General features: G+C 49.3%; 34 protein-coding genes and 2 other annotated features (1 of these 36 only partly in view). Of the genes, 33 read left to right on the plus strand and 1 reads right to left on the minus strand.

Annotated elements, in window-relative coordinates; genetic code table 11:
• From hemB to BN3279_RS24340, 9 genes are all read left to right on the plus strand, one after another.
• Nucleotides 1–755, plus strand: the 3' portion of a protein-coding gene (hemB, locus tag BN3279_RS05635; RefSeq protein WP_059049636.1) for a porphobilinogen synthase. The gene continues 250 nt to the left of window position 1, outside the view; only the last 755 of its 1,005 coding nucleotides appear in the window; its start codon lies off the left edge, out of view; the stop codon is at nucleotides 753–755.
• Between the two features lie 51 nt (nucleotides 756–806).
• Nucleotides 807–2,108 (plus strand): glutamate-1-semialdehyde 2,1-aminomutase, encoded by a 1,302-nt coding sequence (gene hemL, locus BN3279_RS05640; protein ID WP_059049637.1) that lies wholly within the window; start codon nucleotides 807–809, stop codon nucleotides 2,106–2,108.
• A complete protein-coding gene (locus tag BN3279_RS05645) occupies nucleotides 2,105–3,055 on the plus strand; it encodes an RluA family pseudouridine synthase (RefSeq protein WP_232436765.1) in 951 nt (316 codons plus the stop codon). The genes hemL and BN3279_RS05645 overlap by 4 nt, the downstream gene beginning before the upstream one ends.
• 152 nt (nucleotides 3,056–3,207) lie before the next feature.
• Nucleotides 3,208–4,518: a LysM peptidoglycan-binding domain-containing protein gene (locus BN3279_RS05650; protein ID WP_059049639.1), complete on the plus strand. Its 1,311-nt coding sequence runs from the start codon at nucleotides 3,208–3,210 to the stop codon at nucleotides 4,516–4,518.
• 84 nt (nucleotides 4,519–4,602) lie between these two features.
• Nucleotides 4,603–4,849, plus strand: a binding site (T-box leader).
• Between the two features lie 108 nt (nucleotides 4,850–4,957).
• The gene (locus BN3279_RS05655) at nucleotides 4,958–7,636 is read left to right on the plus strand and encodes a valine--tRNA ligase (RefSeq protein WP_059049640.1); all 2,679 of its coding nucleotides are present in this window, start codon (nucleotides 4,958–4,960) and stop codon (nucleotides 7,634–7,636) included.
• 34 nt (nucleotides 7,637–7,670) lie between these two features.
• Entirely contained in the window at nucleotides 7,671–9,050 is a 1,380-nt protein-coding gene (locus tag BN3279_RS05660) for a bifunctional folylpolyglutamate synthase/dihydrofolate synthase (protein ID WP_059049641.1), read from the plus strand.
• 59 nt (nucleotides 9,051–9,109) lie between these two features.
• Nucleotides 9,110–10,429, plus strand: coding sequence for a UDP-N-acetylmuramate--L-alanine ligase (gene murC / locus BN3279_RS05665; RefSeq protein ID WP_059049707.1), 1,320 nt, complete (start codon nucleotides 9,110–9,112; stop codon nucleotides 10,427–10,429).
• A gap of 212 nt (nucleotides 10,430–10,641) precedes the next feature.
• Nucleotides 10,642–11,640, plus strand: a complete 999-nt coding sequence (locus tag BN3279_RS05670) for a hypothetical protein (protein WP_059049642.1) — start codon at nucleotides 10,642–10,644, stop codon at nucleotides 11,638–11,640.
• A gap of 80 nt (nucleotides 11,641–11,720) precedes the next feature.
• Nucleotides 11,721–13,040, plus strand: a complete 1,320-nt coding sequence (locus BN3279_RS24340) for a stalk domain-containing protein (RefSeq protein ID WP_059049643.1) — start codon at nucleotides 11,721–11,723, stop codon at nucleotides 13,038–13,040.
• A 110-nt stretch (nucleotides 13,041–13,150) separates the two neighbouring features.
• On the opposite strand, the gene BN3279_RS05680 is transcribed toward BN3279_RS24340, so the two are convergent.
• Entirely contained in the window at nucleotides 13,151–17,416 is a 4,266-nt protein-coding gene (locus tag BN3279_RS05680; RefSeq protein WP_222860880.1) for a helix-turn-helix transcriptional regulator, read from the minus strand.
• A 236-nt stretch (nucleotides 17,417–17,652) separates the two neighbouring features.
• Here BN3279_RS05680 and BN3279_RS05685 point away from each other — a divergent pair, with 236 nt between their 5' ends.
• From BN3279_RS05685 to BN3279_RS05800, 24 genes are all read left to right on the plus strand, one after another.
• Nucleotides 17,653–18,825 carry an SPOR domain-containing protein gene (locus BN3279_RS05685; RefSeq protein ID WP_232436766.1) on the plus strand — a complete coding sequence of 391 codons (1,173 nt, stop codon included), beginning with the start codon at nucleotides 17,653–17,655 and terminating at the stop codon, nucleotides 18,823–18,825.
• Nucleotides 18,826–19,000: 175 nt separating this feature from the next.
• Nucleotides 19,001–19,603: a Maf family protein gene (locus tag BN3279_RS05690; RefSeq protein ID WP_059049646.1), complete on the plus strand. Its 603-nt coding sequence runs from the start codon at nucleotides 19,001–19,003 to the stop codon at nucleotides 19,601–19,603.
• A gap of 66 nt (nucleotides 19,604–19,669) precedes the next feature.
• Complete coding sequence (gene radC, locus BN3279_RS05695; RefSeq protein ID WP_059049647.1) at nucleotides 19,670–20,365, plus strand: RadC family protein; 696 nt, start codon at nucleotides 19,670–19,672, stop codon at nucleotides 20,363–20,365.
• 39 nt (nucleotides 20,366–20,404) lie between these two features.
• Nucleotides 20,405–21,439, plus strand: a complete 1,035-nt coding sequence (locus BN3279_RS05700; RefSeq protein WP_059049648.1) for a rod shape-determining protein — start codon at nucleotides 20,405–20,407, stop codon at nucleotides 21,437–21,439.
• A 111-nt stretch (nucleotides 21,440–21,550) separates the two neighbouring features.
• Nucleotides 21,551–22,429 (plus strand): rod shape-determining protein MreC, encoded by an 879-nt coding sequence (gene mreC / locus BN3279_RS05705; protein WP_059049649.1) that lies wholly within the window; start codon nucleotides 21,551–21,553, stop codon nucleotides 22,427–22,429.
• Entirely contained in the window at nucleotides 22,426–22,956 is a 531-nt protein-coding gene (gene mreD / locus BN3279_RS05710; RefSeq protein WP_082672950.1) for a rod shape-determining protein MreD, read from the plus strand. The genes mreC and mreD overlap by 4 nt, the downstream gene beginning before the upstream one ends.
• A gap of 79 nt (nucleotides 22,957–23,035) precedes the next feature.
• A complete protein-coding gene (gene minC / locus BN3279_RS05715) occupies nucleotides 23,036–23,695 on the plus strand; it encodes a septum site-determining protein MinC (protein WP_059049650.1) in 660 nt (219 codons plus the stop codon).
• Nucleotides 23,696–23,698: 3 nt separating this feature from the next.
• Nucleotides 23,699–24,496 (plus strand): septum site-determining protein MinD, encoded by a 798-nt coding sequence (minD, locus tag BN3279_RS05720; protein ID WP_059049651.1) that lies wholly within the window; start codon nucleotides 23,699–23,701, stop codon nucleotides 24,494–24,496.
• A 3-nt stretch (nucleotides 24,497–24,499) separates the two neighbouring features.
• On the plus strand, nucleotides 24,500–25,645 hold the full coding sequence (locus tag BN3279_RS05725; RefSeq protein ID WP_059049652.1) for an FtsW/RodA/SpoVE family cell cycle protein: 1,146 nt from the start codon (nucleotides 24,500–24,502) through the stop codon (nucleotides 25,643–25,645).
• 152 nt (nucleotides 25,646–25,797) lie between these two features.
• Nucleotides 25,798–26,691: a M23 family metallopeptidase gene (locus tag BN3279_RS05730; RefSeq protein ID WP_059049653.1), complete on the plus strand. Its 894-nt coding sequence runs from the start codon at nucleotides 25,798–25,800 to the stop codon at nucleotides 26,689–26,691.
• Nucleotides 26,684–27,541 carry a M50 family metallopeptidase gene (locus tag BN3279_RS05735; protein ID WP_059049654.1) on the plus strand — a complete coding sequence of 286 codons (858 nt, stop codon included), beginning with the start codon at nucleotides 26,684–26,686 and terminating at the stop codon, nucleotides 27,539–27,541. Before BN3279_RS05730 ends, BN3279_RS05735 begins: the two co-directional genes overlap by 8 nt.
• An 81-nt stretch (nucleotides 27,542–27,622) precedes the next feature.
• Complete coding sequence (locus tag BN3279_RS05740; protein ID WP_059049655.1) at nucleotides 27,623–28,810, plus strand: Rne/Rng family ribonuclease; 1,188 nt, start codon at nucleotides 27,623–27,625, stop codon at nucleotides 28,808–28,810.
• Nucleotides 28,811–28,865: 55 nt separating this feature from the next.
• Nucleotides 28,866–28,955 (plus strand) — a sequence feature (ribosomal protein L21 leader region).
• Nucleotides 28,956–28,968: 13 nt separating this feature from the next.
• Entirely contained in the window at nucleotides 28,969–29,280 is a 312-nt protein-coding gene (rplU, locus tag BN3279_RS05745) for a 50S ribosomal protein L21 (protein WP_018752362.1), read from the plus strand.
• 14 nt (nucleotides 29,281–29,294) lie between these two features.
• Complete coding sequence (locus BN3279_RS05750; RefSeq protein ID WP_059049656.1) at nucleotides 29,295–29,627, plus strand: ribosomal-processing cysteine protease Prp; 333 nt, start codon at nucleotides 29,295–29,297, stop codon at nucleotides 29,625–29,627.
• A gap of 18 nt (nucleotides 29,628–29,645) precedes the next feature.
• Complete coding sequence (gene rpmA, locus BN3279_RS05755; protein ID WP_059049657.1) at nucleotides 29,646–29,957, plus strand: 50S ribosomal protein L27; 312 nt, start codon at nucleotides 29,646–29,648, stop codon at nucleotides 29,955–29,957.
• Nucleotides 29,958–30,103: 146 nt separating this feature from the next.
• A complete protein-coding gene (locus BN3279_RS05760) occupies nucleotides 30,104–30,868 on the plus strand; it encodes a Spo0B domain-containing protein (RefSeq protein ID WP_059049658.1) in 765 nt (254 codons plus the stop codon).
• The gene (gene obgE, locus BN3279_RS05765; RefSeq protein ID WP_059049659.1) at nucleotides 30,859–32,172 is read left to right on the plus strand and encodes a GTPase ObgE; all 1,314 of its coding nucleotides are present in this window, start codon (nucleotides 30,859–30,861) and stop codon (nucleotides 32,170–32,172) included. Before BN3279_RS05760 ends, obgE begins: the two co-directional genes overlap by 10 nt.
• A gap of 371 nt (nucleotides 32,173–32,543) precedes the next feature.
• Nucleotides 32,544–32,981 (plus strand): ACT domain-containing protein, encoded by a 438-nt coding sequence (locus BN3279_RS05770; RefSeq protein WP_059049660.1) that lies wholly within the window; start codon nucleotides 32,544–32,546, stop codon nucleotides 32,979–32,981.
• Nucleotides 32,982–33,082: 101 nt separating this feature from the next.
• Complete coding sequence (locus BN3279_RS05775) at nucleotides 33,083–34,369, plus strand: homoserine dehydrogenase (RefSeq protein ID WP_059049661.1); 1,287 nt, start codon at nucleotides 33,083–33,085, stop codon at nucleotides 34,367–34,369.
• Between the two features lie 51 nt (nucleotides 34,370–34,420).
• On the plus strand, nucleotides 34,421–35,491 hold the full coding sequence (thrC, locus tag BN3279_RS05780) for a threonine synthase (protein WP_059049662.1): 1,071 nt from the start codon (nucleotides 34,421–34,423) through the stop codon (nucleotides 35,489–35,491).
• Nucleotides 35,488–36,462: a homoserine kinase gene (gene thrB / locus BN3279_RS05785; protein WP_059049663.1), complete on the plus strand. Its 975-nt coding sequence runs from the start codon at nucleotides 35,488–35,490 to the stop codon at nucleotides 36,460–36,462. Before thrC ends, thrB begins: the two co-directional genes overlap by 4 nt.
• Nucleotides 36,459–37,382 (plus strand): prephenate dehydratase, encoded by a 924-nt coding sequence (gene pheA, locus BN3279_RS05790; protein ID WP_059049664.1) that lies wholly within the window; start codon nucleotides 36,459–36,461, stop codon nucleotides 37,380–37,382. Before thrB ends, pheA begins: the two co-directional genes overlap by 4 nt.
• Nucleotides 37,358–38,239 (plus strand): branched-chain-amino-acid transaminase, encoded by an 882-nt coding sequence (ilvE, locus tag BN3279_RS05795; protein WP_059049665.1) that lies wholly within the window; start codon nucleotides 37,358–37,360, stop codon nucleotides 38,237–38,239. The genes pheA and ilvE overlap by 25 nt, the downstream gene beginning before the upstream one ends.
• A 167-nt stretch (nucleotides 38,240–38,406) precedes the next feature.
• Nucleotides 38,407–40,062, plus strand: coding sequence for a LysM peptidoglycan-binding domain-containing protein (locus BN3279_RS05800; protein WP_059049666.1), 1,656 nt, complete (start codon nucleotides 38,407–38,409; stop codon nucleotides 40,060–40,062).
• The last annotated feature ends 383 nt before the right edge of the window (nucleotides 40,063–40,445 follow it).

The following is a 40,445-nucleotide window of genomic DNA, read 5'->3' on the forward strand; positions in this document are numbered from 1 at the left end:
CCAAGGATAGCGTGGGCACTTCCGCTTACGCGGAGCAGGGTATCGTGCAGGAGGCTACCCGTGTAATCAAATCACGTTATCCGGATATGCTCGTTATAGCAGACACCTGTCTATGCGAGTTTACCGATCATGGTCATTGCGGCATGGTACATACTTTTGAGCGGGACGGGCATGTCTGCGGCGATGTGCTGAATGACGAATCGCTGGAGCTTCTGGTCAAGACGGCGGTCTCTCAAGCCGAAGCGGGTGCAGATATCATTGCCCCTTCCAACATGATGGATGGCTTCGTGCAGGCGATTCGCACCGGACTTGATGAAGCCGGGTTTAGCCATATTCCGATCATGTCTTATTCCGTTAAATATGCCTCAGCATTTTATGGACCGTTCCGGGAAGCAGCCGATTCCGCACCGCAATTTGGCGACCGGAAGACTTATCAGATGGACCCGGCTAACGCACGAGAGGCGCTTCGAGAAGCGAAGTCCGATGTGCTGGAAGGGGCCGATATGCTGATGGTCAAGCCTGCTCTGGCGTTCATGGACATCTTGCGGATGCTGCGCGATCAGTTTGATCTGCCACTGGTGGCTTACAATGTGAGCGGTGAATATTCCATGGTCAAGGCGGCGGCACAGCAAGGCTGGATTAATGAACGGGCAATCGTGACGGAAATGCTGCTTGGGATGAAGCGTGCCGGTGCGGACATCATCATTACGTATTTTGCCAAAGACATGGCACGCTGGTTGCGTGAGGAACGTTAAGAGCGCCAGCAGGATCGGTCATTCTTTCTATCACCTGAGGAGGGTATCGTTATGCAAGAGAAGTTAGGACGGCGTGGTGCGCAGCGATCGCAGCAAGCTTTCGATGAAGCGAAGAAGGTCATGCCCGGTGGGGTTAACAGTCCGGTACGGGCATTTAAATCGGTGGGTTTGACGCCGATGTATATCGACCGCGCGAGCGGCTCACGTATTTATGACATTGATGGCAATAGCTTTATCGACTACGTTTGCTCCTGGGGACCCTTGATTATGGGACATGCCCATCCGGAGGTGGTTCAAGCTCTCCAGGAAACAGCGGCCAAAGGGACAAGCTTTGGTGCACCCACGTTATTGGAAACACAGATGGCACAATTGGTGGCTGAGCGAGTTCCTTCTATAGATGTGGTTAGAATGGTCAACTCGGGTACAGAAGCCACGATGAGTGCGATTCGGTTGGCACGGGGATACACTGGCCGTAGCAAAATCATGAAATTTGAGGGCTCTTACCATGGTCATGCCGACAGCCTGCTGATCAAGGCTGGTTCGGGAGTGGCGACGCTGGGATTGCCGGATAGCCCTGGCGTTCCAGAAGGAGTAGCCGCGAATACTATTGCTGTTCCTTATAATGACCTGGCTTCCGTAGAGCTTGCCTTTGAACGGTTCGGTGAGGAGATTGCTGGCGTGATTGTGGAGCCCATTGCGGGCAATATGGGCGTTGTTCCCCCGTTACCAGGATTTCTGGAAGGCCTGCGGAGCATCACTGAGAAATACGGTAGCTTGCTAATTTTTGACGAAGTCATGACCGGTTTTCGGGTGGACATTCATTGTGCGCAAGGGCGGTTTGGCATCACGCCTGACTTGACTTGCCTGGGGAAAGTGATTGGAGGCGGACTGCCGGTAGGTGCTTATGGAGGCAAACGCGAAATTATGGAGCATATTGCTCCAAGTGGCCCGATTTATCAGGCAGGTACGTTAAGCGGTAATCCCCTGGCGATGGTCGCAGGCTTCACGACATTGTCGCTGCTGACGCCGGAGGTATATGATCGACTGGAACGTTTATCGGCCAAGCTGGAGGCGGGATTTGTGCGTAATGCCAAAGAGCGAGGGATTCCATGCACAATCAATCGGGTTGGCTCCATGGTATGTCCGTTCTTCACCGACAGCCAGGTAATCAACTACGATACAGCGAAGAGCAGCGATATCGCCTTGTTTAATCGCTATTTTGCGGCTATGCTCGAGCAGGGTATCAACGTGGCGCCTTCCCAGTTTGAGGGGATGTTTGTTTCCGGTGCTCATACAGAGGAAGATATCGACTTGACCATTGAAGCGCACCGGCTTGCGCTACAAGCTCTGTGAGCCGGATACCCGCTTGGTCGCGGCGGGGGGAGTGGCTGGAACTGATGCCGGGCAAGCTGTCGCCAGCAGAAGGACAAGATCGGGTTGACGCCGCTTTGGTCTGGTTATCGGATCACCTGAACGCTCCACCCAAGCTCATTCGCCGCTTACTAGCCGAGGGAGGGGTCAAGCTTGCCGGGGATCGGCTGCGCTTGCATCTTTTTTCGCCAAGAACATCCTCCTACGCTCCGCTGCTTACAGCGGAGCTTAATTTGCTCTTTGAGGATGATTGGTGTCTGGTCGTCCATAAGCCGGTTGGCTTGAAGGTGCATCCCGATGGCACGGGGATAGCCGCTTCCCATTTACAAGGCGGGCTGACGGCTATGACTCCGCCTAATACTTTGGCGAACCAGGTATCCGGGCTGTTCGCGTCGCGCAAAGAAGCGGTTGCTGCTGCTCATATTCATCGATTGGACGAATGTACATCGGGACCGGTACTGTTTGCCAAAAATGAATATGCCCAATTGAAGCTGGATGAGGCGATGAGTCGCAAAGCCATTCACCGCACCTATATTGCCTTCGTGCAAGGGCAGGTCAGTCCGGAGCTGAAGATCATAGATTTGCCCATCGGTCGGGACCGCCATCATAACCAGAGACGCCGGGTGTCGCTTGGTGGGAAGTCGGCGATAACCCATGTGGAGCTGCTGGAGGTCTTCCCGCAGCATGACTTAAGTCTGGTACGGCTGACGCTGGAGACAGGGAGAACTCATCAGATTCGGGTTCATCTCAGTCATGCGGGACATCCGCTTGTGGGGGATACGCTGTATGGTGGAGGTACTAAGTGGCTGTCTCATCAGGCGCTTCATGGTGAGCGGCTGGCGTTCCTCCATCCGCTCACCGGAGAGAGGGTAGAGGTGGCTGATCCTTGGCCAGTGGAACTAACTCAACTGTACGAGCGCATAAGGTAAAGTGGCAAGGCCTCTGGCAAGATGTCCAACGGTTTATGAAAAAGCTGGCATGCACTCCTTTTTGAAGCATATAGATTAAAACGAGGATGATTTTGGATCACTGGCAATCGATGCTAAATCATGTTTTGGATATGCTGAAAGGAGGTAACGTTTTGGCTGATCAGTCCTATGGTCTCAGGTTCGATATTTATGAGCGCGTTCATTTATCGGAAGAAGTGATCGGTATTGAGGAATTGGAGGAAATCGAGCTCTATCCAAAAATCCAGGTCATGCCCGGTGAGGAATACGCCGCACTTCGCGGTCATTTGCTGCTTACAGGATCTTATCTGGGCGAGGGAGAGAAGCGGGAGCTGGAACACTATATTCCCGTGGAAATTACCATCCCGCTCAGCCGGGTGAACCGGTTGGAGGATATCACGGTCGAAATTGAAAATTTTGATGTGGACCTTCTGAGCTCGCGAAGCTTGAACATTACGGGGGTGCTGTCGTTACAGGGAATTGAGACATCCTCCTTGCTATCAGAGGGCGATAGCTGGAAGGATCGCGAATTCACGACCGCTCATGTAGTCCGTGGAGAGGAAGACGAAGCAGAGGATGAATTGGAAACGGAGGCGCCCAGTCCATTGCTGGCGGACGAGGTGCGTTCCGGTTCATCGTTTGGCTGGGAAGCTGAGAATTCGGAAGAAATCTCCGAGTCATCGGAGGATGCAGAGCTATTAACGCCCGCTGTTTCTGCGGCCCCATGGCAGGCATTTCCGGAGGAGCGGTTGCCCTCTCAGGCGCTAACTGAGGACGAGCAGCAGGAATTAAGCTGGTCTGACGATATCGCTGGCTTCCAGAATACGGCTGCATGGGCGGACAAGGAATATGAGGCATCGGAGGAGCGGGACGAGGAAGCGGACAGCCACATCTGGTTCAAGGGAGAAGCGCAAGCCTATGCCGATGTTCGCCAGTCCGACACCGACCCCCCAACCTACGCTGATGATGTTCATGAAGCAGGAACCTTGTCAGATGAGGTTCTGGCTGAGGATGACTATGCTGTAGAGGCCTCCATTCAGGGGGAAGCCGACCCATTCTCCTATTCACAGGCGGAAGAGAAGCAGGAGATGAAGATTGCACTGGGCTCCAAAAACAGCGGTGGTTCAGGTGAAAGCGAAGTCTTCGGCCTCACTAAGCTGCTATCCTCTTCAAGGGTTGCTGCAGACCAAGATGCTTATGATGAGGAGTTCGTCGATGAGACGGAATCCGAGGTGGGTGAAGGCGAGGATCTGAGATGGAAGAACCTGTTCATTCAAAGTGAAGACCAAACACCATTCCGCAAAGTAAAGTTGGTTATCGTGCAGCGTGAAGAGACGCTGGATGATATCGCTGAGCGCTATCATCTTAGTTCGAGAGAACTGCAATTGTATAATCGGCTGTCTGAGCATGAGTTGGCTGAAGGGCAAATTCTTTATATTCCTTAGGCAGGTGCGTAGTTGACTGGACTTAGGATTGACTCCCGGAGTGTTCCAAGTTATGATAATATAGATCAACATAAATGGATCTATGTAAAGACTTGGAATGGGAAGAGTAGGCAGGGTGAACCCTTCAGAGAGCAGAATCGGAATGCTGAGAGATTCTGCGGGACACGTAGCTCGCCGAAGTCGCCCGGGAGTCGTTCGTTTGAGCGTATCAGTCGTTAGAGCGAACCGGTAGCAGCCGTTATCTGCTTGAGTGTCGCATTGACCTTCATCTTAAGTCGAAGGCTTGCGAAACAAAGGTGGTACCGCGAAAGTAAAGCCTTTCGTCCTTTGAGACGAAAGGCTTTTTTTGTTTTTGTCTTTAGTGGGGCCATGACTTGCCTGGCTAACGACTATCTTTAAAAAACCAAGGCTATGCTTATTGTAACGGAGGTTGAAAGGGATGACAGAAAATCAAGGTCAAGGTCAACAAGCGTCGACGGAAATGCCAACGACGTATGATCCGAAATCAGCAGAACAGAAATGGTATTCCTACTGGTTAGAGGGGGGCTTCTTCGAGGCTGGAAAACGTCCGAATGCCAAGCCGTATACCATCGTAATTCCACCGCCGAACGTCACAGGCGTGTTGCATATCGGTCACGGGCTAGACTTCACGCTTCAAGATATTTTGACTCGTGCCAAGCGAATGCAGGGCTACGATGCATTGTGGCTCGCAGGGTCTGACCATGCTGGTATCGCCACGCAGGCCAAAGTGGAGCAGAAGTTACGGGAGCAGGGCGTTAGCCGCTACGATCTGGGACGCGAGAAGTTTCTGGAGCAGGTATGGGAATGGAAAGAAACCTATGCCGCGAACATTAAATCGCAGTGGGCAAAGATGGGTCTATCACTCGACTATTCGCGCGAGCGCTTTACGCTGGATGAAGGATTGTCGGATGCCGTCAAGGAAGTCTTTGTCAAGCTATACGACAAAGGCCTGATCTACCGCGGCAAACGCATTATTAACTGGGACCCGGCTGCACGCACCGCTTTATCCGATATTGAGGTGGAATACAAAGAGACGCAGGGTCACTTGTACCATTTGAAATACCCGCTGAAAGACGGGAGCGGTTCCATCACGGTCGCTACGACGCGTCCGGAAACAATGCTGGGCGATACAGCCGTAGCCGTTCACCCGGAAGATGACCGTTACAAAGACATGATTGGCAAAACGCTCGTGTTGCCGATTATTGGCCGCGAAATTCCGATTATTGCCGATGAGTACGTGGAGAAGGAATTCGGGAGCGGTGCGGTGAAAATTACACCAGCTCATGATCCAAACGATTTTGAAGTGGGCTTGCGCCATGATCTGCCGCAAATTATCGTGATGGATGAGAGCGGTGCGATGAACGACGAAGCTGGACCCTACAAAGGCTTGGACCGTGCCGATTGCCGCAAGAAAATCGTTGTTGACTTGCAGGAACAGGGCGTTTTGATCAAAATTGAAGATCACTTACATCAAGTTGGCCATAGCGAGCGGACTGATGCTGTTGTCGAGCCGTACCTGTCCACGCAGTGGTTCGTTAAAATGCAGCCGCTGGCTGAGCCCGTGGTAAACGCTCAAAAATCGGGCGAGGGCGTCAAATTCGTGCCTGAGCGGTTCGAACGAACCTATCTTCACTGGATGGAGAATGTGCGCGATTGGTGTATTTCTCGTCAACTGTGGTGGGGACATCGTATTCCGGCCTGGTACTCGCAAAAAACGGGCGAAATGGTTGTAGCCAAGAGCGAAGAAGAAGCGCGTGAGAAGCTGGGGCGCGACGATCTCGTTCAAGACAATGACGTGCTGGACACCTGGTTCAGCTCGGCGCTGTGGCCTTTTTCAACGATGGGTTGGCCAAACGAAGAAAGCGAAGATTTCAAGCGCTATTATCCGACGGATGTGCTCGTAACAGGGTACGACATCATTCCGTTCTGGGTCTCGCGGATGATCTTCCAGGGTTATGAATTTACCGGCAAAATGCCGTTTAAAGATACGCTCATCCATGGCCTTGTACGTGATAGCGAGGGACGCAAAATGTCCAAGTCGCTGGGTAACGGAGTTGACCCGCTTGAGGTCATCGACAAGTATGGTGCTGATGCGATGCGTTATATGCTGTCGACCAGCAGCACGCCGGGGCAGGACCTGCGCTTCCGTTGGGAACGCGTAGAGCAGGCGCGTAATTTTGCGAATAAAATATGGAATGCTTCCCGCTTTGCTTTAATGAATCTGGAAGGCGTGAAGTATGAAGATATTGATATCAGCGGTGACTTGTCGACCTCGGACCGTTGGATTCTACATCGCTTGAACGAGACGGCACGCGAGATTACCCGGCTGATCGATGCATATGAATTCGGAGAGACTGGGCGAGTGCTGTACAACTTCATTTGGGATGATTTATGCGATTGGTATATCGAATTTGCCAAGCTGTCGTTCTATGGAGAGGACGCTGCCGCCAAGCAGAAAACACAATCGGTACTGGCCTATGTTCTTGATCGGACACTCCGTATGATTCATCCGTTTATGCCGTTTATTTCCGAGGAAATATGGCAGCATTTGCCGCATCATGGCGACACGATTATGCTGGCAGCTTGGCCAGAGTATGATACTTCGCTGGAAGCACCGGATGCTGTTCAGGAAATGAACTTGCTGATGGATGTTATCCGTGCCGTTCGGAACATCCGTGCCGAGGTGGGTGTACCGATGAGCAAGAAGGTCGAATTATTTTTCAAGCCGGGTAATGCTGAAGTGTTGAAAGTGCTGGAGCGCAATGCACACTATATCCGTCGCTTCTGCAACACCTCGGAATATGAGGCTTCCCTGACGGTTGCTGTGCCGGACAAAGCGATGACTGCGGTAGTAACTGGCGCCGAACTGTTCCTGCCGTTATCCGGACTGATTGATATTGGTCAGGAGATCGAGCGCTTATCCAAGGAGCTTGATACGCTCAACAAAGAGGTTGAGCGGGTAGAGAAGAAGCTGGCGAATGAAGGTTTTGTGGCCAAGGCTCCGGCCAAAGTCATCGAGGAAGAACGCGCCAAAATGGCGGATTATGCTGAAAAACGCGATAAGGTGTTGGCCCGGATTGCCGAGCTGAAGGGCTAGGCTGGAAAAATAACAAATCGAAGGTGACGGAAACATGGGGGATCACACAGACGAGGAATCAAGCTCTTTGGGACTGCAAAGCTATGACGAAGCGGTAAGCTGGATTAACGCACTGCTGCCGTTTGGCATTCGGCCAGGACTGGAGCGCATCGAACTATTGATGGAGCGGCTAGGGCATCCTGAACGGAGACTCAAGTTCATCCATATTGCCGGAACGAATGGGAAGGGCTCTTCCTGTGCTTTTCTGTCTCGCACGTTACGTGAATGCGGTTATCACGTGGGGACGTTTACGTCCCCGTATATCACCAAATTCACGAATCGCTTCCAATATGATGAGACGGATATTCCCGAGCAGACACTGCTTGAATTGAGCAATCGAATTGCTCCGCTGGTGCGAGAGATTGCGGATACGGAGCTGGGCTCTCCAACCATGTTCGAGGTGAGTACGGCGATTGCCATTTTATATTTTGCCGAGGTTTGCTATCCTGATGTAGTGGTATGGGAGACCGGGCTTGGGGGAAGGATGGATGTTACCAACATTGTGACACCTATCGTCTCGCTCATCACGAATATTGGGTACGATCATATGGATGTTTTAGGTGATAGCCTTGAGCAGATTGCGCGTGAGAAGGCGGGGATTATTAAGCCTGGCGTCCCTGTTGTAAGCTGTGTGGAGCAACCGGAGGCCATCGCAGTGCTGAAAGCAACAGCAGAAGCTCAGCAGGCCCCCTTATATTTGCTTGGAGAACAGTTCAATTATAAACGTCTTGCCATTGGGGAATCGGAGCAGCAGATTCATTTCTACGGTCCCTTTCGGGAGCTTCCCCTGACCCTTGGTCTGATGGGTGAGCATCAATGCAAGAATGCTTCCGGTGCCATGATGGCGTTGGAGCTGTTGCGGCAGTATATGGCCTTCGTGTTAGAGGATGAGCCATTACAAGACGGCTTCCGCACCACCTTTTGGGCGGGGAGGCTGGAACTGATCCGCAAGGAGCCGAGGCTGTTGCTCGACGGTGCCCATAATCCGGAGGGAGCCGCATCGCTTGCCCAAAGCTTGCCTGAAGCCTTCCGCTACCGGAAACTTCATTTGATGATGGGGATGTTAGCCAATAAGCATCATCATGGCTACTTGAAGCATATATTACCAATAGTGGATACACTTATACTGACCGAGCCCGATTTTCGCAGGAAGATGGATGCCGAGGCATTGTACAACCTCGTGATGGAAGCTCGGGGAACGGACGCGAAAGCGGATTTGGAAATTATCGTGGAACGTGACTGGAGAAAAGCCCTTTCGCTTTTGGAGTCACGGACGGAACGGGAGGATCTTGGGGTAGTGACCGGTACATTATATATGATCTCCGACGTGCGGGCGGCCCTTTTGCATCAAACCGATTCTGAAAAAGGCTGGTGACCATTTTGACAAATATTACGGAACAACATGTGCATTTTATCGGCATTGGGGGCTATGGCATGAGTGCCATTGCCCGCGTCATGCTGGAGATGGGTTATACCGTCACGGGATCGGACGTCGCTTCCCAGGAATTGACGGAGAAGCTTGCAGCTAAAGGGGCAAAAATTTATATTGGCCATACAGCAGAACATGTTCATGGAGCGGACCTGGTGGTCTACTCTACGGCATTGCCACAGGATAATGTGGAGCGTCTGGAGGCGCAGGAGCAGGGTATCCCTATCCTGCACCGTTCGCAAATGCTCGCACGCCTGCTCAATGAGAGAACGGGCGTAGCTGTTGCGGGAGCACATGGCAAAACAACGACCTCGTCGATGATTGCGCTGGTCATGGAGCAATGCGGCACTGACCCGACTTATATTATCGGCGGGGAGATTATGGACATGGGCACCAATGCCAAGGCTGGGCAGGGCAAATGCGTGGTAGCTGAAGCTGACGAAAGCGATGGCTCCTTCTTGCAGTATCATCCCTCTCTTGGTGTGGTTACGAATATCGAGGCCGATCATCTTGAGAACTATGGCGGCGACTTTGGCCAGTTGAAGGATGCTTATGTGCAATTCCTCAATCAAGTGAAACCGGGCGGCAAAGCTGTCGTCTGTGGGGATGACCATAATGTACAGGAGCTTCTGCCCAAGCTGCATTGCCATGTAATTACCTTTGGCATGGAACCCGTCTGTGATTATACGGCACACGACATTCAACTGGGAGACCGGTATGTCAGCTTCGTAATGAAGCATGGTGGCGTGACTCTGGGTACGGTTGAACTCTCCGTTCCAGGCAAGCATAATGTCTATAATGCGATGGCCACCGTCATCGTGTGTTTGGAAGCGGGAATTGCGTTCGAGGATATTGCCAAGGCGTTGCCACACTTCCATGGAGCGAAACGGCGCTTCCAGGTATTGGGTGAAATGAACGGCATCCTTATTATTGACGACTATGCCCACCACCCAACGGAGATTCAAGCGACCATTGCTGCGGCAAAGGCTACGGGCAAACGAATTATTGCTGTGTTCCAGCCGCAACGGTATACGCGGACCTTCTTCCTGCTCGACGCGTTTAGCCGGGCCTTTGGAGAAGCAGATGAAGTAATTATTACCGACATCTATTCTCCAGCCGGAGAGAAAGCGATTGAAGGTGTTCATTCCTCCAAGCTGGTGGAACTGATTAAGGAGAATAGCAATGCAGGTGCTCGTTATCTGGCGACCAAGCAAGACGTGCTGGCTGATCTACAGAACCGTCTTCAGTCCGGCGACCTCGTGCTCACGATGGGAGCGGGAGATATATATAAGGTAGGCTATGAGTTAGCTCATCAGCTTGGCTAAAACGATCAACTATTTAAGCTTGTAAAAAGCACCCTTCCAACGTGGATGGGTGCCTTTTTTTGCTTTAGCGCACTTTTTGTGATTAAATTCATAGCTTTTGCGTCCATCTACTACTTTTGGATGATCCGAAATCACGCCAAATCATTTATAAATAGAATTTGTCCCGGTTACATAGATAACCTAGTTAATTCATTAATAATGAGGAGGATATGATGTACAGATTGAACAGAAGGTTTAAGGCACTTATTGCAGCTATGCTCGTCATGGTGATGTTATTCAGTACAGGGCTTGACGCCTTGGCTCAAGCAGCTAATCATGATGCAGCGCAGGATAACGCGACCAACAAGGCGATCATGAGCCTGCTTGAGCAGGAATATGGGGCGGAGCAAGCGCCTTTCATTTACGATACATTACGGAAGCTGGGGTTGGTGGACGGCCAGGGCCAACTGGCTACATCACCCGTCATCGTGGATGGACAAGCGTACTCTCTCGATGAGCTGAAGGAGCTGTTAAGCGATCCGGCGACGGATCTATCTCAGATAGCCGAAGTGGATGGTCAACCGATAACCCTTGAATCCCTCAAGAAGATCGTGGATATCGAGTCGGAAGGGATGGGCTTTACTTCCGCAACGGATGCTGTCTATGGTGTTGACTCGAGTACAGTTACCACACAGGTGTATGACCCGCTGCAATTGGAGGATGACAGTTATGAGGGTGCGGTTATCGCCACTGTTAGCAATATTGAATTAAAGATAGGCGCCAATTACTCAGAAAAGAACCATTACGAGACGGACCTTAAGCTTTTGCTATCACGCATTGAAACAGTCTATATTACTTTCCAGTTAAACCGGGCTGTTGATCGGGAGGTATCCTTTGCGTATGAATTAATGGGGGATTACATCATGGAATCCACCTCGGGGGTTGTGGTGTTTGCTCCGAATGAAACGGTTGCTATTCTTAAGATACCGGCTAGAAGCTCTGAAGATGTATTTACCAAACCCTACCATGAAGTAGAGAATGTTGATTACAGCCTCTTAAATTTTGCAGGAGAAGGTATAGCTTACGATATATATTTAGAAACAATGGATACCTTATGGAGCAATTTTGCGAGAGTAGACTATTTGCACTTCTCTCAATTTAAAAATCTGGATGCGATCCATTTTACAGCTAACGCAACAATAAATTGCTTCGTTGCTATACCTAATGGATAAAAGTCCAAACGGACAAGAGCTATCTCAAACGTGAAGGGGATCGCAAGATTGTCCTTTTCGCCACGGAAGGGTGGATTGTTTTGAATATTCAAAAGAATAAGACCAGAGGAAACAAGTGGATTAATGGGTATGAAGGATTCAAATATAAACTAAGTGCTGTGCTTGTTACTGTGCTGCTTGCATCAAGTGTGTTTAAATTCCCCATTTCAGCAGCAGCAACTGGTGGCATCCAAGGGACGATAACGAACGTACCCATTGCTGTAAATGGTGAATTAGAGAAGCAGGATGTCTATTCCATATCTATTAATAACTCCATTTATTTACCACTTCGTGCGACTTCTGAGCTGCTAGGACTAGGGATAAGCTGGAATCAACAAAAACAAGCGGTGTATATTACGACGAGCGTAAACTCAGTGATTCGAACGACTCATGATATGGATACATGGAAAGCTGGGGCTAAAATTTCAGCAAAAGCGTCTGATGCAACTTTATTTATAGATGGCAAGCAGATTCAACTGGTAGATGCGGATGGCAAACCAGTTTCATTAGTAGCCTTTAACGGTAGTATCTATTTGCCCATTCGTGCATTTGGCAATTATCTTGACCTGAAGATAGCTTGGGATGGCGCCAATAGACAAGTCAATATTGATACTCAGTCAGCAAATGAACTGCCAGCAGGAGAGAAAGGCGACCCCGAGGAGAAAGGTGAAAAGGGCGAAGCTGGACCAATTGGACCATCAGGCGCGACGGGTCCTGCCGGTCCGCAAGGTGAAAAGGGAAAAACAGGCGCGACGGGTCCTGCCGGTCCGCAAGGTGAAAAGGGAAAAACAGGCGCGACGGGTCCTGCCGGTCCGCAAGGCGAAAAAGGAGAAACAGGCGCGATGGGTCCTGCCGGTCCGCAAGGTGAAAAAGGAGAAACAGGCATGACGGGTCCTGCCGGTCCGCAAGGTGAAAAGGGCGAAGCAGGCGCGACGGGTCCTGCCGGAGCGAATACTCTTCCTTTTTCAAAATCGATAGTGGCGAATAGGACCCTTACTGCAACTTCAGAGGGAACTACTATTGGCTGGGACACTGGAACGCAAACAATGAATGACTTTGACTATTCGCCTACAGGTATATTAATTATGCATACCGGTTACTATCATATCACTTATCATGTTAATTTAGCGGAACCCAAAAATATTGGCACACGATTGACTGTCAATGGAGCGGTGCGAGATATGTCTGTCATCCCTCCAACAGCCGGTTATGCTCGATCTAGTTTTTCAGTTACTACAGTTGAGTATCTTAGTGCTCGCAGCTTGGTGTCACTCCAACTTTATGGTGCCAATGAAGAGGTGAATTTGATAGAACAAGGTCAAGGTGCTTCATTGTCCATACTTAAGCTATATACTCATTAGTTACTTGCTGTGTGCTATCATGCAAAGAGGTCATCAACCCTAATTAATTCACGTAAAACCCCTTCAAGTTAACTCTTCTACAAGAGTTCTTGAAGGGGTTTTTGGTATAACTAAAATTCGATTAATCCCAATTCTTTTGCACGAGCAACGGCTTGGCCTCTTCGTTTGACTTCGAGCTTGCTGAATAGATTAGTAGCGTGGGTTTTCACCGTAGTCTCGGCAATGCCTAATCTTAGCGAAATGTCTTTGTTGGACAGGCCTTCAGCCATAGCATATAATATCTCTTCTTCCCTTGCCGTTAACGGATCAATTAACGGAGCAACAGGGGCGGAGATTGCAGCAAGGTTGAGCTTGTCGGTTAAATCGTCCTGCGGCTGTCTTGATATTTCCAGGTAAACCGTACGCGATATCATGAGCTCAATAATTAACTTGTCCCTCTCTGTAAATACATTTGGGATGTAGCGGTTTTCCAGATAGATCAGCATGTTTGGCATACCTGGAATGGATACAGGGGCACATAGTATAGCCTGCGGCATGTAAGATCCAATATAAGCATCAGATGAGAACAAGCTTTGAGTAGCATCTGGAATTATTGTCCATGCTCCAGTAGTTGCAGTGTAGCGTAATAGTTTTGACGGGTACTTTTGTGAATCTGCCCAGGATGGAGTAGCCATAATCTGGGGCTTGGATTCGGACCAAATTACTAGCTGACCGCTACTTGCACCCGTTTGCCGAATAACTTGCTCTAATAACTCTTGCAGCAGATTACCTCTTCCGGATATCGCAGATACGCTGGCAAGTTGGGTAAGACTGATTTGTTCTTGTTCATGTTTGGCAGCATCCTCAGGGATTCCAGAAGCGGAATTGGGCTTCTCAGATTGATGATCAGTTAGGGAAGGCCCTTGTGGAGATACATCAGTTTCATCTACATTGTGCCACAATGTTAGGTTTGTAGCGTGATTCTCCCAGAGTTGGGAAAATGAACGGAACAAAGGCGCGTACTCCTGCTGCAGCAGGTTCACCTTAAAGTCCATTCCCCATTTGGAATAAGCAGAACAGGCGTCTATAACGGCAAGAAGCTGATTCCGGGAATCATGCTTGAAGCACAAAGCCAGGCGTTCATGAATGATACCCTCAAGCCACTCGTGTTGTTCAGATCGAGCCATCTCAGCAGCCCGTTGATATTGAAGAACTGCTTTTGCCTCACGGCGATTTATTTTGTTCCATTCTGCTCCCAGTAACTCATATACAGATGAATTAACTCCAAATATGCCTTCCCATTTACGGACTTGTTGTAATCCCTTGCGTAGCATACGAAGGAGTGGATGGCGCCCATCCTCGTTCTGCTCGTATTGACTAATGGAGGTCAGCCATTCATAAATACGTTGCTTTCGGATACGACTCTGATCATAAATGAATTCCGTGTTGCGCGCTTGCTCTGCCCAGATCGCGGCAACATCATATTTTCCGGCAAGATAGGCGGTTTCCAGTTTGCATAGACATTCAAAATTGTCATATTGCGCACGGAGTGGTATTAACTCTGAAGACAAGCCTTCCATAAGAAAACGGTCAGTGCTGGCAGAGTGCCGTAAAGCATTAATATATTGTTTGGTTATTCGATAAATTTCCATGTTAATTATACTACTGACATCATGAAGATGATCTTCGAAGAAAGAAACATAGCTTTCAAATGCAGAAATGTTCTCTCTGCTGGTCAGAATTAAGGATACCCAGGCGAAATTAGTGAAGTTGATATCTCTTGCTTCCATCCCTCGGTACATGGCTTGTCTCATGTATTCGCTGCTTTGTTTGGGCGAATTGATCTGACAACTGAGACTTCTCCAATAATCTGAGAATTGTTTATTTTCCAGATGTGTCAGATATAGCTTCCCAAGATTTCTAAGCTCGTTCGTACCGGGAAGATAGGAAAATTGAGGCAAGAAACGTTCTAACAGCAAGGCATAGCTTCCTAGCACTTCGCTAAATGGGTCATTCATCCCTCTTTTTAACCCATAACGGACAAAGCGGGCATAAAAGTGTATTAACCCGGTAGGGTTCTCTATTAGCTGTGGTATCACAGCCTGTATAGTCATTGTGCAAAGTTGAATATACTCCGGTTCATGATTCTCTGGTAAATGTTCTTGTGCCTCTTTATATCGACGAATCGCCATTTGAGTTCGCATAATTTCAACTAGAACAGAAGTCAAAGAAGGTTTGAGCTTCATCTCCCAGCCGAACAGGGATAAGGCCTCTTGGTGGAAGCGGATCGTTGCCGGATTGTCGTCAAAGGCATGGATATGAATCAGAAAAGAATACGTATCTACTTGCTCAGTTAGAGACGGATTGTTTGAATTCTTCAGTAAATGAACGAGAATGTCTTTAGCCTGATCTACCTGGTCCGACATGTATAGGGACTGGGCAAGAATGAGCTGGGAACGATACAGAACAGAACGAAGCGGCGAGCTCATATTGGCGTCAATATATTGAATGGTAAGCTGGGCGTACTCCCCACTTTTTGCAAATGCTCTACGATCGTGCCAGTATTGGCTGGCCTTATAATTGTGCAGGGCACGTTGCTCTAACTGATGGGGAGAAAGTCCTTGCGAGAGGTTCCAATGCTCCAGCACTTCTTCAAAGAAACGAGGAGAGTCGGGAGCAATCTGTTGTCCCAGCCAACTCGCTATTTGGGAATGCCATACAGCCTGTTGCTCAGGTTCTCTAGCATAGATTAATTGCTTAATTTGCTTATGAATAAAATAATGTTTCTCCTGCGTCCGGGCAAGATAGCCCTCATCCTCCGCTTGCTGCAATAACTTCTGAAGTTGCTCAGGCGAATGTTGCGTCATAGGCATCAGCAGGCTTGCGTCAAAGGGGGTATGGAGGCAGGATGCAAACTGCAACAATTGTTGTGTCTGCTTTGGCAATGTTATGAACTCAGCATAGAACTGACGCTGGTCTATCTCCAGTTTGTTGCTAGTGAACAACAGCTCCTCGCTCCAGCACCACCGCAAGTTATCATCGCAGAATAGATTTTGTTCCTGAATCCACCTTTCGACCTGGGACGAGATGTTGACAATTTCGCCTCCTGTTTGTTCATATAATAGCCGTGCTAATTGATGCACCTGTGGAGTATTTTGTTCCAGCAGGCACGATATGTATTGATATACCTCTTTATAAGAAAGCCGCTCCAGCTTAATTAATTCGCTTGCATCCGGTGGTTGTCCGCGCCAACTATTGTCAGTGTACTCTAGGGTGTCTGTCTGCCGGTACACCACAAGAAGCAAGATGTTTCCGATAACTTGCGGGTTGGGGGCAAGCCTTTGAAGCAGTTGCCAGGATTCCAAGTCGGCCTGCTCCATCTGATCTAACACAATAGCCGCTGGCCCGATAAGTCGCGCAAAGCTGCTCATAAGCTTAATTAGCGTTGCTTCAAGTTCTTGACTGGACAGGGGGGGCTGATCGGAACTGGAGGGGGATTGGCCAAATAGGAGAAGCAATTCCTCCTGAAGCACATTCATACGTCTCCAATTTGGAATTTGCTGCTCGACCATAATGCGTATCTGCTGTGCGATGATGGGCGACTCACTCCAGAGCCGCTGAAAGTAATGCTGAAGCACACTCGAAATGGCCCGGAAAGGAGTGGGTTGATGTTGATGGTTCTGATTGATTTCAATGACCGTTGCCGTTTGCTTGAGCGACTGTATAAATTGCCGGATCAGCGTTGTCTTACCACTACTTTTTTGTCCGGTGATATGAATTAACTTGCCCTGCTCGGGGGAAATGACCTTCCAATGATGCTGAAGCTGCTCGAGTTCCTTGCTCCATGAATGAGCTGTGTGAATTCGTGACACCAAATGGCCTGGGTCCAGTAATAGCAACGTCTGGTGAAGAAGAGCGTCTGGGTGCAGCAAGCCAGCATGGCAAATCTCAAGATCACGTAGCAATGAACGGGCGCTAGGATAGCGCTTCATCATGTTTTTATCGAGCAAGTTCAACAATATCTTCTCTAGCATTGAAGGACAATCGTTACGATAGCGGGCGATAGATGTAGGTGCGTAAGATAAATGAGCCAGTCTCCAATCCATAGGATCATTTACAGCATAGGGCAGATGCCCTGTGAGTAGTTCATACATAATAACACCCAGTGTATACAAATCTGAACGTCCGTCCGGGAGGTGATTAATAATTCCATATTGCTCAGGGGAGAGGTATGCCCTGTCATTTGTAGCTTCCCTTGTCAAGTGAGCCACTTGCTCGCCTGGCTGGATCAGGATGTTCTCGGGATGGAGGCAATTCAGATAAGAGAGTTCTTCATGCTCGTTTTGGAGCGTACGTGCCAGCAGTATAGCCAACTCCAAAAACGGCTCAAGCTCCATGCCATTTGAAGTTATATATTGGGATAATTTTATGCCTTTCATATAGGACACCGCAGTTCTTTTGTAATGATGTAGTATCTATTGCTTCCTAATATAATGATGATACGTCTGGATCAAGGAAGCTGGCAAGTTAAAAATTTGAACTATTTTGTGCGGCAGGGTGCAGGTAACTCGTCCAAGGGTTGTTGGGACATGACATATAACAACATGAACGCTCATATTGTATTTCTAGATGAATGGACAAGGAGCGTGTCGATGTGAACAAAGCCAAGATGACATTCCGGTTTGATGACGAAGGCCGTGAATTCAGGCCAGTTCAGAAGAAGGAGCCGGGAGAGGACAAGGTAGTGCCATTTGGCAGGAGACCGCCGGTGGAACCAGAAGCCTATTCTGCCCCTCAATACCGGGCTGTAGAGACGGTAGAGGAATGGGGCGATCCTTTTACCGATTATACGGGAATGGGGTTAACCGTATTTCCAGATGGACGGGAACGAGAGCGTCTAGACTTGTTGCCTGAAGATGAGGAGGAATGGCGGGAGCCACATTACTCTCGTCCTAGCCGAACCTCATGGTGGAAGGTAGCAGGCTCGCTAACGGGGGCGATTGTAACGGGAGCCTTATTTGGCTTCGTGGTGTTGTCGCTATTTAATCAGGAAATACCACTTCCTATTCCAGGACTGGGCACAGAAACCTCACAGACGAAGGTGGGGGACGACGCCGTTCTTCCGGTCATAGGAGTAATTGATGAAGCGAACAAGTCAAGTGAGGACATGATACCGCAAATCAGTGTGAATCTTTCGGAGCAAACTTACTACTTCCTGCAATATGGTGTATTTAGCTCGGCTAACGGCGTAGAGCTTGCACAGGAGGAACTGCGTACAGCAGGAGTGGCGGCTGCCAGGGACACCGTGGATGAGAAACGGGTATATGCCGGGGTCTCGACAGATCGTGAACAGTCGAAGCTGCTGAGCGGACAATTAAAGGCGGCGGGAGTACATTTAATCTTGCATGAGATCATACTTCCGCAGGCCATCGATGTTGAATTCTCTGGCAATCCGGACAACCTGGAGATTTTTTTCAAACATAGCAGCGAATTAACAGCCTTGCTAAGCTCGGCATCGGCCTCCTTGCTGACAGATGCCGAGCAGGGGACGCTTGGTGCCGAGGATCAGTTACTGTTGGAACAACAACATCAGTTATGGACAGAAAGCGTATCTGCAATCCGTGGCAAATGGTCTGAGGAACAGGCCCTGCACATCAGTGAAATGGAGAAGGCTATGAATGGGGCGGTGGAGGCTATGGGGGAATATGACAAGAGCGGCGCCAAGACGCTACTATGGGAAGTTCAAAACGAAATGATGCGCTTTATCCTGGCTGAGCAATCACTGGTTGCAAAAGGGCTTGAATAAAGGGATTACGGGAAGAAGACAGGGGACTGGAAATCGTTTCCTCTGTCTTTTTTGTGTTTGCACCGGGGACCGAATTAATCATATAATAGGTTAGTGTCAAAATATGGCGAGGATGACAACCCATAAGTTGTAACCATTCCGTCTATGAAACGTCTTTACAAAGGAGAGTTCGGCATTGGAAGCAGCAAACTTGCCTCAGATTATTCTCGCATCGAGCTCGCCTCGGAGGCAAGAATTAATGGCATCCTTAAGCCTTCCGTTTGAGGTTATGCCCAGTCATGCCGATGAATCTACTCCGGCAAATTGGCCTCCAGACCGGATGGTCAAGGAACTGGCCGCTCGCAAGGCGGAGGCTGTCCGGCTCACGCTGGAACCCTCCAGACGCCATGGAATTATCGTAGGCAGCGATACCATCGTTGTCAGGGATGGGGTTGTGTTAGGAAAGCCCCGGACACAGGCAGAAGCGGCGGACATGCTACGCAGTTTACAAGGAAGAAGTCACACGGTATATACCGGTGTTGCCTGTATGGATGCATCTACAGGAACGCATAAGGTTGAATACCGCTCAACCACAGTCACAATGAAAGCTTTAACCGAAGCACAGATTCAAGCCTATGCTCGTAGCGGAGAAGGTTTGGATAAGGCCGGGGCCTACGCTATCCAGGGACTTGGCGCTACAATAGTTACCCACATTGAGGGGTGTTACTTCAATGTGGTTGGATTGCCTATCTCGTTGCTTGTGGATATGTTGAACGATTTTGGCATCTCTGTTTTATAAACGACGGGTAGTGGAAGTGATAAAGCATATCCTTCCGAACTAACATTCGGGAGTGAGGGAATATTTATGGAACAGGTTCCTTATATGCATATGTTGCGGGATCTTCCTGCAGAGGAGCGTCCGCGGGAAAGAATGCTGCAATACGGGGCGGGAGCGCTTAGTCATGCTGAGTTGCTGGCGATTCTGGTCCGCACAGGTACGCGGCAAGAATCAGCGATACATATCGCGCAACGGATGCTGACTGCGGCTGGAGGTCTGCGTGGTCTAGTGGATTTGAGTCTCGATGAAATGCTTCATACGAAAGGGATTGGCCCAGCCAAGGCCATACAACTCAAGGCGGGGATTGAGCTAGGTCGTCGCCTGGCCAAGACAAGGCTGCCGGAGGCGGAAACCATCCGCAGTCCACAGAATGTGGCTGAACTGCTGATGGAACAATTGCGTTATTTGCAACAAGAGCATTTTGTATGTCTTTTTCTAAATACCAAAAATCATATCATTGCTCAGGAGACGCTTTCCATCGGAAGTTTGAATGCTTCCATCGTACATCCGCGGGAGGTATTTCGTGCCGCGATCAAGTGCAGTAGTGCTTCGATTGTTTGCGCTCATAACCATCCAAGCGGGGATCCGACGCCTAGCCCAGAGGATATCCAGTTGACCAGACGGCTCTGTGAGGCCGGAGAAATTGTGGGAATCGATGTCCTCGATCATATTGTGATCGGAGACGGGAAGTTCGTCAGTTTGAAGGAGCAGGGCTTGATGTAATATAATAGTTTAGATACAGAAGGAAAGGAAGAAAACAGCATGTTGGGTGGCTTTACGAAAGACTTGGGAATTGACTTGGGAACAGCGAATACGTTGGTATATATTAGAGGTAAGGGCATTATCGTTCGAGAGCCTTCGGTGGTTGCAATTCATACGGACACCAAGAGTATTGTGGCTGTCGGTGAATCGGCTAAGAAGATGATTGGGAGAACTCCGGGCAACATCCGGGCGATCCGGCCGATGAAGGATGGTGTCATTGCCGATTTCGATACAACAGCAACTATGATTAAATACTTTATCAGACAGGCGCAGAAGCAACGCTCGTTGTTTCAACGCCATCCGAACGTAATGGTTTGCGTTCCTTCAGGAATTACGGCAGTTGAACAGCGTGCTGTAGAGGATGCGACCAAGCAGGCTGGGGCACGCGAAGCTTATACAATCGAGGAGCCTTTCGCCGCGGCTATTGGCGCAGACCTTCCGGTCTGGGAGCCTACTGGCAGTATGGTAGTAGACATCGGCGGTGGTACGACAGAGGTGGCTGTAATTTCATTGGGCGGCATCGTGACCAGTCGATCTGTTCGCGTTGCAGGTGACGAAATGGATGAGGCCATCATCCAGTATATCAAGCGCCAATACAATTTGATGATTGGTGAACGTACCTCTGAGCAACTTAAGATGGATATCGGCTCCGCACTGGCGCTAGAGCAGGTGGAGACGATGGAAATTCGTGGGCGTGACCTTGTGAGCGGATTGCCGAAGACGATTACAATTACTTCGGATGAAATTTCTGATGCTTTGAGTGATACGGTGGGGGCTATTGTGGACGCTGTGAAGGTTACCCTTGAGAAGTGTCCACCCGAGCTTGCTGCAGACATTATGGATCGAGGAATCGTATTAACTGGTGGCGGAGCTTTGCTTCGCAATTTGGATAAATTGCTGGCCAGCGAAACGGGGATGCCGGTAATCGTAGCCGAGAACCCGCTTGATTGTGTGGCCATCGGTACGGGACGGGCACTCGACAATATCCATTTATTTAAGGCGAAAAGTAGTTCCGCCCTTCGTTCCAAACGATAATTTCGCATGGAGGAAGGCACCCTGATGAATAAAGCGGCGCCGTCCTGAAAGAGGAAGCTCTTATGGGCGGCCTATGCCGTTTTTTTTGATTGAAATATGTAAGGTTGGAGGGTGCTAAAACTGTTTAAGCTGCTTGGCAACAAAAGATTGTTTATTTTGTTGATGGGACTCATTTTATTTATTGCGGTAATGGGTTTTACCTTGGGATCAAGAACCTCCTTATCTTGGCCTGAGAAATTTGTCAAAGACACGGTGGGTTTTGTCCAATACGTGTTCTACAAGCCCGCTAGCTTTGTAGCGGGCTTGTTTGAAGATATTGCGAACCTTAGAGCGTTGCAAGAGGAGAATGAGCAATTAAAGATTGCTTTGGCACATTACACGCGGGATAAAGCCACTTATAATTGGATTGCTCAAGAGAATGAACGCTTGTATGAGAAGCTTCAGTTTACCGAGAGTCAAAAAGAACTCTATAACTACACATGGAAGATCGCCCAGGTCATTAGCGTAAATGATGATCCGGTGAATCGTACCATTGTGCTGAACTTGGGGGCCAGAGAGGGCGTCAAGGAAGGGATGGCTGTTACTTCCGATAAGGGACTAGTTGGCGTGATTAGCCATGTTAGCAACTTTACGTCTACCGTCAAACTGGTAACTTCTATGGACGCCCGAGATCCGAATTCCAATGGAATCGCCGTGACGGCTCAAGGCAAAGAGAATGACGTGTTTGGCATGATTGAGACGTTTGATCAAGAACAAGATATGTTTCTTATGACTCGAATTGAAGATGCAACGCCCTTAAAGGAAGAGGATTTGATCGTATCTTCCGGAATCGGAGGCGTGTTCCCTCGGGGCATGGTCATAGGTAAGGTGAAGAGCATCCAAGTTGGCGAATACGGACTTACGTATACAGCTACGGTAGAACCTTCTGCAAGCTTTACTGATTGGAAGGAATTGTTTATTGTGTTCCAGCCGGAAGGTGAAGAAGAGTGAGTAAGCGCAAAATGTTGCTATTGCTGCTCGTTTTTGTTTTATTCATTCTGGAGGGCACCCTTATTCCTTGGTTGGTACCGGGAGCATGGCAAACCCGGATTACTCCGCATCTTGTTTATGTGGTCATTTTATATTTCTCCGTTTATGAACACCGACATACGGGACTTGTCCTGGGCCTGACATTCGGTATCCTTCATGATATCGTATTCTATGGAGCTTTGATTGGAACATACTCGTTTGCCATGGGCTTGTCGGGCTATTTGCTGGGATTGCTATCCCGCTCGCAGCGTGCGCCGCTTCCTCTGATGATGATTATTGTCCTGCTCGGCAGTCTGTTGCTAGATTCCATTCTGTTTGGTACTTATTCGCTATTTGAATTGACTCACCAGCCGTACACCTGGGCTTTGACAAATCACATTATTCCTAATGTATTTGTGCAGTTTATTTTTGCGCTGGCTATTTATGTGCCGCTACGACGGCAGTTGGAAATTATTACCCGTAGACGGTCTCCCGATGAGGCGGCTTGACAAATCGTGCAGTTTTCCTTGTCGCAAGCAGGAACTTTCCCGCTCTGGAACGAATTGATTAGGAGGGAGGGACAGGCTAATGACAGTGAAATCCAACCACGTGACGATAAAAGGCATTAAGGATGGCCTGGTTTTCCTGCTAGACGATCAATGTGAATTTTCAAGTCTGCTGGAAGAACTTAAATATAAATTAGAGTTTAGTCATCAAAATATTTTGACCGGTCCAATCATCCATATCGATGTGAAGCTGGGCATGCGCATCGTCACCGAGGACCAGAAAGACATGATCCTTGATATATTGAAGCAAAAGGGCAATCTGCTTGTCCGTTCCTTCGAAATGCCCGAGATTGTCCAAGATAGCTCGGCAAATGGAATGACAACCATTGCGGGAATTGTCCGTTCGGGTCAGGTGCTGCATCATGAAGGTCATCTATTGTTCGTCGGAGATGTCAACCCAGGCGGGTTGATTCGGTGTACTGGCGACATTCTAATCCTGGGTGCACTTAGGGGAATGGCGCATGCAGGACTTGAGGGCAATGATAAATCAATTATCGCGGCATCGTATCTATCCCCGACTCAGTTGCGAATCGCGGAGACAATTAGTCGGCCTCCGGATGAATGGGAGAACCGGGAGACAAGTATGGAGTTTGCTTATTTACAGGATGGAAAGATGCAGATTGACAAGATTACGAACGTAACCCGGGTCAGACCGGATTTCAACGTGTTTAGAGGGGTGTGAATCATGGGAGAAGCTATCGTAATAACGTCTGGCAAAGGCGGCGTCGGCAAGACGACGACCTCGGCCAACATCGGTACGGCATTGGCGCTGCTAGGGAAGAAAGTTTGCTTGGTAGACACGGATATTGGCCTGCGTAACTTGGATGTGGTCATGGGGCTGGAGAATCGTATCATCTATGATCTGATTGACGTTGCCGAAGGCCGTTGCCGCCTGAATCAAGCCCTGGTGAAGGACAAGCGGTTTGAAGAGCTTTATATGCTGCCTGCGGCGCAAACGAAAGACAAAAATTCAATTACACCTGAGCAGGTAAAGGATATTATTCTGGAATTAAAGAAAGAATTCGAATATGTCATTATCGACTGTCCGGCAGGAATCGAGCAGGGCTTCAAGAATGCTATTGCCGGAGCTGACCGGGCTATTGTCGTGACGACCCCGGAACATGCGGCTGTACGTGATGCTGACCGGATTATCGGTTTGCTGGAGAGCTCGCATATTGATTCCCCCAAACTGGTGGTCAATCGGATCAAGATCAATATGATGAAATCCGGAGATATGCTGGATATTGAGGGCATCTTGCAAGTCCTTAACATCGATTTGATCGGTATTGTACCAGATGACGAGAAGGTCATTAAGGCTGCAAATAGCGGGGAGCCTACGGTGATGAACCCGGATTCACCTGCTGCGATTGCCTACCGTAACATTGCAAGACGAATTTTAGGTGATACGGTGCCTCTGATGCTCATGGATCAGAAGAAGAGCGTGTTCACACGCTTTAAGAAGCTTTTTGGAATGGGTGGATAATCGTTGCTGTTTAAGCTCAAAAAACTGGACTGGCTGATGGTGAGCATCCTGGGGCTGTTTATGCTCTTCAGTACCTTGCTGGTGCGCAGCGCCATCGCTCCTTACGAATCGGAATTTCGTAACTACGATATCAAGACGCTGCTGTTCTATGTCTTGGGGTTTATCGTTGTCTTTAGCGTAGCACTGGTCGATTATCGCACCTTGCTGCGCTTTAGCTGGTATTTCTACGGTGCCGGTTGCGTGCTGTTGGTGCTGGTCTACCTGTTTGCTCCGGAAATAAACGGTGCTCGGAGTTGGTTTCGCATCGGGGGGCTGCAATTTCAACCCGCCGAGTTGGTTAAGGTCATTCTAATTGTGACTACGGCCTACCTCCTGGGGAAAAAACAAGGAAAACCTCTGCAATTCCGCCGTGACATCATACCCATCACCTTGGTAACGCTGCTCCCTTTCTTTCTCGTTCTGATTCAACCTGATTTGGGGAATGCCATTATCTATCTCGTGGTTCTAGTGGGGATGCTCTGGATTGGCAATGCAAGGTACAGCCATGTTCTGATTGCCTTGACCGCAGCCGTGGCAGCTTTGATTCTGGCGGTGACGTTGTTCAATGCCTTCAATACAGAGATTCAGGACTACCTTACCAAGCATCAAAAGCTACACTGGTATCAACGAATTAACACCTTTATTAATCCGGACCAGGCCTCTAGCGATGATAAACATCAGTCGAACTATGCCAAGATAGCCATTGGTTCAGGTGGACTACTTGGTGATGGCTACATGAAGGGCGAACTGAAGAATAAGAAGTTTATTCCTTACCCTTATTCTGATTCCATTTTCGTCGTGGTCGGCGAAGAGTTTGGGTTTGTTGGTTCTTCGCTGCTGTTGCTGCTTTATTTTCTGTTTATCTATCGAATGATTCTGATCGCCTTGCATTGCATTGATAAACGAGGGGCCTATGTGATTATTGGTATCGTAGCCATGTTTCTGTTTCAGATCTTCGAAAATGTAGGTATGATGATTGGTCTTATGCCAATTACGGGGATTACACTACCGTTCATCAGCTATGGTGGAACCTCTCTGCTGATTAATATGTTATGTATTGGACTGGTGTTCAGCATTAAGCTACATCAGGAGAAATATAAAGTGAATTAAACGCGACCGATGCATGGGCATCGGTTTTTTTGCACTTTATGGGGCATTAGCCTAATCAGGCTTGTTCATAATCCAATCCGGAAGCTCATAAGTATAAGTACAGGCCCCGCTTGACGGGAAACGCTGTGGCGAAGCGACCGGAGGGATTAGTGATGGATGTTAAAACCAATGTAAGGAAGCGAAGAGAGCAGCGAATTCGCGAGTTGACGATGCAAGGACAAGTAAAGTTGACTCCCGCGGAGCGGGACAAGATATCGGATAGACCAACAGTCTCCTATTTTGAACGACTAGGCACTGCGGAATCGGCGGAGGGCATAGAGCGTGATCCGGAGCTGTTATGGAAGCGGGGACAGGGCCGATGGCAGGCCCCCTATGCTGGTGCTTATGGCGGTGACGGAGATGGGGGAGATTCTGGTCCTAAATCTTCTATCTGGAGCGCAATGTTCGCTCGTCTGATGATCAGCGCTATGCTGTTCGCTGGTTTCTGGGGAATACACCATTATGAGCCGTCCTGGGCGTCACCCATCCGTGTCTTTGTTGCGCAGTCGCTCACAGAAGAGATGGATTTCAAAGCCATTGAGACGTGGTACACAAGTCATTTCGGCGGAGCACCGTCATTTATTCCTATATTTGAAACTCATGAAGAGGATAGCCTTAAGGTAGGGGCGCAGAGCGGGTTCACCCCCCCGCTGGAGGGAAGCTTGGCAGGCCCGTTTGCCCTGAGTTTGAAAGGGGTAGAGATTGTTCCCGATACGGTGCGTAGCGCTGGAGTGGTACAAGTCAGAAGCATTGAAACGGGGAGGATACTGTCTGTGGCAAACGACGCTTTGACCGGACTAACGGTCACTGTCCAGCATGCTGGTGGATACGTATCCGTCTATGGGCGTCTGGACCAGATTTCCGTGGACAAAGGTGACTGGCTGGAGGGCGGGGATGTGCTGGGCACTTTGCCGCAGTTTGTACAAACTCCACGCCCAACGCTCTATTTTGCTCTCAAAAAAGAGGATCGCTATATCGACCCGGCGGATGTGGTGCCGCTTGATTAGATATGGCGGCATGACATTGTCCTTCCATCCTTTCTTTGTGATCTTGATGATGACTTCGGTACTAACAGGTCATTTTCTTGAACTACTGGCCTTGTTTAGTATCGTCTTTATTCATGAAATGGGGCATGTTCTTGCGGCACGCCTCTTCGGCATCAAGGTCTTGTCTGTTGAACTGCTTCCATTCGGTGGAGTCGCCGTCATGGAAGAGGCAGGTGATATTACAGCGGTACGAGAGATCGTGGTGGCCTTGGCGGGTCCCTTGCAGAACATCTTACTGGTTGCCGCCTCTCTGCTGCTTCATGCTGCCGGATGGTGGGACGGGCCCTTTCTGGATTATTTTATCACCAGCAATTTGCTTATCGCTTTGTTCAATCTGTTGCCCATTTTGCCTCTGGATGGAGGAAAGGTCTGCCAGGCCTTGTGCAGCATTATCTTGCCTTACCATGCTACCCTGATTTGGTCATACCGAATTAGTCTGGTGTTCAGTGTGCTGGTCGTCGTGTATTCCGCTCTTCCGCTCTTATTTACGGCAGGGGGATTGCAGCTTAATTTGCTATTGATTGGCCTGTTTTTGCTCTATTCCAATATCGTGGATTACCGGAATATTCCTTACCGTTTTTTGCGCTTCTTGATGAACCGGGACCAGCGCTTTGCCAGGCATCTGCTGACTGGGACTTTAGCCCAGCCCATCATTGCTGAGAGAACGCAACCTTTAGATCACATTCTACGTTTGTTTAGAAGGGAAAAGTATCACTTTATCTATGTGATGAACCCGCGAGGGCACATCGTTGCGGTCGTCCCGGAACAGAGAGTGATTTCCTCTTTCTTACAGGGAGGTTCGGGTGCTTGAGGCAACAAAGTCATGTTATAATATAACGGATATGTTGTTCGCCGCACTTCCAAACATGACGAACGTATGAAGGGTGAGTCCATGAAAAGGATGATTGTTCACTGCGAGCCCGGCTCTACCGAGATGGCGCTTCTGGAAGACGGCAAACTGGTGGAGTATGCGGTGGAGCGTTCTCAGCATAGAGGCCTGGTTGGCAGCTTTATGAAGGGCAAAGTAGTTAATGTGATTCCTGGCATGCAGGCAGCATTTGTTGATATCGGATTGAAGAAAAATGCATTTCTTTATATTGATGACGTATTGCATCCCCATCTGGAGAAGCAGCCCAAACCCAAGCCCTCCATTGCGGAACTGCTCAAGCCGGGACAAGAATTAGTGGTTCAGGTTGTCAAAGAGGCAATAGGCAATAAGGGAGCAAGGGTGACGACCCATTACTCACTTCCCGGACGTTGGATTGTGTATATGCCGACCTCGGGTTATGTGGCGGTATCCAAGAAAATCAGCCGTGAAGCGGAGAAGCAACGCTTGCGCTCTATCGGTGAGGAACTGCGGACTGAAGAGGAAGGGTTGATTCTTCGCACGGTTGCGGAGGAGGAAGACGTTAAATCCATTGAAGAGGATTTGTTGCTGCTGCGCAATCAGTGGGCCTCGATTTTGGACAAGGCAGAGCAGCTTACTGCCCCTGTGGTGCTACATCATGATCTTAGTATGATTCAGCGTCTGATGCGGGATGCTTATAGTCCGGAGACGGATGAACTCATTATGGATAGCCCGGAACAGGCGGAGGAAGCCTTGACCTTCTTGCAAGGGATGCTGCCCGGGGAATCCCCGGACATTATTATTTATGAGGGTGACACGCCGGTATTTGATTATTATGATGTCAAGCCGCAGCTAGAGAAGGACTTCCAACGGAAAATTTGGCTGCCTGGCGGAGGATATCTGGTCTGGGATACGACGGAGGCCCTGACGGTGATTGATGTGAACACTGGAAAATTCACGGGTGGAGCCAGTTTGGAGGATACCGTGTTCCAGACAAATCTGGAGGCCGCAGAGGAAATGGCTCGGCTGATTCGGCTACGGGACACCGGTGGAATCATTATTGCAGATTTTATCGACATGGACACCGACACTCACCGAACGGCTGTATGCGAGCGACTGGAGCAAGCCATGTATAGCGATCGTACCCAGCACCATATCCTTGGTTGGACAAGACTTGGCTTGCTGGAGATGACGCGCAAGCGTATGCGTGAGGAGAATACAATTACTGGTTGATTTTCTGCAGGCTCCATGATAGTATATTAGGGTATGTGTCATGCGTTAGCTTGTGCACATGCTGTAACCGCTCCGATTGGGTTGACAAGTCCGCTGAACTTTACGGTTCTTACGGCACCTGAATCAGGCGAGTCTGAGACATGAGGAGGTGCAAGCAAATGTACGCAATCATTGAAACTGGCGGTAAGCAATACCGTGTTCAAGAAGGCGATGTACTTTACATCGAGAAATTGAACGCAGAAGACGGCACTAGCGTGACGTTCGACCGTGTATTGGCAGTATCCAAAGGCGAAGGTTTGGTAACGGGAGCTCCATTGGTATCCGGCGCAAGTGTAACGGCGAAAGTCGAAAAACACGGCAAAGGCCAAAAGGTTATCGTTTACAAATACAAGCCGAAGAAGAACTACCACAAGAAACAAGGTCATCGTCAACCATACACAAAAGTAACTATCGAGAAAATCCAAGCGTAAGAAGGTGCGGTAATTTGATTATCGTTTCCATATTGCGCCTTGCAGATAACAGCATTTCAGGTTTCAAGGTTGAAGGCCATGCGGGCTATGCCAAGGCTGGTGAGGACATTGTGTGCGCTGGCGTATCAGCGGTTACCGTAGGTACGGTTAACTCGATTGAGATGTTGACGGGAATTGTGATGGACTCCAGCATGAAGAACGGCTTTTTAAGCGCGAGTCTTCCGCGGGATGTTCGGTCTGAAGCTGAAGAACAAGCGCAATTGCTGCTTGCCTCACTTGTTGTTATGCTGAAGGGTATTCAAGAATCATACGGTAAGTATATTCAGATAGAGGAATTAAATATTTGAAGAAGGAGGTAGACTACAATGTTGAAATTGGATCTCCAGTTATTCGCATCCAAGAAGGGTGTAGGTTCCACAAAGAACGGACGTGACAGCATCGCGAAGCGCCTTGGCGTGAAACGTGCTGACGGTCAAACGGTTACAGGCGGAAGTATCCTTGTTCGTCAACGTGGTACGAAGATTCATCCAGGCACGAACGTAGGTATCGGTTCGGATGACACGTTGTTCGCGAAAGTTGACGGCGTTGTGAAATTCGAGCGTTGGGGTCGCGATCGCAAAAAAGTGAGCGTCTACCCTGTGGAAGTCGCTCCAGTAGCGGCTGCAGTCGAAGCTTAAGAGCTTATACGAAAGCCCTGGCACTTTTGGTGCCGGGGCTTTCTTTTTTTGAATGACGAGAGCGATATTCAGACAGGTTTATGCTATACTTGGTAGTGATATCGGGGTCAATAACCTGATCAATTTGTTAGAGGAACGGGGAAAATATGAAACATCGGTTCATGGTGCGGGCGATGTTTGTGCTATTGGCACTAGTCTGCCTGGCTATTGTGTATTATCTGAGATCGCCGATAGGACAGGTCTTGTTATTTGGGAGCCTGCTTATCGCATTTTGGGCCTATGTCAGACATATTCGCAAGCAGGCCGCAACCGAGCGCAAGCAACTGCTGGCATCGGTGCAACGTACGGCCACAGCAACATTAGGTCATCATCGGCACGATTGGATGAACGACTTGCAGATTTTATACGGATATATCCAATTGCGGAAAATTGATAAACTGGTTGACTGCGTGGAAAGAATAAAAGGACGCATGGCTGTGGAGAGCAAAATTTCCCGGCTTGGCATTCCGTCCCTGGTGTTTTATCTGCAATCCTTCCGTGAGGTGAATAGTTCTGTACAATTGGAGGTTGACATTGCGGATGACCTGCAATTGGGGACTTTATTGACGGAAGCGGATGCGGAGGAACTGACAGAGGCGATTATGGAAACGGTACGGGCATTTCAGTACAGCGGCCGTTCTTCCTGGGGCGAGACCTTACAGCTCAAGATGCTCTTGTACCTTGAGGACGAAGAGGTTGTCGTCCGGTTTGATCAATTGGGCACAGCGGGAAATCGTGAACTGCTTGGGCAGCATATGGGCGGATGGATGACGGCGGGACGGATTCGTGCCGAGCAATTGGATTCGGAGTATAGCTCCCTGAGACTGCGAATGGCTTGCGGAAAAATGAATGAGGTGAATGCATGTTTGTAGATAAAGCTAAGATTTATGTTAAGGGCGGCGACGGAGGCGATGGAATCGTTGCCTTTCGCCGCGAGAAGTACGTGCCGGAAGGTGGACCTGCCGGTGGGGATGGCGGTAAAGGTGGTGACGTGATCTTTCGCGTGGATGAGGGCTTGAGAACGCTGATGGATTTCCGTTATCAACGGCATTTCAAAGCAGAGCGCGGCGTGAAGGGGCGTAATAAGAGCCAGCATGGCGCGAACGCCGAGAACATGATCGTAAGGGTTCCTCCGGGAACGATCGTAATCGATGATGATACGCAGGAAGTGCTTGCCGATTTGACCCGTCACGGACAACAGGTCACTATTGCCCGCGGAGGTCGCGGAGGTCGTGGCAACACCCGTTTTGCAACGCCCAATAATACGGCACCTGAATTGGCCGAGCATGGCGAGGAAGGCCAGGAGCGCTGGGTTGTGCTCGAACTGAAGGTTATGGCTGACGTGGGTCTCGTAGGCTTCCCTAGCGTTGGGAAATCAACGTTGCTGTCGGTCGTATCGGCAGCTACCCCGAAGATCGGCGCCTATCATTTTACGACGATTACCCCGAATCTGGGCGTAGTTGAAGTAGGAGAAGGCCGTAACTTTGTCATGGCCGATTTGCCGGGTCTGATTGAAGGAGCTCATGAAGGCGTAGGCCTGGGACATGAATTCCTGCGGCATGTGGAGCGTACCCGCCTGATTATCCACGTGGTGGACATGGCCGGATCGGAAGGACGCGATCCTTTTGACGACTGGCAGAAGATCAATGATGAGCTTAGACAATACAATGCCGATCTGGAGAATCGTCCGCAGATCGTGGCTGCTAATAAAATGGACATGCCTGAATCTGCCGAGCATCTGGAGAAATTCCGGGAGGAAGTTGCCAAAGTGCGTGGTGATTTGGAGATCATGCCTATCTCCTCTTTAACTCGGCAAGGCGTGCAAGAGCTCTTGTACCGTGTTGCTGATTTGCTTGATCAAATTCCTGAAGCTCTGGCCATTGAAGAAGTGACTGAGATTCCGGAACGCAAGGTATACAAGTTGGAACAGGACGTGGACGACAGCTTCACGATCAAGCGTGAGAACGAGACATTTGTGGTTGAGAGTGTAAAAATTGAACGCATGATGAAACGGATGCAGTTGAATTCACATGATGCCATCCTGAAGTTGGCTCGGACATTGCGACATATGGGAGTCGATGAGGAACTACGCAAACGGGGCGCCAAAGACGGCACTCCGGTTCGGATCGGCGATTTCGAATTCGAATTTGTAGAGGGCAGTAGTTACTATTATTAACAGGAGGAGCACCTATAGGGTGCTTTTCTTGTTATAGAGGTTGTTCAAAAAGTCGTCTTCTCAGGACGAAGCTGTTCGAGGAGTTAATTCGACATCGAATCTTGAATTCAGCCGGGCCAAGCATAGGCTTCCGTAGTATGTTTCTTGCAGAAACATTTAAGTTGCTCACGTACCGATGCTTCCGAAGTCGTTTTCTCCGAAAACGTTTAGCTCCGCTACTCAGTCCCTAGCTTTATCCAACCTTCTTGGTCCTAAAAACCCGACTTTTTGAACATGCATTTACAGATAGGGCAAAAACCATTGCCGGATGCTCATCTTTCCGTTATAATGTCCACTATATGAAAACAAAAGTCTCTAAGGAGCGGACGATTGTGAAAGAGCATTATTATTTGGTACGAGAGGACATTTTGCCTGAAGCGGTAGTGAAGACACTCCAGGTGAAGCAGTTGCTGGCAGCGGGTGAAGCCAGAACAGTCCATGAGGCTGTGGCACAGGTGGGATTAAGCCGAAGTGCCTTTTATAAATACAAGGATGGCATACATCAACTGAACCAAATCGAACGGGAGAGCATTGTGACCATTTCCTTTGATTTGGAGCATCGCTCCGGCATATTGTCGAAGGTGCTCGCCTTAATTGCTGGTTCGGGAGGGAATGTGCTGACGATTAATCAGAGCATTCCCTTGCAGGGGAAGGCTAATGTGGTCATTTCTGTAGAAACCTCCAGACTAACGGAAGAACTGGATGAAATGCTGCAATCGCTGCAAAGTGTTCCTGGGGTACGCCGAACGCAAATTGTGGGTCAAGGCTGACCATGGTTGGTAAATAGGTGGATCGGAATTATGAGAAGAAATATAGAAACAAACACCAAGAGGGAAACATACCCGCACTTGGATATGAGGAGGGGACAGCAGTGAAGCCTGTAAAGGTGGGTTTGCTTGGACTGGGTACGGTGGGAACCGGAGTCGTCCGTATTTTGGAAGGCCATCAGGAGGACCTGGCAAGTCAAGTTGGTTCGCCGATTCAAATTGAGAAAATTGCCGTCAGAAATGTAGAGAAATCCCGCAGCATTTATGTGGATTCGAGCAAATTGACGGAGGACCCTTGGGAAGTGATTCGCCATCCGGATATCGATGTAATCGTCGAGGTGATGGGAGGCGTTGAGCAGACCAAGGCATATATATTGGAGGCGCTGGAGCGTGGCAAGCATATTGTGACTGCCAACAAGGATTTGATGGCGCTCTACGGCTCGGAGATTTTAGCCAAAGCACTTGAACATCAATGCGATGTATTCTATGAAGCAAGTGTGGCCGGTGGTATTCCGATCATCCGTACGCTTATCGAGGGTTTTTCCTCGGACCGAATTGTACGGATTATGGGGATTGTGAACGGTACAACCAATTATATTTTAAGCAAAATGAGCCAGGAAGGGGCCTCCTATGAGGATGTGCTGAAGGAAGCGCAGCAGCTTGGCTATGCCGAATCTGATCCTACCTCCGACGTGGAAGGACTGGATGCGGCCCGGAAGATGGCCATTCTTGGCACCTTGGGCTTCCGTACGAATGTGGAGCTGAGCGATGTGCAGGTGCGGGGGATTTCCTCCGTATCGAAGGAAGACATATTGTACGCCAAGAAGCTTGGCTACGAGATGAAGCTGTTAGGGATTGCAGAACAGCAAGATGATGAGTTCAGTATTACTGTACAGCCGACCATGGTCAAAAAGACACATCCTATTGCAGCGGTTCATGGGGTATTCAATGCCGTCTACGTCTATGGTGAAGCGGTAGGCGAGACGATGTTCTATGGTGCTGGTGCCGGTGAAATGCCAACGGCAACCTCAGTTGTGGCTGATCTGGTCGCCGTGGTCAAGAACCTCAAGCTTGGGGTTAACGGACTGAAAGCCATCGTTCCTTACAAAACGAAAAAGCTGAAAACCGATGACCAGGTTGCGTACAAGAACTTCCTGCTGCTGCATGTTGATGACAAGGCGGGGGTGCTCGCCCAGATTACCCAGGTATTTGCCGAATATGAGGTAAGCCTGGACTCGGTTGTTCAGACGCCAAATACCAATCTGGCCGGTGCCGAGATTATGATTGTCACCCATCGTGCCAGCAAGGCTAGCCTGGAGAAGGTAATCAACCATTTCGAGTCGCTGGATGTCATCCACCGGATCAAGAGCGTCTATCGCGTTGAAGGGTAAGTCTCAATCAGACACGGAAATACACATTTCAGATAAAAGGAGTTCATACGCATGAGATATCTCGGACTATTGGAAACGTACAAGGAATATTTGCCTGTCAATAGCAACACACCGAAGCTTACCCTACAGGAAGGCAATACCCCGCTGGTTCGTGCAGAGAATCTGTCGCAGGAGTTGGGGCTGGACCTGTATTTTAAATACGAAGGGCTGAACCCGACCGGTTCATTTAAGGACCGTGGTATGGTTATGGCTGTTGCCAAAGCTATTGAGGAAGGCAGCACAACTGTGATGTGCGCGTCCACCGGGAATACCTCGGCAGCCGCAGCAGCTTATGCCGCTCGTGCCGGGATTGATTGTATCGTGCTGATTCCAAACAACAATATCGCGCTCGGGAAGTTGGCTCAAGCGATGATATACGGCGCAAAGGTTATCGCCATTGAAGGGAATTTTGACCGCGCTCTGGAGATTGTTCGTGATATCACGGCCAAACATCCGATTACGCTGGTTAACTCAGTCAATCCTTACCGTATTGAAGGTCAGAAGACGGCAGCCTTTGAGGTGTGCGATCAATTAGGCAAAGCGCCGGACGTGCTGGCTATACCGGTAGGGAACGCAGGCAACATCTCGGCTTACTGGAAAGGATTCAAAGAATATCATGAGCGCGGCAAATCAACGTCCTTACCACGGATGGTTGGCTTTGAGGCCGAAGGAGCCATGGCTATTGTCAAGGGCGAGCGCATCCTTGAACCGGAAACGATTGCTACAGCGATTCGCATCGGCAATCCGGCAAGCTGGAAGACAGCCGTAGCCGCAGCAGAGGAGTCCGGCGGACAAATCAATTATGTTACGGATGAAGAGATTCTGAATGCTTACCGGACCATTGCGGCTAAGGAAGGTATCTTTGCAGAGCCGGCTTCGGCTGCTTCGATTGCCGGGGTCTACAAGCTGCATCGGGAAGGTTATTTCCAAGGTGGCGAGACGGTCGTATGCGTATTGACTGGCCATGGCCTGAAAGATCCGAATATCGCTATCAAGAGTATTGGCAGCGAACCGCTGGTCGTACAGGATACAGAAGCTGCGGTAATGGAGGCCATCAGCAAGTTGCGGGGAGCGCAGGCATGATTCGCCGGGAAGGCGTCCGGGTGAAGGTGCCTGCGAGCACCGCTAATCTTGGACCGGGATTCGATACCTTGGGGATGGCGCTAACTCTCTATTCATGGCTTGAACTCAAGCCGGCGGACAAGACGGAATTTCACCTTTATGGGGATGACTTAAAGGGTCTGCCGAAGGACAAGAACAATTTGATTTATCAGGTTGCACAGTTGGTATTTACGGAGGCGGGGGTAGCCATACCGGAGCTTCGAATCTCGATGTACTCCAACATCCCGCTTACACGTGGACTAGGCAGCAGCGCTTCGGCAATCGTCGGAGCGCTGTTTGCAGCCAATCTGCTGATCGGTGAACCTCTGGATCAAGCGAAACTGTTCGATATGGCAACCGCTTTGGAGAAGCATCCCGATAATGTAGGGGCTTCTCTCTACGGCGGAATTATTACGGCAGCCTGGGATGGCAACCATGCCGATGTGCTGCGAATTGAGCCGCCACAGGATTTGGATGTGCTGGTGGCTATTCCAGAATTTCAATTGTCTACTTCCAAAGCGCGAGACGCGTTGCCGAAGCAAGTTACCTTGCAGGATGCGGTGTATAATGTCAGCCGAGCTTCGTTGTTGACGGCGGCATTGTCGGCTGGCCGCCTGGATTTGATATCCGCAGCTATGCAGGACCGGCTGCACCAGCCCTACAGGGCGGCACTGGTTCCCGGCATGGCCCGGATTTTGGCGGAGGCCGCAGGTAACGGAGCACTTGGAGCAGCCTTAAGTGGCGCGGGACCCACGTTGCTGTGCTTGGTGGATGCAAAGCGTGCTGAGGATGATAGCAAGCGGCTGGAGAACTTTTTGTTAAATACATTAGGCGAGCAAGGCGTTCCGGCACAGTTGATGTGGTTAAAATCTTGCACACATGGGGCTGTGGAGCTTACTATGGATAAGGAAAGTTCATTTTGGGATTACATCAAAGGGGAAGTCAGGACATGAAGCGAATAGCACTGCTGCCAGCAGGGTCGGTGTCTCATGAAGCGGCGCTGCACCTGCTTGGCGACGAACCGGCGGAGTTGCTGCATTTCAAGCAAATTTCCGATGTTTTCTTGGCTACCGCCACGGGCAAGAGCGACTACAGCGTCATTCCGATGGAGAATACCATTGAAGGCTCTGTGAGCTTGCATATGGATTGGCTTGTCCATGAAGTGGACATTCCGATGCAAGTGGAGTGGGTATATCCTTCTATACAGAATTTGATCGGCCGGAAAGAAGAGTTTATCTCTGCGGACCATGCTGATGCGGTAGATTATAGTAAGGTGACCAAGGTGTTTTCGCATCCAGTGGCTATGGCGCAGTGCTTGCAGTTTATCCGCTCACATATGCCGCAGGCGGAACTGGAGCACGTTGGAAGCACTTCGGAAGCTGTAGAATGGGTTATGCGCAATCCCGGGCAGGGCTGGACGGCGATCGGTACAGGACTTGGGGCACAGCGGCATGGACTTGATATCCTGGCTAGCCGGGTGACAGACCATGATAATAATTTTACCCGGTTTGTACTTATTGGACCTAAGTCGTTTGAGGTACGGACAACAACTGGAGCCCAGAGCAAGACGAGCGTGCAGATCACGTTGCCTGAGGATTACCCAGGCGCGCTGCATCAGGTATTGTCGGCATTTGCCTGGCGCAAACTGAATTTGACCCGGATTGAATCGCGTCCAACCAAGAAAAGATTGGGTAATTACTATTTCATCATGGACGTACTGGAGTCGCTGGATTCTGTCTTGTTTAGTTCGGCAATGAAGGAAATTGAAGCATTAGGATGTCAAGTGCGTGTGCTGGGGAGTTATCCTAGCTTACCACCTGGGGAACAAAAAGCGGAGGTGTCAAAGACATGGCAGAACAATGGATTTATTTAGATGGACAATACGTAACCAAGGATCAAGCAAAGGTCTCCGTGTACGATCACGGCTTTTTATACGGGGATGGGATTTTTGAAGGTATTCGTATTTACAATGGAAATATCTTTAAATGCAAAGAGCACCTAGACCGCCTATATGATTCGGCCAAGTCAATTATGCTGAATATCCCGCTATCTTATCAGGAAATGGAAGATGCGTTGGTTGAGACGTTGCGTCGTAATGAACTGCGTGACGGATACATCCGTTTGATCGTCTCTCGCGGGGCGGGTAACCTCGGACTTGATCCAAATCGCTGTCCTACGGCGTCCGTGGTCATTATTGTAGAACAGTTGGCTATTTATTCGGAGGAAGCCTATAAGACGGGGCTCAAGACTGTGTCTGTATCGACACGGCGGAACATTCCGGATGCGCTTAATCCAAAGATTAAATCACTCAATTACCTCAATAATATATTGGTGAAGATTCAATCCAATCTCTCTGGTGCGGGAGAAGCCATTATGCTGAATGGACAAGGTTATGTCACTGAGGGCTCAGGGGATAACATTTTTATCATCAAAAATGGAGTTATCACGACGCCTCCATGCTACTTGGGTGCTTTGGACGGCATCACTCGCCAGGCGATCATGGAGATCTGCCGACAAAAAGGCTATAGTCTTCAAGAGCAGCCATTTACGCTTCATGATGTTTACGTAGCGGATGAAGTGTTCCTGACAGGGACGGCAGCGGAAGTTATTGCCGTACGTGAAGTAGACGGCCGTATTATCGGTGAAGGTCACGCTGGGCCAATCACGCTGAAGCTATTGGAAGAGTTCCGGGCAATCGTCGATCAAGATGGCCTGAAAGTTTGGCAATAACGCCGGCTTAACTGTTACATCCATCCTATTTTCCTTTCTATTATGAGAGGGAGATAGGATTTTTTATTTTGCGGGATGTCAAAAACCGGGCAACTGCATAGGATGTAATAAATGGGCCCCGGGCGAACATCACGTACCGGAGAAGAAACCTAGGAGGTTTTTATCGCGTGAAAATCCACATTGTCAAACAGGGCGATACTTTATTTGAACTGTCAAAAAAGTATAACGTGCCCCTCCAGAAACTGATTGAAGCCAATCCGCAACTGGCAAACCCGGACCGATTAAACATTGGCGACAAGGTGAAAATTCCGGCCGTAGCTGTAACGATTGGTGGAGAGACGGGGAATGTCTACAAGCATGTTGTGAAGCAAGGGGATACACTGTTCAAATTGTCGAAAGCATGGGGATTGCCTTTACAAGCTCTAATCGCGGCCAATCCGCAATTAAGCGACCCGAACAAGCTAAAGATTGGAGAGGTCGTCAATATTCCGTCAGCATCAGGAGGCTCGGGAGGTGGTGCTTCGCATGAGAATCCAGGAACTGTTCCTGGGGCGGGAGGAAAGAAAAATACGGCACCTATCAAGAAGGTACCCACTGACGTGAAGCCGGAAATGACCGCACCCAAGCCGGTTAAGGAGGAGAAACCAAAGACCCTTCCTGTACAGGAAAAACCCAAGGAGCAGCCGATCCATGTAGAGCCGCCGAAGAAGGTGCCCATGGAAATCAAGGTTGAGGTTGAGCAAATTAAATATGAGACGGCCAAATTTGAGCCAGTAAAATACGAGCCGGTCAAGTATGCACCCATGAAGGGGGAATCGCTTAAAGGTGAAGCCCTTAAGGGAGAAGCCATGAAAGGCGAACCTGTTGCATATAATCCCTATGCAAACATGCCGATGAAGGGCGAACCTGCGGCGATTAATCCTTATGCCAATATGCCGATGAAAGGCGAGCCAGCCACATTTAATCCTTATGCATATGGGCCCATGAAGGGTGAGCCGGTGGCGCAGTCATCGCTATATCCGTCCTCTTATCCTAATCCGCCGATGCCACACTACGCTATGGAGCAGCCAGCCTCTGTGCTCCCTGCAATGGGGTATGCACCATCTCCTTGTGGTTGCTCAGGGTCCACGCCGTACACCTATCAGCCTGAAACCTACCATCCTTTTTATCAGTATCCCGTTGCTGCTGAACCAGTATTTTATGACAATGTTCCCTATATGCAACAACCCGCAACATTACCTGCAATGGACGTCAACTATCCAGGAATATCAAATGCTAATGCGCCGCTGCCACAGGCTCCCGATCTGGGAGGTGCTTATCAGGAGATGAAGGGTAGCCCGGTTCATGGGTATAGTCCATATAATGTTTCTCCGCAATATGTGTCTCCGGAAGCCTACGGGAATATGGCTTATCCACATTCTATGGGATGGCAGCCTGGCCCGGGGTATGTATCCCCTTATGGAGCAGTGATGCCAGGGTATCAACCAGCAGCTTATCCCTATGCCAATCACGCTCCGGTGATGCCTGGTTATAACCAGGCCTATGCAGGGCTGGCGAATCAGGCCCCTATCGCCAATAAGCCCTTAAAGGGAGAGTATGTCGCCTCCGAGAATTTGAAAGGTAACTTAAAGAGAGAGCCGGATCATCAACCAGCAGGGAAAGCGAAGTCGCAGACGAAGAAGAATGTTAAAATCTCGGGAGGTCCTGCTGCTTCTGCTAAAGGAAACCGAGGGAAATCTGGCAGAGACGCATCTGGGTCTCGCAACCAAACCTCGCGCTCCACAAAAGCTTCGACACGGCATAACCCTTGGATTAACAGTTAGGCTGATACAACCAGTAAAGCGAGGGTATCATGGGATGCCCTCGCTTTTTCGAATTATACTTTAGTCGAGATATAGCATTTTTTGCTGCTAAACCGCTTGAGCAGATTGCAATATTATGATATATTAAATGTCCCAATCTACCTATTCTGTTTGTGGAAATTGGGAAAAGCATCTGGGTGTGCTTAGGGAATGCAAGCTATTAAAATCTTTTCAAAAAAAGTGCTTGCTATTTAAAACCCAGCGTGTTATATTATTTAAGTCGCCGCTGAAACGCGGTGATGAAGAAAAAGCAAGTTGATCTTTGAAAACTGAACAACGAGTGAGTAAGAAATAAAGAGAACGAAAGTTCTCGTCAGCAAGTTTACATGAGCAAGTCAAACACT

Origin of the sequence: Paenibacillus senegalimassiliensis, from assembly GCF_001486585.1 — a bacterium.
Taxonomy (GTDB): Bacteria; Bacillota; Bacilli; order Paenibacillales; family Paenibacillaceae; genus Fontibacillus; species Fontibacillus senegalimassiliensis.

Bases quoted from the DNA above. Each gene is read 5' to 3' on its own strand.
- thrC (WP_059049662.1), top strand. From the start codon at position 34,421: ATGAGATATCTCGGACTATTGGAAACGTACAAGGAATATTTGCCTGTC.
- hemL (WP_059049637.1), top strand. From the start codon at position 807: ATGCAAGAGAAGTTAGGACGGCGTGGTGCGCAGCGATCGCAGCAAGCT.
- BN3279_RS05760 (WP_059049658.1), top strand. From the start codon at position 30,104: ATGAAACATCGGTTCATGGTGCGGGCGATGTTTGTGCTATTGGCACTA.
- BN3279_RS05730 (WP_059049653.1), top strand. From the start codon at position 25,798: ATGGATGTTAAAACCAATGTAAGGAAGCGAAGAGAGCAGCGAATTCGC.
- thrB (WP_059049663.1), top strand. From the start codon at position 35,488: ATGATTCGCCGGGAAGGCGTCCGGGTGAAGGTGCCTGCGAGCACCGCT.
- BN3279_RS05655 (WP_059049640.1), top strand. From the start codon at position 4,958: ATGACAGAAAATCAAGGTCAAGGTCAACAAGCGTCGACGGAAATGCCA.
- BN3279_RS05700 (WP_059049648.1), top strand. From the start codon at position 20,405: ATGTTGGGTGGCTTTACGAAAGACTTGGGAATTGACTTGGGAACAGCG.
- BN3279_RS05680 (WP_222860880.1), bottom strand. From the start codon at position 17,416: ATGGAGCTTGAGCCGTTTTTGGAGTTGGCTATACTGCTGGCACGTACG.
- rplU (WP_018752362.1), top strand. From the start codon at position 28,969: ATGTACGCAATCATTGAAACTGGCGGTAAGCAATACCGTGTTCAAGAA.
- rpmA (WP_059049657.1), top strand. From the start codon at position 29,646: ATGTTGAAATTGGATCTCCAGTTATTCGCATCCAAGAAGGGTGTAGGT.
- BN3279_RS05660 (WP_059049641.1), top strand. From the start codon at position 7,671: ATGGGGGATCACACAGACGAGGAATCAAGCTCTTTGGGACTGCAAAGC.
- ilvE (WP_059049665.1), top strand. From the start codon at position 37,358: ATGGCAGAACAATGGATTTATTTAGATGGACAATACGTAACCAAGGAT.
- BN3279_RS05685 (WP_232436766.1), top strand. From the start codon at position 17,653: ATGGACAAGGAGCGTGTCGATGTGAACAAAGCCAAGATGACATTCCGG.
- BN3279_RS05670 (WP_059049642.1), top strand. From the start codon at position 10,642: ATGTACAGATTGAACAGAAGGTTTAAGGCACTTATTGCAGCTATGCTC.
- radC (WP_059049647.1), top strand. From the start codon at position 19,670: ATGGAACAGGTTCCTTATATGCATATGTTGCGGGATCTTCCTGCAGAG.
- minD (WP_059049651.1), top strand. From the start codon at position 23,699: ATGGGAGAAGCTATCGTAATAACGTCTGGCAAAGGCGGCGTCGGCAAG.
- pheA (WP_059049664.1), top strand. From the start codon at position 36,459: ATGAAGCGAATAGCACTGCTGCCAGCAGGGTCGGTGTCTCATGAAGCG.
- minC (WP_059049650.1), top strand. From the start codon at position 23,036: ATGACAGTGAAATCCAACCACGTGACGATAAAAGGCATTAAGGATGGC.
- murC (WP_059049707.1), top strand. From the start codon at position 9,110: ATGAGTGCCATTGCCCGCGTCATGCTGGAGATGGGTTATACCGTCACG.
- obgE (WP_059049659.1), top strand. From the start codon at position 30,859: ATGTTTGTAGATAAAGCTAAGATTTATGTTAAGGGCGGCGACGGAGGC.
- BN3279_RS05740 (WP_059049655.1), top strand. From the start codon at position 27,623: ATGAAAAGGATGATTGTTCACTGCGAGCCCGGCTCTACCGAGATGGCG.